The organism is Amycolatopsis sp. La24 (assembly GCF_029087445.1).
In the GTDB taxonomy this organism is placed as follows: Bacteria; Actinomycetota; Actinomycetes; order Mycobacteriales; family Pseudonocardiaceae; genus Amycolatopsis; species Amycolatopsis nivea.
The window spans coordinates 1-56,099 of record NZ_JARACH010000030.1; the positions used below are offsets into that span (position 1 = coordinate 1).

General features: G+C 69.7%; 53 protein-coding genes, 1 tRNA gene and 1 pseudogene (1 of these 55 running past the window's edge). 12 read left to right on the forward strand and 43 right to left on the reverse strand.

Going from position 1 to position 56,099, the window contains the following annotated elements; all coding sequences use genetic code 11:
• Positions 1-137 precede the first annotated feature (137 nt).
• From PUT80_RS25925 to PUT80_RS25950, 6 genes are all read right to left on the reverse strand, one after another.
• Positions 138-851: an ABC transporter ATP-binding protein gene (locus PUT80_RS25925; protein WP_037818087.1), complete on the reverse strand. Its 714-nt coding sequence runs from the start codon at positions 849-851 to the stop codon at positions 138-140.
• Entirely contained in the window at positions 838-1,767 is a 930-nt protein-coding gene (locus PUT80_RS25930; protein WP_037818086.1) for an ABC transporter ATP-binding protein, read from the reverse strand. Before PUT80_RS25930 ends, PUT80_RS25925 begins: the two co-directional genes overlap by 14 nt.
• A complete protein-coding gene (locus tag PUT80_RS25935) occupies positions 1,764-2,909 on the reverse strand; it encodes a branched-chain amino acid ABC transporter permease (RefSeq protein WP_275293778.1) in 1,146 nt (381 codons plus the stop codon). Before PUT80_RS25935 ends, PUT80_RS25930 begins: the two co-directional genes overlap by 4 nt.
• Complete coding sequence (locus tag PUT80_RS25940) at positions 2,906-3,919, reverse strand: branched-chain amino acid ABC transporter permease (RefSeq protein WP_037818218.1); 1,014 nt, start codon at positions 3,917-3,919, stop codon at positions 2,906-2,908. Before PUT80_RS25940 ends, PUT80_RS25935 begins: the two co-directional genes overlap by 4 nt.
• A gap of 94 nt (positions 3,920-4,013) precedes the next feature.
• A complete protein-coding gene (locus tag PUT80_RS25945) occupies positions 4,014-5,189 on the reverse strand; it encodes a branched-chain amino acid ABC transporter substrate-binding protein (protein ID WP_037818084.1) in 1,176 nt (391 codons plus the stop codon).
• A 631-nt stretch (positions 5,190-5,820) separates the two neighbouring features.
• Entirely contained in the window at positions 5,821-6,432 is a 612-nt protein-coding gene (locus tag PUT80_RS25950; RefSeq protein WP_067582000.1) for a response regulator, read from the reverse strand.
• 229 nt (positions 6,433-6,661) lie between these two features.
• On the opposite strand from PUT80_RS25950, the gene PUT80_RS25955 reads away from it, so the two are divergent.
• Positions 6,662-6,735 (forward strand) — tRNA-Leu (locus PUT80_RS25955).
• Positions 6,736-7,070: 335 nt separating this feature from the next.
• On the opposite strand, the gene PUT80_RS25960 is transcribed toward PUT80_RS25955, so the two are convergent.
• The 10 genes from PUT80_RS25960 to PUT80_RS26005 form a co-directional block, all read right to left on the reverse strand.
• Complete coding sequence (locus tag PUT80_RS25960) at positions 7,071-9,338, reverse strand: hypothetical protein (protein WP_275293779.1); 2,268 nt, start codon at positions 9,336-9,338, stop codon at positions 7,071-7,073.
• Positions 9,339-10,488: 1,150 nt separating this feature from the next.
• The gene (locus PUT80_RS25965; RefSeq protein WP_275293780.1) at positions 10,489-10,641 is read right to left on the reverse strand and encodes a hypothetical protein; all 153 of its coding nucleotides are present in this window, start codon (positions 10,639-10,641) and stop codon (positions 10,489-10,491) included.
• A gap of 4 nt (positions 10,642-10,645) precedes the next feature.
• A complete protein-coding gene (locus tag PUT80_RS25970; protein WP_275293781.1) occupies positions 10,646-10,918 on the reverse strand; it encodes a hypothetical protein in 273 nt (90 codons plus the stop codon).
• A gap of 11 nt (positions 10,919-10,929) precedes the next feature.
• Positions 10,930-11,952, reverse strand: a complete 1,023-nt coding sequence (locus PUT80_RS25975; protein WP_275293782.1) for a DMT family transporter — start codon at positions 11,950-11,952, stop codon at positions 10,930-10,932.
• On the reverse strand, positions 11,949-12,260 hold the full coding sequence (locus tag PUT80_RS25980; RefSeq protein ID WP_275293783.1) for a hypothetical protein: 312 nt from the start codon (positions 12,258-12,260) through the stop codon (positions 11,949-11,951). Before PUT80_RS25980 ends, PUT80_RS25975 begins: the two co-directional genes overlap by 4 nt.
• Positions 12,261-12,309: 49 nt before the next feature.
• The gene (gene aldh / locus PUT80_RS25985) at positions 12,310-13,686 is read right to left on the reverse strand and encodes an aldehyde dehydrogenase AldH (RefSeq protein WP_275293784.1); all 1,377 of its coding nucleotides are present in this window, start codon (positions 13,684-13,686) and stop codon (positions 12,310-12,312) included.
• Positions 13,687-13,763: 77 nt separating this feature from the next.
• The gene (locus PUT80_RS25990) at positions 13,764-14,876 is read right to left on the reverse strand and encodes a glycerate kinase (protein WP_275293785.1); all 1,113 of its coding nucleotides are present in this window, start codon (positions 14,874-14,876) and stop codon (positions 13,764-13,766) included.
• Positions 14,873-15,724 carry a sugar phosphate isomerase/epimerase family protein gene (locus PUT80_RS25995; RefSeq protein WP_275293786.1) on the reverse strand — a complete coding sequence of 284 codons (852 nt, stop codon included), beginning with the start codon at positions 15,722-15,724 and terminating at the stop codon, positions 14,873-14,875. Before PUT80_RS25995 ends, PUT80_RS25990 begins: the two co-directional genes overlap by 4 nt.
• Positions 15,721-16,881 (reverse strand): DUF993 family protein, encoded by a 1,161-nt coding sequence (locus PUT80_RS26000; RefSeq protein ID WP_275293787.1) that lies wholly within the window; start codon positions 16,879-16,881, stop codon positions 15,721-15,723. The genes PUT80_RS25995 and PUT80_RS26000 overlap by 4 nt, the downstream gene beginning before the upstream one ends.
• Positions 16,878-18,059 carry a Gfo/Idh/MocA family oxidoreductase gene (locus PUT80_RS26005; protein ID WP_275293788.1) on the reverse strand — a complete coding sequence of 394 codons (1,182 nt, stop codon included), beginning with the start codon at positions 18,057-18,059 and terminating at the stop codon, positions 16,878-16,880. Before PUT80_RS26005 ends, PUT80_RS26000 begins: the two co-directional genes overlap by 4 nt.
• A gap of 185 nt (positions 18,060-18,244) precedes the next feature.
• Here PUT80_RS26005 and PUT80_RS26010 point away from each other — a divergent pair, with 185 nt between their 5' ends.
• The 3 genes from PUT80_RS26010 to PUT80_RS26020 all read left to right on the forward strand — a co-directional run bounded on the left by PUT80_RS26010 (position 18,245) and on the right by PUT80_RS26020 (position 21,481).
• Complete coding sequence (locus PUT80_RS26010; RefSeq protein WP_275293789.1) at positions 18,245-19,309, forward strand: LacI family DNA-binding transcriptional regulator; 1,065 nt, start codon at positions 18,245-18,247, stop codon at positions 19,307-19,309.
• Between the two features lie 132 nt (positions 19,310-19,441).
• The gene (locus PUT80_RS26015) at positions 19,442-21,046 is read left to right on the forward strand and encodes a GMC family oxidoreductase (RefSeq protein WP_275293790.1); all 1,605 of its coding nucleotides are present in this window, start codon (positions 19,442-19,444) and stop codon (positions 21,044-21,046) included.
• A 12-nt stretch (positions 21,047-21,058) separates the two neighbouring features.
• Complete coding sequence (locus tag PUT80_RS26020; RefSeq protein ID WP_275293791.1) at positions 21,059-21,481, forward strand: hypothetical protein; 423 nt, start codon at positions 21,059-21,061, stop codon at positions 21,479-21,481.
• 311 nt (positions 21,482-21,792) lie between these two features.
• On the opposite strand, the gene PUT80_RS26025 is transcribed toward PUT80_RS26020, so the two are convergent.
• From PUT80_RS26025 to PUT80_RS26035, 3 genes are read right to left on the reverse strand one after another with little or no spacing between them, the layout of a single operon-like run.
• Entirely contained in the window at positions 21,793-23,106 is a 1,314-nt protein-coding gene (locus tag PUT80_RS26025; RefSeq protein ID WP_275293792.1) for an MFS transporter, read from the reverse strand.
• Positions 23,107-23,143: 37 nt separating this feature from the next.
• On the reverse strand, positions 23,144-24,019 hold the full coding sequence (locus PUT80_RS26030; protein WP_275293793.1) for an alpha/beta hydrolase: 876 nt from the start codon (positions 24,017-24,019) through the stop codon (positions 23,144-23,146).
• Positions 24,016-26,115, reverse strand: coding sequence for an acetate--CoA ligase family protein (locus PUT80_RS26035; RefSeq protein ID WP_275293794.1), 2,100 nt, complete (start codon positions 26,113-26,115; stop codon positions 24,016-24,018). Before PUT80_RS26035 ends, PUT80_RS26030 begins: the two co-directional genes overlap by 4 nt.
• Positions 26,116-26,253: 138 nt before the next feature.
• Here PUT80_RS26035 and PUT80_RS26040 point away from each other — a divergent pair, with 138 nt between their 5' ends.
• Complete coding sequence (locus tag PUT80_RS26040; protein ID WP_275293795.1) at positions 26,254-27,180, forward strand: acyl-CoA thioesterase domain-containing protein; 927 nt, start codon at positions 26,254-26,256, stop codon at positions 27,178-27,180.
• Between the two features lie 50 nt (positions 27,181-27,230).
• Here the strand turns inward: PUT80_RS26040 and PUT80_RS26045 are convergent, their stop codons facing one another.
• From PUT80_RS26045 to PUT80_RS26055, 3 genes are read right to left on the reverse strand one after another with little or no spacing between them, the layout of a single operon-like run.
• Positions 27,231-29,282, reverse strand: coding sequence for a 3-hydroxyacyl-CoA dehydrogenase NAD-binding domain-containing protein (locus PUT80_RS26045; protein ID WP_275293796.1), 2,052 nt, complete (start codon positions 29,280-29,282; stop codon positions 27,231-27,233).
• A 5-nt stretch (positions 29,283-29,287) separates the two neighbouring features.
• On the reverse strand, positions 29,288-30,463 hold the full coding sequence (locus PUT80_RS26050; protein WP_275293797.1) for an acyl-CoA dehydrogenase: 1,176 nt from the start codon (positions 30,461-30,463) through the stop codon (positions 29,288-29,290).
• A 5-nt stretch (positions 30,464-30,468) separates the two neighbouring features.
• Entirely contained in the window at positions 30,469-31,869 is a 1,401-nt protein-coding gene (locus tag PUT80_RS26055; protein ID WP_275293798.1) for an MmgE/PrpD family protein, read from the reverse strand.
• 173 nt (positions 31,870-32,042) lie between these two features.
• Here PUT80_RS26055 and PUT80_RS26060 point away from each other — a divergent pair, with 173 nt between their 5' ends.
• A complete protein-coding gene (locus PUT80_RS26060; protein ID WP_275293799.1) occupies positions 32,043-32,741 on the forward strand; it encodes a GntR family transcriptional regulator in 699 nt (232 codons plus the stop codon).
• 24 nt (positions 32,742-32,765) lie between these two features.
• Here the strand turns inward: PUT80_RS26060 and PUT80_RS26065 are convergent, their stop codons facing one another.
• Positions 32,766-33,395: a hypothetical protein gene (locus PUT80_RS26065; RefSeq protein ID WP_275293800.1), complete on the reverse strand. Its 630-nt coding sequence runs from the start codon at positions 33,393-33,395 to the stop codon at positions 32,766-32,768.
• Positions 33,396-33,460: 65 nt separating this feature from the next.
• Here PUT80_RS26065 and PUT80_RS26070 point away from each other — a divergent pair, with 65 nt between their 5' ends.
• Entirely contained in the window at positions 33,461-34,231 is a 771-nt protein-coding gene (locus tag PUT80_RS26070) for an IclR family transcriptional regulator C-terminal domain-containing protein (protein ID WP_275293801.1), read from the forward strand.
• Here PUT80_RS26070 and PUT80_RS26075 read toward each other — a convergent pair.
• The 4 genes and pseudogenes from PUT80_RS26075 to dctA form a co-directional block, all read right to left on the reverse strand.
• A pseudogene (locus PUT80_RS26075) lies at positions 34,228-34,971 on the reverse strand (amidohydrolase family protein); the annotation flags it as partial. The gene PUT80_RS26070 and the pseudogene PUT80_RS26075 overlap by 4 nt on opposite strands.
• A 134-nt stretch (positions 34,972-35,105) precedes the next feature.
• The gene (locus PUT80_RS26080) at positions 35,106-35,906 is read right to left on the reverse strand and encodes an SDR family oxidoreductase (protein ID WP_275293802.1); all 801 of its coding nucleotides are present in this window, start codon (positions 35,904-35,906) and stop codon (positions 35,106-35,108) included.
• The gene (locus tag PUT80_RS26085) at positions 35,903-36,406 is read right to left on the reverse strand and encodes a carboxymuconolactone decarboxylase family protein (protein WP_275293803.1); all 504 of its coding nucleotides are present in this window, start codon (positions 36,404-36,406) and stop codon (positions 35,903-35,905) included. The genes PUT80_RS26080 and PUT80_RS26085 overlap by 4 nt, the downstream gene beginning before the upstream one ends.
• Before the next feature lie 16 nt (positions 36,407-36,422).
• Positions 36,423-37,727: a C4-dicarboxylate transporter DctA gene (dctA, locus tag PUT80_RS26090; RefSeq protein WP_275293804.1), complete on the reverse strand. Its 1,305-nt coding sequence runs from the start codon at positions 37,725-37,727 to the stop codon at positions 36,423-36,425.
• Between the two features lie 431 nt (positions 37,728-38,158).
• Between dctA and PUT80_RS26095 the strand changes: the two genes are divergently transcribed.
• Positions 38,159-38,665, forward strand: coding sequence for a hypothetical protein (locus PUT80_RS26095; protein ID WP_275293805.1), 507 nt, complete (start codon positions 38,159-38,161; stop codon positions 38,663-38,665).
• Between the two features lie 293 nt (positions 38,666-38,958).
• Positions 38,959-39,759 carry a tetratricopeptide repeat protein gene (locus PUT80_RS26100; protein WP_275293806.1) on the forward strand — a complete coding sequence of 267 codons (801 nt, stop codon included), beginning with the start codon at positions 38,959-38,961 and terminating at the stop codon, positions 39,757-39,759.
• Positions 39,760-39,834: 75 nt separating this feature from the next.
• Here the strand turns inward: PUT80_RS26100 and PUT80_RS26105 are convergent, their stop codons facing one another.
• The 8 genes from PUT80_RS26105 to PUT80_RS26140 form a co-directional block, all read right to left on the reverse strand.
• Positions 39,835-40,029, reverse strand: coding sequence for a ferredoxin (locus PUT80_RS26105; RefSeq protein WP_134668010.1), 195 nt, complete (start codon positions 40,027-40,029; stop codon positions 39,835-39,837).
• Complete coding sequence (locus PUT80_RS26110; RefSeq protein WP_275293807.1) at positions 40,026-40,706, reverse strand: TetR/AcrR family transcriptional regulator; 681 nt, start codon at positions 40,704-40,706, stop codon at positions 40,026-40,028. The genes PUT80_RS26105 and PUT80_RS26110 overlap by 4 nt, the downstream gene beginning before the upstream one ends.
• Positions 40,707-40,711: 5 nt before the next feature.
• Positions 40,712-41,932: a cytochrome P450 gene (locus tag PUT80_RS26115; RefSeq protein ID WP_275293808.1), complete on the reverse strand. Its 1,221-nt coding sequence runs from the start codon at positions 41,930-41,932 to the stop codon at positions 40,712-40,714.
• Positions 41,933-42,038: 106 nt separating this feature from the next.
• Entirely contained in the window at positions 42,039-42,290 is a 252-nt protein-coding gene (locus tag PUT80_RS26120; protein ID WP_037810803.1) for a hypothetical protein, read from the reverse strand.
• A 117-nt stretch (positions 42,291-42,407) separates the two neighbouring features.
• On the reverse strand, positions 42,408-45,164 hold the full coding sequence (locus PUT80_RS26125; RefSeq protein WP_275293809.1) for a LuxR family transcriptional regulator: 2,757 nt from the start codon (positions 45,162-45,164) through the stop codon (positions 42,408-42,410).
• A gap of 34 nt (positions 45,165-45,198) precedes the next feature.
• Positions 45,199-46,401 (reverse strand): amidohydrolase family protein, encoded by a 1,203-nt coding sequence (locus PUT80_RS26130; protein WP_275293810.1) that lies wholly within the window; start codon positions 46,399-46,401, stop codon positions 45,199-45,201.
• 79 nt (positions 46,402-46,480) lie between these two features.
• Positions 46,481-46,810: an AzlD domain-containing protein gene (locus PUT80_RS26135; protein ID WP_275293811.1), complete on the reverse strand. Its 330-nt coding sequence runs from the start codon at positions 46,808-46,810 to the stop codon at positions 46,481-46,483.
• Positions 46,803-47,519 carry an AzlC family ABC transporter permease gene (locus tag PUT80_RS26140; RefSeq protein WP_275293812.1) on the reverse strand — a complete coding sequence of 239 codons (717 nt, stop codon included), beginning with the start codon at positions 47,517-47,519 and terminating at the stop codon, positions 46,803-46,805. The genes PUT80_RS26135 and PUT80_RS26140 overlap by 8 nt, the downstream gene beginning before the upstream one ends.
• A gap of 63 nt (positions 47,520-47,582) precedes the next feature.
• Between PUT80_RS26140 and PUT80_RS26145 the strand changes: the two genes are divergently transcribed.
• Positions 47,583-48,041, forward strand: coding sequence for an Lrp/AsnC family transcriptional regulator (locus PUT80_RS26145; RefSeq protein WP_037810799.1), 459 nt, complete (start codon positions 47,583-47,585; stop codon positions 48,039-48,041).
• Between the two features lie 167 nt (positions 48,042-48,208).
• Positions 48,209-48,343, forward strand: a complete 135-nt coding sequence (locus PUT80_RS26150; RefSeq protein WP_275293813.1) for a hypothetical protein — start codon at positions 48,209-48,211, stop codon at positions 48,341-48,343.
• A 66-nt stretch (positions 48,344-48,409) separates the two neighbouring features.
• Here PUT80_RS26150 and PUT80_RS26155 read toward each other — a convergent pair whose 3' ends face one another.
• From PUT80_RS26155 to PUT80_RS26185, 7 genes are read right to left on the reverse strand one after another with little or no spacing between them, the layout of a single operon-like run.
• Positions 48,410-49,351 carry a zinc-binding dehydrogenase gene (locus PUT80_RS26155; RefSeq protein ID WP_275293814.1) on the reverse strand — a complete coding sequence of 314 codons (942 nt, stop codon included), beginning with the start codon at positions 49,349-49,351 and terminating at the stop codon, positions 48,410-48,412.
• A 42-nt stretch (positions 49,352-49,393) separates the two neighbouring features.
• Positions 49,394-49,723, reverse strand: a complete 330-nt coding sequence (locus PUT80_RS26160; RefSeq protein WP_275293815.1) for a hypothetical protein — start codon at positions 49,721-49,723, stop codon at positions 49,394-49,396.
• 44 nt (positions 49,724-49,767) lie between these two features.
• Positions 49,768-50,511, reverse strand: a complete 744-nt coding sequence (locus PUT80_RS26165) for an SDR family oxidoreductase (RefSeq protein WP_275293816.1) — start codon at positions 50,509-50,511, stop codon at positions 49,768-49,770.
• A 45-nt stretch (positions 50,512-50,556) separates the two neighbouring features.
• Positions 50,557-51,315: an SDR family oxidoreductase gene (locus PUT80_RS26170; protein WP_275293817.1), complete on the reverse strand. Its 759-nt coding sequence runs from the start codon at positions 51,313-51,315 to the stop codon at positions 50,557-50,559.
• Positions 51,312-52,673: an MFS transporter gene (locus tag PUT80_RS26175; RefSeq protein WP_051728785.1), complete on the reverse strand. Its 1,362-nt coding sequence runs from the start codon at positions 52,671-52,673 to the stop codon at positions 51,312-51,314. Before PUT80_RS26175 ends, PUT80_RS26170 begins: the two co-directional genes overlap by 4 nt.
• A 25-nt stretch (positions 52,674-52,698) precedes the next feature.
• On the reverse strand, positions 52,699-53,580 hold the full coding sequence (locus PUT80_RS26180) for a polysaccharide deacetylase (protein ID WP_043839932.1): 882 nt from the start codon (positions 53,578-53,580) through the stop codon (positions 52,699-52,701).
• A 2-nt stretch (positions 53,581-53,582) separates the two neighbouring features.
• Positions 53,583-54,578, reverse strand: a complete 996-nt coding sequence (locus PUT80_RS26185) for an asparaginase (protein ID WP_275293818.1) — start codon at positions 54,576-54,578, stop codon at positions 53,583-53,585.
• Positions 54,579-54,686: 108 nt separating this feature from the next.
• Here PUT80_RS26185 and PUT80_RS26190 point away from each other — a divergent pair, with 108 nt between their 5' ends.
• Positions 54,687-55,703 (forward strand): substrate-binding domain-containing protein, encoded by a 1,017-nt coding sequence (locus PUT80_RS26190; protein ID WP_275293819.1) that lies wholly within the window; start codon positions 54,687-54,689, stop codon positions 55,701-55,703.
• Positions 55,704-55,790: 87 nt separating this feature from the next.
• Here the strand turns inward: PUT80_RS26190 and PUT80_RS26195 are convergent, their stop codons facing one another.
• Positions 55,791-56,099: the 3' portion of a DUF6098 family protein gene (locus PUT80_RS26195; protein WP_275293820.1), read on the reverse strand. The gene runs 153 nt beyond the window's last position; the window shows 309 of its 462 coding nt (coding positions 154-462); its start codon lies off the right edge, out of view; the stop codon is at positions 55,791-55,793.

Below are 56,099 nucleotides of genomic sequence, written 5' to 3' on the forward strand. Positions count from 1 at the left end.
GCCAAAAACACGGCGCGGGGGTGCTTGTCAAGGCATCTTTCCCGCCTTGACAAGCACCCCCGCGCCGTAGTCACAATGAAAAATCGGGGTGCCCACGCAACAAAGGGCCGCAATGTCGCCGCCAGGCGACGAGCCAATCACCCCACCCCGAGATAAGCCTCCTTGATACTGGTATCAGCCAACAACTCCTGCCCAGTACCAGTCTTCGTAATCTGCCCAGTCTCCAGCACATAAGCCCGATGCGCCCGAGACAACGCCTGCTGCGCATTCTGCTCAACCAGCAGCACCGTAGTCCCCTGCCGATTGATCTCCGTAATAATCCGGAAAATCTGCTGAATGAACTGCGGCGCCAACCCCATGGAAGGCTCGTCCAGCAACAACAACCGAGGCTTAGCCATCAACGCCCGCCCGATAGCGAGCATCTGCTGCTCACCCCCGGACATAGTCCCGCCGACCTGAGTCTTCCGCTCAGCCAACCGCGGAAACAACTCGAACACCCGGTCGAAATCAGGCTGCAGATTCTTCCGGTCCTTGCGCGCATAAGCGCCCATGTCCAGATTCTCCAGCACCGTCATGCCGGGGAAAATCCCCCGCCCCTCCGGCGCCTGCGAAATCCCGCGAACCACACGCAAATCCCCGCGCAGCCGCGAAATGTCCTCGCCGTCGAACCGGATGGCACCGCCGGAAATGGGCCGGATACCGGAAATCGCCCGCATCGTGGTGGACTTGCCGGCGCCGTTCGCCCCGATGAGGGTGACGATCTCGCCCTCGTTGACCGTGATGGACAGCCCGGACACGGCCTGGATCCGTCCGTAGTGGACGGAAACCTCGGTTAGCTCAAGCAACGTCATCGTCGGGAACTCCCAGGTAAGCGGCGATCACGGCGGGGTTCTCCCGGATTTCGGAAGGCAGCCCGTCGGCGATCTTCTTGCCGAACTCCAGCACCACGATCCGGTCGGTGACGCCCATGACGAGCTTCATGTCGTGTTCGATCAGCAGGACGGTGTAGCCGTCGTCTCGGATCGTCCGGATCAGCCCCATGAGCTCTTCCTTCTCCGCCGGGTTGAACCCGGCGGCAGGCTCGTCGAGGCACAGCAGCTTCGGCTCGGTGGCGAGCGCCCGCGCGATCTCCAGCCGGCGCTGATAGCCGTACGGCAGGTTCTTCGCCCGGTCCGCGGCGCGGTCGGCGATGCCGACGAATTCCAGCAGCGCCATGGCCTTCTCGATCGCCTGCTTCTCCTCGCGGTGGTGCCGCGGGACTCGCAGGAGGGCGCCGAGCAGGCTCGTCTTGTGCCGGGCGTCGGTGCCGACGACCACGTTCTCCAGCGCGGTCATCTCGGAAAACAGCCGGATGTTCTGGAACGTCCGCGCGATGCCGAGCTGGGTGATCCCGTGCCGCGACGTCTTGCCGAGCGGCTGGTCCTCGAGCAGCACCTGCCCCGAGGACGGCCGGTAGACGCCGGTCATCGCGTTGAAGCAGGTGGTCTTGCCCGCGCCGTTCGGCCCGATCAGGCCCAGGATCTCGCCGCGCCGGATCTCGAAGGACACCGAGTCCAGCGCCACCAGCCCGCCGAAGCGGACGGTGACGTCGTCGACCTTGAGCAGCGTCTGCCCGTAGCCTGCCTGGATCTCCCGGTCCGGCGCGACGACCTCGGCGACCTCGGCCTCGTGCTCGGCGAGCTCGTCGGCGGTCATGTTCGCGACCTCGGCCACGAGGCCGCCCTCGGCCGGGACCTCGGGCCCGGTTCCGTTGCCAGGGACCGTCATGCCTTCTCCCCCGGGTTGTCGGTGACCAGCGAACCGTCGCTGCTGACCTGTTCGCCCTTGCCGAGCAGCCGCTGGTACGCCTGCCTGCCGTAGGCGAGCAGCCGCTGCCGCGCGCCGAGCAGGCCCTGCGGGCGAAAGATCATCAGGACGATCAGCGCCAGCCCGAAGATCAGGTACTTGTACTCCGCGATCTGCTGGAACCGCAGCGGCACGTACGCCACCACGATCGCGCCCAGCAGCACGCCGACCTTGTTGCCCGCGCCGCCGAGAATGACCGCCGCCAGGAACAGCATCGACGTGACCACGTCGAACTTCTGGTTGTTCACGAAGCCCAATTGCCCCGCGTACAGCGCGCCGGAGAGGCCGCCGACCGCGGCGCCGCCGACGAACGCCCAGATCTTGAACTTGAACGTCGGCACGCCCATGATCTCGGCCGCGTCCTCGTCGTCGCGGATCGCGACCCACGCGCGGCCGACGCGGCTGCGCTCCAGGTTCCCGACCACGAACAGGATCACGATGATGATCGTGACGCAGAGCCAGTACCACGGGATGCCGTCGGTGTTGTTGAAGAGCGGGTTGCCGTCCGCCTTCACACCCGGCGGGTGCCCGACGCCCTGGAAGCCGCGGTTGCCGCGCAGCGGGTCGATGTTGTCGGCCAGCAGCCGCACGATCTCGCCGAAGCCCAGCGTGACGATCGCCAGGTAGTCGCCGCGCAACCGCAGCGTCGGCGTCCCCAGGATCACCCCGAAGATCATCGTGACCACCATCGCGATCGGCAGCACGACGAGGAACGGCAGCTTCGCCAGCGACGAGTCCGGGCTCGTGAAGAGCGCCATCACGTAGGCGCCGATCGCGAAGAACCCGACGTAGCCGAGGTCGAGCAGACCCGCTTGGCCGACCACGATGTTGAGCCCGATGGCGACCAGCGCGTAGCGGGCCACCTCGAACATCGCGATCGGGAAGTCGTACCCGGGCTGGGTGGTGATCAGCGGCGGGTTCAGCACCGGCAGCAGGTAGACCAGCGCCACCAGCGGGATGAGCACCCCCCACTGCTGGACCCGGGACAGCCTGTTCCACCAGTCCGAGAGCGGACGGCGGCGCGCCTTCTCCGGAGCGGCGGGCGGCGTCGTAGTCGTCGTCATACCCGTGCCTTTCCGAGCGATTCGCCGAGAATGCCGGTCGGGCGGAACATGAGGATCAGCACCAGCAGGGCGAACGCGACGACGTCGCGCCACGCGCCGCCGAACAGCGACTGCCCGTAGTTCTCCACGACGCCGAGCAGCAGGCCGCCCAGCAGCGCGCCGCGCAGGTTGCCGATGCCGCCGAGCACCGCGGCGGTGAACGCCTTGATGCCGAGGATGAAGCCTCCCTGGTACGAGGCGCCCTGCGGGATCTTCATCATGTAGAACAGCGCCGCCGCGCCGGCCAGCAGGCCGCCGATGAGGAACGTCAGGGTGATGACGCGTTCCTTGTTGACGCCCATCAGCGTCGCGGTGTCCGGGTCCTGCGCGACCGCGCGGATGCCGCGGCCGAACTTGGTGCGGTTGACGAACATGTCCGTGCCGACCATCAGCAGGATCGACGCCACCACGGTGATGATGGTGACGATCGTGACGCTGCCGCCGAAGATCGTGAACACCTCGTCGTTGCGCAGCAGCCGGATGCTGTTTTCCGGGTTGCCGCCGCGCCAGATGAACAGGATCTGCTGCAGCACGAAGGAAGCGCCGATCGCGGTGATCAGGAAGACCAGCCGGGGGGCCTTGCGTTTGCGCAGCGGCCGGTAGGCCACGCGTTCCAGCACGACCGCGGTGCCGCCGGACACCGCCATCGACGCGATGAGCGCGAGCAGCAGGAAGCCGATCAGCTCGAAGATCGGCAGATCCGGGGTCGCGCCGGGGCGGAAACCCAAGCCGTAGAAGGTGAACCACGTCGCGAAGGCGCCGTAGATGAACACCTCGGAGTGGGCGAAGTTGATGAGTTTGAGCACGCCGTAGACGAGGGTGTAGCCCAGCGCTACGAGCGCGTAGATGCTGCCGTAGGAAAGACCGTCGATCGTGTTGTCCCAGAACTGGTTCAGGAACGAATTCACGTCGAAGGTGATCCAGCTTCCGCCGCCCTGCGCGAGGACGAGCGAACTGAGGTCAGGGGTCATCGACACACTAGTTCTCCATGTGGGTCCGGGGTGCGGGCCCGGCGGGATCTCGCCGCCTGGCCCGCACCCCGGTACTGGAACCGAAAGCGGTGAGCTACTTGATCTCGGTGTTGCGGACGATCTTCCCGTTCTCCACCTTGTAGGTCCACACGGTGGTCGCGGCGAGCTCGCCGTGGTCGTCCCACTTGAAGTGCTTCGTGATGCCCTGGCCGTCGTAGGTCTTCACGAAGTCCAGCAGGCCGGCGCGGTCCTTCTTGCCCGCGTCGATGCCCTTCAGCAGGATCGTCGCGACGTCGTAGGCCTCGGGCGAGTAGGTGCCCGGGTCGACGCCGGTCGCCGCCTTGTAGGCGTCGGTGAACTTGGTGAACTGGTCGGCGGGCACGCAGGGGCAGGTGAAGTACGCGTTGGCCGCGGCGTCGCCGGCGCCCTTCACGAACAGGTCGTCCTTCACGCCGTCCGGGCCGACGAACTTGGCCTTGACGCCCGCGTCGTTCAGCTGCTGCGCGAACGGAGCGGCTTCCTGGTAGTAGCCCGAGTAGAAGATCGCGTCCGGCTTCTCGTTCTTGATCTTGTTGACCACGGCGGAGAAGTCGGTCTGCTTCGTCTTGACCTTGTCCTGGCAGCTCGCCTTGTCGCCGAGCGCCTTGACGGTCGAGGCGGCGAGACCGGTGCCGTACTCGGAGTCGTCCTCGATCACGCAGACCTTGTTGGCCTTGAGCTCGCCGGTGATGAACTTCGCGGCGGCCGGGCCCTGCGCGTTGTCGTTGCCCAGCGCGCGGAAGAAGGTCTTCCAGCCGTTCTGGGCGAGCGACGGGTTGGTCGCGGACGGGGTCACGGCGACGAGGCCCGCGGAGTTGAAGATGTTGCCCGCGGCCTTCGACTCGCCCGAGAACGGGAGGCCGATGACGCCGATGATGCCCGGGGTGTTGACGATCTGGGTCACGATGCCCGGCGCCTTGTCCGGGGTGCCCTCGGTGTCGAACTCCGCGAGCTTGACCTGGCAGCCCGGGTTCGCCTTGTTGTGCTGGTCGACCGCCAGCTTCGCGCCCTTGAGGATGTTCTGGCCCAGGGCCGCGTTCGCGCCGTTGATCGTGCCGGCGTAGGCGATCGAGGTCGGCGCGCACTGCGCCTTGCCGTCTCCCGCCGGGTCCGCCGCGTTCGCCGCCGCCGACGGGGCCGCGGCCTGCGGCGCGCCGCTGTCGCCACCCGAGTCACCGCCGGTCCGCGCCGAGCAGGCGCCAAGGGAGATGACTCCCGCCGCGGCCAGCACGATGACCTTAGTGAGTCGTGCTCTCTGCACTCGTTCCTCCAAATGCCACCCGCCACGCTCCTGCGGAACGGCGGGTCCCTGCGTGGGACTTCGACTGGGCGCTGAACGTAGCCGCCGGGTGAGGTGTTGCACAGAGTCACAGCGAGTCTTGTATCCACATCGTGACGGTCGTCACGAGAATTAACGGACGATTTACACTCGATCGTCTGATTGCAACGACCGAGTGAATGACTCTTCGTGTCCGAGCACCCCTCGAACGGACCTAGACCTGGCGTCCGATCGATGGAGGCAGTGTAGGAACATCCCCTCTGTCACCGTGACCGACACCACGATCCCCCGGCCTCCAAGGTAGCAACCTTGCCCTTTCGCGCAGGGCAGATCAACCCGCACGGGTGGGTCGCGAACCGGTGCCGCAGAAGGGTTTTCGCTGGTCGGCGCCCAGGTTTCGGCGCGACACGGCGGGCCGGGACGGATGCGGCGAACCGGACGGCAGTCCCGCTGGGCGGGAGCGCGCTCCGGGGCCGGGCGGTGACTCTCCGGAACGGTTTCCGGCGTTTCCGGAGTGCCGGGCCACGAAAAAGCGGGCGCGACCCCCTGGTCACGCCCGCTTCCCCGGGTGCTTGCCGGTTGCTCAGCCGATGCTTTCCACGACCGCCTCGGCGACGGCCTTCATCGTGGTGCGCCGGTCCATCGCGGTGCGCTGGATCCAGCGGAACGCGTCGGGTTCGGTGAGCCCCTGGCGGCTCATCAGCAGACCCTTCGCCCGGTCGATGACCTTGCGGGTCTCGAGCCGGTCGGTGAGCCCGGCGACCTCGGCCTCGAGGGCCTGCAGCTCGGAGAACCGGCTGACGGCCAGCTCGATCGCGGGCACGAGGTCGCGTTTGGCGAACGGTTTCACCAGGTACGCCATGGTGCCCGCGTCGCGGGCCCGTTCGACGAGGTCGCGCTGGCTGAACGCGGTGAGAATGACGACCGGCGCGATCCGGTCGCCGGTGATCCGCGCGGCCGCCTCGATGCCGTCGAGCTTCGGCATCTTGACGTCGAGGATCACGAGGTCCGGCTTGAGATCGGTGGCCAGCGCGATGGCCTCCTCGCCGTCGCCGGCCTCGCCGACCACCTCGTAGCCCTCTTCGCGCAGCATCTCCACCAGGTCGAGCCGGATGAGCGCCTCGTCTTCCGCGACGAGCACCCGTCGCTGCGGCACGCCGGCGGCGCCGTTCGACTCGGCAGCCTGTTCGGTCACCGGTGTCCTCCTGAAGGCTCGGCGGGACGTCTTCGACACGCGGTCACCCGCGAGAGCCCAGCGTACCGGGACCGATCCAGATCCCACGATGGCGTTCACCACGAAGTGGCGGGCGACACCCAGCCCCGGCCCCAAGTCGATCACCGCCGATCCCCGTCGATCACCGGACCCGATCATCGGACCCGGTCGCCGGAGGGGAGGACGGGTCCCGTAAGGTTTCCGGCACTGCGCCCCCGTAGCCCAACTGGCAGAGGCAACGGATTCAAAACCCGTCCAGTGTGAGTTCGAATCTCACCGGGGGCACGGACAACCTCTACACAAGCGAGCGCGCTCGACTGAGCAGCTTGCATGTCGGTCATCTGATCCGTGATCCGCTCCGCCGCCTCGGCCAGGGCCACTGCGTCGAGCAAGGCAGCCTCGTCCGGCCCGGGCTGGCTCGCGGTCTCGGCGTCCAAAGCGTCGACCCGTGCGGAGATCGCTATCCGTACGGCTGCTCCGACATCCGCCGCGACGCCTGCGAAGGACGGTTCGGAGATCACTATGCGAGTCAGTCCTGGTCGCTCCGGCCAGGCCGACCCGGCTTCACGGCGAGTTCACTGCCCTTGGCCCCGGCGCGACAGACGCAGATCCTCTGAGCATTAACAATCATCTTGCGAGTCCCGTTTGAAAAACCTTCGGAAACGTCCCGGGACAGTTTTCCCACGAAGCCTGGATATTTCACGCGAATAGCGCTCCAAGTCGTGGCTTCCGCTACTGACTGCCCGGTCCATCAACTTGGCCCATTTCTCGATGGCATCGTCGAACAGACCGCGCAGAGCCGTCAACCGGGCATCGATTTCGCAAAGCTCGCGCTCGTACGGGCCCGCATCCTCCTTGCCGAGCAGCCGACGCGCTTCATCGTGCGCGCAAAGCGCCCCCGTAAATTCCCGCGAAGCGCCGCACACTTTCGCCCGGACCATCTCCGCGCGGCCGTGGTTGACGTCGTCCACGCTGATGCTGACCGACTTGTCGACCCACCGTCGCGCCTCGTCCATCTCCGCAGGCAGGCCCGCTTCCCCCGCCTTCCAGTGGATGTTCGCGCCCATCCGAAGGTGAATACTCAGGTCGCGGATGCTGACCTCGCCCAGTTCCCGGTCGATTTCAATCGCCTGCCGCATGCACTGCAACGCCCCGGAGTAGAGTCGATGATCGCCGTCATCTGCCCGCATCTCCAGCAGTCGCGCCTGCATCTCGAGCACTGAAGACCGGACCCTGCGTCGCAGGGCCTCGTCGCCAAGGCCGCGCTTCTCGACCTCGTCAACCTGCGCCCATGCCAGATCTAATTGAGCCTGCGCTTTCTCGAAGCGGTATTGCAGGAAGTGCATGCGCGCATGCATCGAGTAGGCTCGAATCAGGATGAAGGGGTCGCCGATCCGGCGAGCACTGGTGATCCGGTAGCCGTTGAGCACCTGGAACCACGAGTGCAGGCTCCTTCGATTCGCGAACAGTTCCAAGTTCATGACCAGCAGACAGACTTCGCTGTCTTGTCCAGCCCCGCACGCGTCACGGACGACTTCGGTGACGAGGTCGAGGAGCATGCCAAGCGCGGCCTTGGCCCGCACGGCATCACCTCTCACAGTCGACTGTTCAGGGACCCGCAGCCGACCAGGATCGCTGTCCGCTTCCCGAGCCTTCTCCATCAACCAGCGCAGCAACCTTTGCGACACCGCGGCGGCCGGCGGCTGACAGTCCGCGGGAAGCAGGGCGGGTACGTACCGCCGCGTCACTTCGTCCATCACCGGACGTTCGTCAGGGCCTTTCGCGAGAACGAAGCCCGTCACCAGCTTCGCCAGGTCGCTCCGGGTGACCGGGAATCCTGCCGCTGCCTGCGCGCTGTCGGGCGTGATGCCTGCCGCGGGGTATGCCGCCAGAGCAGCGATCAATGCGTGGTTGTGCGCACCCAAGGAGTCGAACGCCCGCCGCACGGCCTCAGCTATCACATCATCGGCCCCGGCGAGCCCCTCGGCCGGCAGCGTCTCGAGAAAATCTCGCACAACCGTGCCGGGACCGGCCGCCCTCGCGTACTGGAGAGCAACGCCTGCTTGAACGAGGATCCGCGGTCGACCGCCACACAAGCTGAGCAGTTCGTCAGTCGCGTCCGGTTCGGCGTCCAGAACCGAAGGGGCGCACCGCGATTCCAGCACCTTCCTGGCTGGCACATCGTCCAGCATGGGCAGTTCGACGACGCGATCGAGAGTGACCTCGGAACGCAGCCGACAGTCAACCGCGGCACTGGTCACGAGAACGAGATTCACCGGCGAAACCGGTTGCAAAATGCTGACGTCGTCCGAGTGACGCAGATTCTCGAGAACCAGAAGAAAATGATATTCCAGGGACGCGTTTTGATACTGCCGAGGGAGCCGCCGGGGATCGTCGCTGATGTCAGAAGCGGGAATTCCCAGATCCTGCAAAACGGAAACCAGGACGCTGGCCGTGTCCAGCGACCCGTCGACCCGGTGGTTGTCCAGGTTCACTCTCACACAGCCGTCGTGGAACTGGGGCGTCCAATGGTGCGCCCACCACATCGCCAGAGTGTGTTTCCCTCCACCCGGAGGACCGACAAGGAGCCACAGTCCCGGCTTCGGGCGGAGCTCACGCAGAATTTCCTGGTTGAAAAACGGGTCTGGCGCTGTGGGCCTGGCGGCGTCGCGTCGGGGCTCGCGCCGCCTGAGTCCCCGCAGCAACGCGTCCTGAAACGCGGGATCCTTGCAGGCGTCCTTCAGCCGGTCCGCCAGATCCGCGTTGCCTGCCGGCACGTCCCCGAGTTTCCGCTGGAGAGACTTGGCCACCCCGCCGGCGACGCCTTTCGCCACGCCGTCCACTGCGACGCCCCTGAGGACCGCATCCCCTAAGCCGATCCAATCCATACGCGAACCCCTCCTCCAAGCCGATCCGGGACGGACGATAGCAGCGTGCACAGTATGCGTCACCCTAGGTGATGCATTCTGATGCGGTGCGCAGACGGTCGCGAGAGCCTCTCCTGGAAAACACGCTCGGTCATCCGAATGCTGGGTGGACTTCGCCGGATTGGCAGACAGAGAGGGGCCCGCTGCTGACGTTGGTGTCCGGCACGGACCAGCCACACGTGACGCTGAGAGGCGGTCCGTTGCTGCCCTCCGGTCCGGCGAGACCGGAAGGTCGCTACCGATCTCGGGCCAAACGCCGTAGTGAACTGAACGCTGCACTCCCAAGCTCCGGGTCGTCGCCAAGCCGACAGAGGACCTCGACTGCGTCCGCGTTTCCGACGTGGCCGAGCACGCGCACGGCGTAGTCGACCGTCGCTCGGGAAGTGCCTCACGAGGAACCTGACCACCTCCAGTCGGCCGCACAGCCTGCTCGCCGATGGCGGCGTCGAGCCCAGCAACTCGGCCAGCGTCCGCAGGCTTATTCCGTCGAAACGATCCAGCACGACCACCGCATGCACTGCGAGAGCGACAACGGTCTCGGCGACGCGTCACGCGCCCTCGCACAAGATCTTGAGCAGTTCAGCGTGTCCAGCACCGCAGCCGCGGCCTGCTTGGCGACACCTGTCACGCGGTTTCTGTTCGGTGAGCTCACTGTGCCACCTCAGGGTCGAGCCGTCGCCCCGTCGGCTCCTGAAAGGCAGCGAAGACGGCCGGGCTGGCCACGCTGGAACCTTTGGACTGCTGCGCGCGAAAACGGAACGACAGTGTCGAAAGCGAACCCGGGGAAACGTATCTATCGCTCACCGCGATCAAAGAACCAGGCGTCATGCGGAGGCAGGGTCCGCGTCCAAGCCTTCTTGGCGCGCGAAATCGCCGTCCCCGCTGACGCAGTCATGCCTGGTCCTCATCGCCGAAGAAAGGCACCACCGTGACTGATCGAACAGCGGCATTGCGCGAAGTATGGGAAAGAATGGGCCGCGTTGATCCTTTGTGAGCGGTGATGTCCTACCCGGATCAGCGAGGAGGAAAGTGGACGATCGACGAATTCCTCGCCGCGGCCGAGGTGCCTCGGCCCTCGCTGCGGGAGCGGAAGACCAGTTCGCGCTGCCGCTCAGTGCGCGTGCGCGGCGAAGCCGATCAGGAATTGGGAGAAGACAACCGCGAGGACCACTGCGAAGGCAAGGAATCCCAACGCCCACCGGCGTGCGTTGAGCAACGGCAACTCCCGCGCGGCCGGCGCGGGCCCGGTTTCGGATGCGGACATGACTTCAGAGTTCCTTCCGGTAGACGATGTCGATGACGACGGCGGCGATCGCCGCGGCCGCGACGCCGATGCCGACGAACACCCAGCCCGCGCCGCCTGCTCCGGAGCCGGAATACCAGCCTTCGGAGTAGATCAGCACGAGGACGGCCAGCAGGAGAGCGCACAAGACGATCAGTCCGGACAGGCGGCGCAGCTTGGCCCGGGCGCTGCGGCGCAGGTAGGCGTCGGCGAGCGCGTCGTCGTCTGGCCAGTCCGATGTGGACGGTCGGGTGGACATGAGTTCTCCGTTCAGGAACGCAAGCGCGTCAGGTGGGCTTTGGGTTCGGTGACGATGAAAAGGGTGCCGACGATGGTGATCGCCGAACCGACGATCACGTAGGTGCTGAACGGCGCACCGTAGACGGTGAGGGAAAAGAAGGCGATGAAGAAGAACGCCAGGGTGTTGGTCAGCACGCCGCCGCGCACCGCACCGGCGTAGGAGATTCCGATGTAGTAGCCCATGATCATCCAGATCGCCCAGCCCAGCCCGATCACCGCGCCGATCGCCACGAGCCGCGGCTGGGACCAGGCGGCCGCGGCGACGTGCCGGCCCTCCGGGAACAGCACTGCGAGCAGGATGTCGGCGATGAGCAGTTCGAGGAAAGCCCGCCACCACAGGAAACTCTCCGGCGGCATCAGGTCGGTGCCCGCGGTGATGGCGAAGCTCTCGAAGCCCCAGGTGAGCACCGCGGCCACGATGATCAGCAGACCGACCACGAAGTACCAGCCATGCGTCGGGGCGCCGAGTTCCCCGCCGGAGACGGCCAGCCAGATCCCGACTGCCAGGGCCGCGAGACCGACCAGAGTGGACGCGCGAAGGATCCGTTCTCGGTAGAGCACAGCCGCGATGATCGCTCCGACCACCCCGGCGAGCCCGCCGATGGAACCGGCGAGAGCGCCACCGATCAGTCCCGAGGCGGCGGCGAAGCACAAGTCGCCCACGAACCCGCCGACCGCGACGAACAGATTCCACCAGCTGACCCGGTGGCCGAGAATCCGCGCGGCGTCTCGCCAGGTGCCGGTGACGAGCAGGAAGATCGCGATGGCGAGGACGCCGAAGGGCACCTGCAGTGCGGCCACGAGAACGAACGCGCCGGTCGGCTGCTGCCGGTCGAACGGCGGCGCGGAGACGATCGATCCCAGCAGGCCGAAGGCGAGGCCGAGGGCGGGCGCGGCGAGGATCGCGTAGATCATCCCCATCCGGGTTTTCTTCCCGTCGGCCAGGCGCGATCGCTCGGCCAGCGCGGTCGCGGCCGGGTCGGGCGCGCTCATGCGACGTTCCCGGTGCGCGCGGGCAGTTCGACCGGCAGGTACCGGCGAAGATCGAGCTGGTACTCGACAAGCCGCCTCGCCGATGCGGCGAGCCGGTAGCGGCGCAAGAGATGGCCCCGGTGGCTGCGGTGTTCGAGCACCTCCAGCCAGCCGACGGTGGACAGCCCGATGAGGTCCTCGCGCAGGCCGGACAGTTCGGCGTCGCCGTAGCGCCGGCGCAGTGCCCCGAACAAGTGGTGCTCCCACAGGCCGTCTTCGCCCAGGTGGTAGAGCACCATGACCGCCTGCATTTTCGGTGCGGGTTTCATCGTTGAAACTCCTTCGCGGGTGGACAAATGTTTCCGAGATCGGCGCGGGTCAGGCCCGCCAGACGGTCTTGGCGTTGACGAACTCGCGGATGCCGTGCGCCGACAGTTCGCGGCCGTAGCCGGAGTCTTTGACCCCGCCGAAGGGCACGCCGGGGAACGAGGCAGTGAGGCCGTTGACGAACACTCCCCCGGCCTCGATCTCGCGCTCCGCGCGGTCGATTTCCGCCGCGTCGCCGGTCCAGACGCTCGAGCTGAGCCCGAAGTCCGAGTCGTTGGCGAGCCTGATCGCTTCGCCGAGATCCGCGACGCGGTGCACGCAGGCGACCGGGCCGAAACATTCCTCCCGGTACAGCCGCATGTCCGGGGTCAGTCCGGAGAGGACGGTCGCCGGATAGAAAAAGCCCGGCCCGTCCGGCGTCCGGCCGCCGGCCAGCACCGTCGCGCCCTTGGCGACCGCGTCGGCGACGAGGGCTTCGACCTCTCGCCGTCCGCGTTCGGTGGCGAGCGGACCGAAAGTGGTGCCCGGATCGCGGGGATCCCCGGCGATCGTCGCCGCCATCCCTTCGACGAACCGGGCGGTGAACTCGTCGTAGACGTCGGCGTGGACGTAGTAGCGTTTCGCGGCGATGCAGGACTGCCCGGCGTTCTGCACCCTGGCGGTGACCGCCGCTTCGGCCGCCCGCTCCAGGTCCGCGCTGGGAAGGACCAGGAACACGTCCGTGCCGCCCAGTTCCAGGACTGTCTTCTTGATGTGGCGCCCGGCCGCTTCGGCTACGGCGGACCCGGCCGCGACGGAGCCGGTCAGCGTCGCTGCCCGGATCCGCCGGTCGGCGAGCAGCGGGGCGACGTCCTTCGCTTCGATCAGCACCGCGGGAAAAGACCCGGGCGGAAAACCGGCGCGGTCGAACAAATCGCTCAGGTAGAGCGCGCATTGCGGCACGTTGGAAGCGTGCTTGAGCAGTCCGGTGTTGCCTGCCATCAGCGCCGGGGCGGCGAACCGCACCGTCTGCCAGATCGGATAGTTCCACGGCATGACCGCGAGGACGACGCCGATCGGGTCGAACCGCACAACGAGATCCGACGCGCCGGCCGCCGCCGGATCGACCGGCCGTTCCGGTGCCAGGTAACGCTCCGCGTGGTCGGCGAAATGGCGCATTCCGGCGGCGGACTTGAGCGCCTCGTAGCGCGCGGATTCGAGGGTCTTGCCCATCTCCGCGGTGATCAGCCCGGCGACGGCGTCCGCCTCTGCTTCCAGCAGGTCCGCCGCTCGGTGCAGCCATTCGGCGCGCTGGGCGAAGGTGGTGCGGGACAAGATCCGGAACGCGCCGTCCGCGGCGGCGATCCGGGCTTCGACCTCTGCTGGGGTGTGCGCGGCGAATTTCTTGTGGACCTCGCCGGTGGCGGGGTCGACGCTGGCGATCGTCATGAATGTCCTTCCTGCAAAGGGTGGGGTCGCGCGGACCGGGAGCCCGGTCCGGCGGTCGGGTGCGGCGGCCGGAGCCGTCAGGCCGAGGCGAAGCGCCGGGCCAACGCGGTTCCCGCGCGCCGCAGATACCGCGCCGGGTCGGCGATCGCCCGGGCCTGGCTGCCAGCCAGTTCGGAAAGGTCTTCGGCGGCCTGGAACAGGCCGGCGATCGGTGCGGCCACCCGCCCGGCGGCCAAGAAGGCGGGCACCCGCGCCGCGACGGCGAGCGCCGAGACGTGCCCGGCGAGTTTTCCCGACCGCGACTGCGCGTCGAAGCGTCCCTCGCCGGTGAGGACGAGGTCCGCGGCCGCGACCGCGGCGGGGAGCCCGGCCAGCGAACCCAGGAATTCGCTCCCCGGAGCCAGCTGCGCTCCCCAGGAGAGAAGGCCGAACCCGGTCCCGCCCGCCGCGCCGGCTCCGTCCGTCGCCGGGTCAGCGTCCAGCAAGCCCGCGAACTGCCGGAGATTGCGTTCGGCGGCGGGCAGTTCGTCCGGCGAGAACCCTTTCTGCGGGCCGAAAATCGCCGCCGCACCGTCCGGGCCGAACAGCGGGTTCGTCACGTCGCTCAGCACCAGCGCGCCCGCGGGCGGCACGGGACGAAGCCGCGTCCGGTCCACGGTGTGCAGCCGGGCCAGACCGCGATTCCCTGGCGGAACTGGGTTTCCCGCCTCGTCGAGCAACCGCGCGCCGAGCGCGGCGAGAACGCCGGCACCGCCGTCTGTCGACGCCGACCCGCCCAGCGCGAGCAGCAGCCGACGCACGCCGGTGTCCAGGGCGGCAGCGATCGCGCGGCCGAACCCGAGCGTGTGCGCCTCGGCGGGGCGCGGCCGGTCGAGCAAGCCAAGACCGCTGGTGGAGGCGAGTTCGACGACACCGGTGCCGTCCGGCAGCAGGAGCCAGTGCGCACGCACCGGCCGGTCGTCGGGGCCAGGCACGACGACCGGCATCCGGCGTGCTTCGGGCACGGCCGCGGCTACCGTGTCGAGGGTGCCCTCCCCGCCATCGGCGAGGGGCAGTTCGCGCAGCACGTCGTGCTCGCGCTCCGCGGCCCAGCCTTCGGCGAGCCACCGGGCGGCCTCGGCGGCGCGGACTGAGCCTTTGAACGAGTCCGGGGCGACGAGAACGCGAAGTGCCTTCTTCGTGCCTGTCATCCCGTCGCTCCCACCGCGCGGCCGAACGATTCCACCACGCGCCGGGCGACCCGCTCCGGGTCATCCTGCCAGAGATCTTCGTTGAAGATCTCCACCTCGACATCGCCCCGGTAGCCGGCCTCCTCGACGAGCCCGGAGATCGCCGCGAGATCGGCATGTCCGGCACCGGGCAGGCCGCGGGCGAGCAGCGCGCCGGACGGCAGCGGCGTGACCCAGTCCCCGACCTGATACGAGACGATCCGGCCAGTCGTTCCGGCGCGGCGGACCTGCTCGGCGAGGCACGGATCCCACCAGACGTGGAAGGTGTCGACGACCACGCCGACCCGGCCCGAGGGAAACTGCTCGGCGACGTCGAGCGCCTGGGCCAGCGTCGAGATCACTCCCCGGTCCGCCGCGTACATCGGATGCATGGGTTCGATCGCGAGCACCACTCCGGCCGCCGCCGCGTCGTCCGCCAGCACGCCCACCGCGTCCCGCACCCGGTTCCGCGCGCCCGCGAGGTCGCGGTCGCCCTCGGGCAGCCCGCCCGCGACGAGCACCAGTACCGGCGCCGAGCCCGCCGCGCCCGCCTCGGCCAACACCGCGGTTTCTTCGATCGCCCGGCGGTTTTCCTCGAGCGCGGCCGCGCGATCGTGCCCCGTGACGAACCCGCCGCGGCACAAACTGGAAAACCGCAGCCCCGAATCCGCCAGCATCGCGGCCGCCTTCGACAGCCCGACCTCGGCGACCGGTTCCCGCCACAACCCGATCGCCGGAATTCCGGCGTGTTGAGTGACCCGCAGCGCGGCCGCGAGGTCCGCGTGCCGGATCGTCGCCTGGTTCAACGACAGCCACGGATGCGCGGTCATGCCGGGATCCTTTCGCCGAAGCCGTGCACGGCAAGCAAATCGGCCCACCGCCGCGCCGCCAGTTCGGGATCGACCAGCGCCCCCGCCTCGTCAGCCAAGCGCACCAATGCGGACAGGTGCGGCAGGCTGCGGGCCGCGTGCAGGCCGCCCACCATCGCGAAGGCGGGCTGATAGCCGTTGAGCCAGGCCAGGAACGCGACACCGGTTTTGTAGAACTCGGTGGGAGCGACGAAAATATGCCGTGCCAACGCCTCGGTCGGACCGAGCACCCGCCGGTACTCCGCGTGGTCGCCCGCGTCGAGTGCGCGCAGCGCGGTGGCTGCCAACGGGGCGAACGCGGCGAAGGCGCCGAGAAGCGCGTCGGAACAGGCTTGGCCGTCACCGGCGATCAGGCTCACGTAATGGTAATCGTCCCCGGTGAACACCCGGACCCCGCGAGGCAGCCGCGCCCGGAGCGCGATTTCCCGGCCCGGGTCCAGCAGGCTCATCTTGATCCCGCGTACTTTCCCGGCATTCTCTTCGACGATCCGAAGCACCGTCTCGTCCGCTTCGGGCCCGAAATAACCCGCCAGCTGCCGGTCGAACGCCTCCCCGAGCCAGTGCAGAATCACCGGGGCCCCAGCCTGCGCCAGCACCTCGCGGTACACCTTCTCGTAGTCGCCCGCCGACGTCGCCGCGCGGGCGAGATGCCGGCTGGCCATCAGGACGACCCCCGCGCCGTGGTCTTCGGCGTAGTGGAGCTGAGCCGCGTACGCATCGACGATTTCGCTCAGCGACAAGGTTTCCTCGAGCCGGTGATCGGTGCTGGCTCCGACTACCAGCGCTCCCCCTACCGAGGCCGCTTCGGCCGCGCTGCGAGCGATCAGCTCGCGCGTCGCGGCCGCGTCCAGACCCATGTTGCGCTGTGCGGTGTCCATCGCGTCGGCCACTCCGAGGCCCCATGACCACAGGTGGTGGCGAAACGCCAGCGTGGAGTCCCAATCCAGATCCGCGGGCGCGCCCGGCACATTCTGCGCAGTCGCGCGCGGAACGACATGGGCCGCGGCGTATGCGGTTCGCGCGCGGAACGGCCCGTCGGGACGGGCGAGCGCCGGAGCCTCCCGCAAGGTGTGTCCGGTGACGCAGGCGTCCGCGTCGACCAGGGTCACCCTCGTCATTTCGCTGCCCCGCTCGCCATCGCCCGCGGCACCTCGAGCGGCGCGAGCTCGACTCGCGCACCGGTCCGGGAGCTCTGCAATCCCGCTTCGGCGAGCCGAACCCCGCGCGCGCCCGACAGCAGGTCGTAGGGGTGCGGATCCCCGTCGACCACGTGCCGGACGAATTCCTCCCACTGGGCCCGGAAGCCGTTGCCGAACACCTCGTTGTCCGGGATCTCCCGCCAGTCGGCGGCGTAGTCGTGGGACTCGGCCAGGTCGGGGTTCCACACCGGGCGGGGCGTGCCGTCGCGGTGCTGCGCCCGGCAGCCGAACAACCCGGCGACCGCGCTGCCGTGCGTGCCGTCGACCTGGAACTCGACGAGTTCCTTGCGGTCGACGCGTACCGTCCAGCTGGAATTGAGCTGCGCGATCACGCCGCCGTCGAGTTCGAAGATCGCATACGCGGCGTCGTCCGAGGTGGCCGGATACGACGCGCCGGTCTCGTCGTACCGGGTCGGGATATGCGTCACCGCCCGCGCGTAGACCGAGCGGACTTCCCCGAACAGGTTCTCCAGCACGTAATTCCAGTGCGGGAACATGTCCACGACGATGCCGCCGCCGTCCTCGGCCCGGTAATTCCAGCTCGGCCGCTGCGCCGGCTGCCCGTCGCCCTCGAACACCCAGTAGCCGAACTCCCCGCGGACCGACAGGATCCGCCCGAAGAATCCGGACCGCACCAGCCGTGCCAGCTTCCTCATCCCCGGCAGGTAAAGCTTGTCGTGCACGACGCCGTTGGGCACACCCGCGTCCTGGGCCAGCGCCGCGAGTTCAAGAGCTTCGGGCACCGTCTCGGCAGTCGGCTTCTCCGTGTAGACGGCCTTGCCGGCGGCGATCGCCCGCCGCAGCGCGGCCGCGCGTGCCTTCGTGACGAGGAAGTCGGCATAGACGTCCCACTGGCCGTCGCCGAGCGCGGCGTCGAGATCGGTGGTCCAGTCCGCGATGTCGTGCCGGCGGGCCAGTTCGGCGAGCTTCGCCCCGTCCCGGCCGACGAGCAAGGGCCGGACCTGGACGCGCTCGCCGCTGCGCAGCGGCACCCCGCCCTCGTCGCGCAGCGCGAGGATCGACCGGACGAGATGCTGCCGGTAGCCCATCCTCCCGGTCACGCCGTTCATGATGATGCCGATGCTTCGCTGAGCCACGGGGCCTCCTGGGACACCTGGTCGGATCGGTCCGGACCGGTCAGGGCCGGATGCAGAGAACGCGTTCCCGCCACGATCACTCTCGTTCGGAAAGCGCTTTCCAAGCTAGATTCGTCGAGTGCTCCCCGTCAAGCCCCCAGCCAGGCTCGCCGCCGGGAATTCCGGAAAGCGCTAGCATCGCGGCTGTGAGTCCTCGACGTTCTCCCAGCCCGGCCGAGCCGGCCGGCAGCGTGGCCACCCTCGCCGACGTCGCCGAGCGCGCCGAGGTCTCGCTCGCGACCGCGTCCCGGGTGCTCAACGGCAGCACACGCCAGGTGAAGGAAGCGTTGCGGGCCAAGGTGATCGCCGCCGCGGCGGAACTCGACTACTCGCCCAACGCCCAGGCCCAAGCGATGGCGCGCGGCAACACCGCCACCCTCGGGCTGATCGTCCACGACATCGCCGACCCGTACTTCTCCAGCATCGCGGCCGGCGTCATCGCCGCCGCGGGCGAGCGGGGCCTGCTGGTCACCGTGGCCAGCACCCAGCGCGACCCCGAAGCCGAACTCCGCCACGTGGAGCTGCTCCGCCGCCAGCGCGCGCAGACCGTCGTCCTCGCCGGGTCGCGGCTCGACGACGCCGCCCTGCTCGACCCGATGCGCACGCTGCTGCGGAAGTACACCCAGGGCGGCGGCCGTGCCGCGTGCATCGGCCAGGACGGGCTCGGCATCGGCACCGTCGTCGTCGAAAACCGGCTCAGCGCGGCCGCGCTCGCCGACGCCCTCCACCGCGCCGGACACCGGGCGTTCGCGGTGCTGACGGGTCCGCCCTCGCTGCTCACCGCGCGCGACCGCGCCGAGGGCTTCTGCTTCGGATTGTCCGAGCACGGCGCGGAACCCGAGGCAGAGCACCAGATCCCCGGCGACTTCACCCGGACTGGCGGCTACGAAGCGACGCGTGCGCTGCTCCAGCGAACCGGAGGACGCCCGCCGGTCGACTGCCTGTTCGCCGTCAACGACGTGATGGCGCTCGGCGCGCTCGCCGCCGCGCGCGAAGCCGGCCTGCGAGTGCCCGAAGACATCGGCATCGCCGGATTCGACGACATCAGCCCGTTGCGCGACGTCGTGCCCGCCCTCACCACCGTCCGCCTGCCGATGACGAACATGGGCGCGGAGGCGGTGAAACTCGCCCTCGACGACCACGCGGGCGCTCCCCGCCGCCACCGCGTCCGAGGCGAAGTCGTGCTCCGCGACAGCACCCGCTGCCAGTAACCGATCGTTGCGCTGACGACCTCGCGCTCGCTTCCCCGGCAGCCGCATCGAACACCCCTCTTGCGTCCGGGCAGCACAACTCGTACGGTTCCCGGAAAGCGCTTACCAACGGCGGTGTGCGAGAGGAATCCCATGGAAGAAGCTGACGTCCTGGTCATCGGCGCGGGAGCGTCCGGCGGAGTCGCGGCGGGAGCGCTGGCGAAGGCCGGGTTCGACGTGGTCTGCCTGGAACAGGGCGAATGGCCCGACCGGGCCGACTACCCCGCCCAGCGCGACACCTACGAACTCGAAGCGCGCAAACAGTGGTCGGCGAGCCCGAACGTGCGGCAGAACCCCGCCGACTACCCGATCGACGACAGCCGGTCCGCAGTTGCGCCGCTGATGTACGCGGGGGTCGGCGGGAGCATGATTCTTTACGCGGGAGACTGGCCGCGGCTGCTGCCGTCCGATTTCCGCGTGCGCTCCCTCGACGGCGTCGCCGACGACTGGCCGTTGCGCTACGCCGACCTGCGACCGTTTTACGAACGCACGGACGTCGCCTTCGGCGTGTCCGGCGCCGGCGGCGACCCGGCTTACCCGGACGGCGCCGAACCCCCGCTTCCGCCCCTGCCGATCGGCCGGATCGGCGCGAGGATGGCGAAAGCCCATGACAAACTCGGATGGCACTGGTGGCCGGCCGCGCAGGCGGTGCTGTCCGCACCGCACCAGGGCAGGCGTCCGTGCGTCCAATTCGGATCGTGCATGCAAGGCTGCCCGGAAGGAGCCAAGGCGTCGACCGACCTCACCCATTGGCCGGCCGCGGTCGCGGGCGGCGCGCGGCTGCTGACCGGGGCCCGCGTGGCCCGGATCCTGATGTCCGCCAACGGACTCGCCGCCGGCGCCGAGTACGTGCTCCCCGACGGTTCGTGGCACACCGTCCGGGCCGACGTGGTGATCATGGCCGCCAACGCCGTCGGAACCCCGCGGATCCTGCTCAATTCGGCCACCTCCGCACACCCGGACGGCCTCGGCAATTCCAGCGGCCTGCTCGGGCGGCGGCTGATGGTGCACCCGTTCGCCAACGTCACGGGCTACTTCGACGAAGACCTGGAAAGCTGGCGAGGACACGTCGGAGCGAAGATCACCTCGTACCAGTTCTACGAAACAGACACCGACCGAGGTTTCGTGCGCGGCGCGAAATGGAGCCTCGCCCCGACCGGCGGCCCGCTGAACGCCGCCCTGCCGACCCGCGCGGGCGAGCAGACCTGGGGCCCCGCGCACCACGAGCACGTCAAGCGGCACCTCGGCCGGACGATCAGCTGGGGCATTTTCGGCGAAGATCTGCCGGACGAGAACAACCGCGTCACGGTCGACAGCGCGCTCACCGATTCCTCCGGAATTCCCGCCCCCAGGATCGAGTATTCCGTCAGCGACAACTCCCGGCGCCTACTCGACTTCCACATCGCGCGGGCCAGCGAATCCCTCCAAGCGGCCGGAGCCTCCGACGTCGCCGCCGAATCGCTCATGCGCTACTCCGGCTGGCATCTCCTGGGCACCGCGCGGATGGGCCACGACCCGGCGAGGTCGGTGGTCGACGAGCACGGGAAATCCCACGACATCCCCAACCTGTTCATCGTGGACGGCAGCGTGTTCGTCACCTCCGGCGGCGTCAACCCGACCAGCACCATCGCCGCGCTCGCCCTGCGCGCGACGGAACATCTCATCGCGAACCGCCGGAACCAGCCCGTCCCCGCCTGATCGGAGCCACCCATGACCGCGACCACCGGCCGCTTCCTTCCCGCCGAGTGCCGGGACTGGCTGCGAGAACTGGCCGACGACCTGATCCCCGCCGCCGGCCCGATGCCGTCCGCCGCCGCGGCCGGCATCGACAGCGGCCAGCTGGACATCGTCCTGCGAGTCTTGCCGAACCTCGTCGACGACCTCCTGCGCGCCTGGCGGGCCACCGCCGCCCTCCCCTCCGGTGTCGCCCTCAAGCAATTGAGCGAACTCGACGAGGCCGGGCACCAGGCGGTGCTGCTCGCGGTCGCGGGCAGCTACTACACGAACCGAACGGTGCGCGACTTGCTCGGCTACACCGGCCAACAACCCAGGACCGTGCAGATCGCCGAGGACATCGACGAGGACCTCTTGCTCCGGGTCGTGGAACGCGGCCCGATCCACCGGCAGGCGTGACCGCCGGTGCGGGACTCTCCCTCTGCCGAGTCCTTCCCGGGCGAGTCCCCAGAACTGCGATATTGCGTGGAGCTCTTCAAGAAGCGCAATTTTGCAACTCAGCTTTTTATGAATAACAGCTTCATGACCTTCGCTTTTAAGGGAGGCCCAGCAGCGCAGACTTCAAGGGCGTAAAATCTCTCGAGTAAGCATCCTTTCGGGACTCTTAGCGCAGCCACATTCACTGCTCACTGACGGTGTCGTTTCGCCTAGCGGGTCCACGCGGCACCGCCCCGCCGACGGAGGGGGACGGTGCCGCTTATTCGGCTTACTCAGGCGTCATGGAGGTTTCGTCCCGCGGTTTCCGGGCTTCGCCACGCGGCCACAGCGGCCCCGAGGCTCATCAGCAGTGCGTAGACAGTGAAGACCTGCTGCAGGCCGATGCTGTGCAGCCATGTGTCGAGCAGCGGCGCGGTGCCGCCGAAGACCGCGATTCCCAATCCGTACGGGATGGCGACGCCGCGCGACCGCACGCTTGTCGGGAACAACTCCGCATAGAACGCGGTGTTGGCGGCGGTCGCGGCGGACAGCAGCACCAGCGAGACGGACATCGCGATCAGCATCTGCCACCACTCGCTGCCCATGATCCACACTACCGGAAAGGCCAGGACAGCGGTCGTGATGCCATACACCAGGAAGTTCGCGCGCCGGCCGAATCGGTCGGAGAAACGTCCCCAGAACGGCGTGGCGACGATGTAGATCGCTTGCGAGATCAAGGCGACCGTGAATGCCGTCTGCTTGTCGGCTCCATAGGAAACGATCGCGTTGGCCGCGCCGTTGACCACCCAGGAATAGAAGGTGACCGTGATCCCGGCTGTCATCAGGAGAACGCGCAGCATGCCGCCGCGGTGCTCCCAGAGATCCTTGAATTGGGACGGTTTCGGGGCGTGGTCCGCGTTGCGGGCGGACTTCTCCGCGTGGTCGGTGAACGCCTCCGACTCGTGCAGGCTGCGGCGCAGGTACAGACCAAACAACCCGGTGAAGCCACCGAGGATGAAGGGGATGCGCCAGGCCCAGGATTCCATCTGCTCGGCGGTGAACGCGGTCGTGAGCACGGTGCCGATGGCCGTGGCCGCCATGATGCCGAGAATGAGCGCCATTCCGTTGAAGCTCATCCACAGCCCGCGCCGCTTGGACGGGGCGATCTCGGCCGAATACGAGTACGCGGCAGCGTTTTCCCCGCCGTATCCGAAACCCTGCATGATCCGGGCGACGATCAGGATCACCACTGCGGCGACGCCGATGCTGGAACTGGTCGGGCTCACCCCGATCGCGAGACTGCCCGTAGCGGTGACCGTCATGGCGATCACCATGGCGGTCTTGCGGCCGCGTTTGTCGGCCAGCCAGCCGAAAAAGACGGACCCGGCCGGACGGAACAGGAAGCCGACCGCGAAGACCGTCAGCACCGACAGGGTCGCCCCGATCGATCCGGCGCCGCCGAAGAACTGCTTGGAGAAAAACGGGGTGAAAATGCCGAAGACGGCGAAATCGTAGTATTCGAGGACGATGCCGAGCACGGTGCGGACCATCGCCCCGCGGGACTTGCTCTCTGCCCGGGTTTTCTTCTCTGTCGTTTCGCCCAGCACGACTCCTCCTTGAGTCTCGGGGTTGCTGATGAGTCGACTAGCCGCGGTGAACGCCGCCGAGGCCGCGGGCGAATTCCGCGATCGCGGCGCACAGGGCGGCCGGCTGTTCCGGCGCCAGCGCGTGTCCCGCGTCCGGGATGGTGCGCACGGTCACCCGTCCGCCCAGCATCGGCTTGAACACGCCGGGCACGACGACCGCGTCGAATTCCGCTTGCAGGTCCAGCAAAGGAACGGAACCTCCGGCGAAGTACGAATCGATCGGGGTGACGGTCCGCGCGTGCGACTGCGCGTCGTGCGCCTCGCGATACCAGCCGGTGAGCCACGGCCGCGGATCGTTGCCCGGAGCGAAGAACGCTTGCTCGAGGCACTCGATCCGCTTCGCTTCGGGCAATCGGGGGTCGCCCGCCCCGTCGATCGCTTCGCGCATCCTGCGGTACGGCTGCTCGGTCGAACCCGGTGGCATCTTGCCCGCCGAAGCGGCGGCCATGACCAAGCCTCGCACGAGATCGGGACGGTCGACCGCGAGCATGCGGGCGGGCTGGCTGCCCCAGGCGTGGCCTGCGACGACCACGGGTCCCGCTCCTTCGTGGTCGAGGACGGCGGCGACATCCGCGGCGAAGTCGTGCAAGTCCAGCCCCTCCATCGGCCCCGAGCTCCGGCCGATGCCGCGCGGCTGCGGCCGGAGCACCCGGAAGCCTTCTGCTGCCAGCAACCGGGCGACCTCGTCGTAGTCCTCGGCGCCGCGGCCGAGGGACGGGAGGATGACGATCAGCGGTCCGTCGCCCTGCCGGAGCGTCTCGATCCACACCCCGCGACCTGCCGGGACCACGATGCGTTCCGGGGTCGTCAGGGCGCATCCGGCCGTTCCGCACCCGGCGGGCAACCGGCTGTGCACTGCGTCTCCGCGGTTCACCGGGTTCCCTCCGTCCGGATGCGCACGAGCGCGTCGAGCGCGAGAACGCCCTCTCCCGCGGCCCGCACGACAAGCGGGTTGATCTCGGCTTCGACGACGTCCGGTTCGTGCACGGCCAAGGCCGACAGCCCGACGATCGCCCGCGCGAGCGCGTCGACGTCCCCCGGCGTCCCGCCCCGATATCCCCGCAGCGGAGCCAATCCCCGGACTTCCCGGATCATCTCGTGCGCTGTCTCGAGATCTACGGGTGCGAGCCGGGTCGCCGAGTCGGCGTACAGCTCGGCCAGCACTCCGCCGGTGGAGAGAACGACCATCGGGCCGACGTCGCGGCTGACGCGGTAACCGAGGAGGACTTCGACGCCCGCACCGTCGATCATTTCCTGCACCAGGACGCGGTCCAGCGCGATCGCGGGGTCGTAGGCCGCGACCGACGCGACGATCCGCTTCGCCGCGTCGCGGATTCCGTCCGCGTCCTCGACGCCGAGCACCACCCCGCCCGCGTCCGTCTTGTGCGGAAGCCGATCCGACAATGCCTTGACCACGACCGGATATCCGAACGGCAGCCGCGTCGGCCCGTCGAGCTCCGAGACCTCCAGCGCCGCCGACGCCGGTGTCCGCACCGAGTGCTTTTCCAGCAGGCGACCGGATTCGCGCTCGTCGAGCGTCGCGGTCTCCGCGTCCGGACCCCCGGGACGGAACTCCGCGCCCACCGTGCAGCCGCGCCGGCCGAACGCCGCGGCGATGACGTCCGCGCCGGACTCGGGAGTGCGGAACGCCGGCACCCCCGAAGCATTGAGCAGCGCTGCCGCATCGGGTGCTTCCGGGAGCGCGAACGCGACGACCGGCACCGGGTGTCCGCCTCGGGCGGCGATCGCTTGCACGGCGAGTTCCGGATTGAGCCGGGCCGACGAGCCGATGACGAACACGATCAGGTCGAATTCGCCGCTGTCCTGCATGAGCCGCAGCGCCTGGGTCACGATGTCGTGCCGGGCGCCGGCGAGCCCCAAGTCCGCGATCAGGCTGTGCGGAACCTGCGCGCCGGCGGCGTTCATCGCGGCGACGAGGTCCCGGCTGGGCGCGGCGACGTTCAGCCCGCGCACGGCGAGCTGGTCGACCATGACGGCCGCGCCGCCGCCGGTCGTGGTCACCACGCCGATCCGGGGAGAGCGCGGCTCCGCGCCGGCCGGGATCCGTTCCAGCAGCGCCGGGGCCTCGATCAGCCCCTCGAAATGCGACACCCGCGCGAAGCCGCAGGCGCGGAAGAAGGCTTCCGATTCCGCGTCCTCGCCGGCGAGCGCACCGGTGTGCGAAACCGCCAGCGCCGCCGCTTGCTCGCTGCGCCCGAGTTTGTAGACCGCGACCGGCTTCCCCGCTTCGGCAGCTGCCCGCGCGAACGCGGCGAGGTCTTCCGAACGGCGCAGCGACTCGAGGAACAGCACGTAGGAGGTCACGTTCGGGTCGTCGACCGTCTCCAGGCAGATCTCGCCGAGCGACAGGTCCGCTTCGCCACCGGTGGAGACCAAGCCCGCGAAGCCAACGCCCCGGCCGCGGGCGCGGCTGACGAGGGCGCCGATGACGCTGCCCGACTGCGACGCGACGAACACTCCCCCGCACGGCGTGCCCGGTTCCCCGAAGGCGGCGTTCCCGGTGAGCATCACGCCGGCCGCCGGGTGCACCACGCCCAGGCTGCTCGGGCCGACGACCCGGACCGGCCCTTCGGCCGCCGCGGCACGCAACCGGTCCTCGCGGGCGAGTCCCTCCGGACCGTCTTCGGCGAATCCGGAGGACAGAACGGTCGCCACCGGAACGCCGATCCGGGCGCACTGCCCCACGGCCTCGATCGCCGCCTCGGCACCGGTCACGATGTAGACGTGGTCAGGGACTTCGGGCAGGTCTTCGAGACTGGGCCAGGCCTTCTCCCCCTGCACGGTCTCCCGGCGCGGGTTCACGAAGTACGCGGTGCCCCGGTAGCCCGCCTGGGCCAGGAACCGCTGCGGGCGGCCGGTCGTCTTGCCGGGATCGTCGGAAGCCCCGACGATCGCCACCTTCTCCGGATACAACAGCGGGCGGGCGAGGCTCGCGAAAAGGTCGGTCATGCTGCGCTCCTTGCGCGTCTGGAAATCGACGGCGCGGCCTGGCCGCGCGGAGTGAGGTTCTCGACGGGACCGACTGCGCCGATCGGGCTGCGCGGTCCCTGGAACTGAGTGAAGACTCTACTCTATAGAGTATGTTCTATGGAATACCTAGATGAACCGAATGCGGTCCGAGCCGGGTCTGCGACCTGGGGCGACGCGTCGTCGACGGGCGTGCGGAACGACGCGCCGCTCCTCGATCGGCTCGCCGTGACGCCGGTCGGCGACGGCTGTTTCTCCGGCCGGCCGCCTGCCGGGTTCGCGCAGCGAGTGTTCGGCGGGCACCTGCTCGCCCAGTCGGTGCTCAGCGCGACAAGGACGGTGCCAGCGGGCCGAGTGGTGAATTCCCTGCACGCCTATTTCCTGCGAAGCGGTTCCGCCGACGAGGCCCTCGGTTATCCCGTGGCCGAGGTGCGCGACGGCAGGTCGTTCTCGATCCGCTCGGTGTCGGCTGTCCAAAGCGGACAGCAACTGGCGACAGTCCAAATCGGCTTCACCGCGCTCCGCGACCGCCCGGCGCCGGTGTCCGCGGCGATGCCGGCGGTACCCGCGCCCGAAGAGCTGCCGTCCGTCCGCGAACACCAGCCCGGGAAACCCGGTCCCGGCGGGGTGAACCTGCCGCCGCGCGAGAACTGGCGGACTGCCTCTCGCCCGCTCGATCTCCGCTGGGCCGGAGGGGTCGCGGGCGACCGGGCTCGCCGCGCGTTCTGGTTCCGCTGCGCCGAAATCGAGTCCGCCGACCAGAACGCGCACCGGGCGATCCTCGCCTTCGCGTCGGATCGTTCCCTGATCCCCGCGGTGGCGCAGGCTCGCGGGGAACTCGACCATCCCGGACCTCGCCCCTCGGCGACCGTCGACCACGCGATGTGGTTCCACGCCGACGTCCGCTGCGGCGAATGGCTGCTGTACGTGCAGGACAGTCCGGCGAGCACCGAAGTGCTGGGCCTGGCGCGCGGATTGATCTACCACCGCGAAGGCACGGTCGTGGCATCGGTGGCGCAGCAAGGCGTTTTCTTCCCTTCGTCCTGAGGCCGCCGGCTGGGTTCGCTCGGCGTGGCCAGGCGAACCCAGCCGGCGGTTCAGCGCAGCAAGGCCAGATCCCCGGCGCGGAATCCGTGCCCGGTGGCCTCGGCCAGGCGGCGCTGCCCGCGTTGCCGGGCCGCCGGGTCCAGTCCCGCGGTCCAGAACGCGATCCCGCCGACGTGCCCGGGAAATCCGTAGCCGAGGGTGAGCAGGAGGTCGATGTCGGACGGGCTCGCCGCGACGCCTTCCTCGAGCACGAGCGCGCTTTCGTTGGCCATCGCCAGCAAGGCGCGGCCGAGGATCTCCTCGGGCGGGATTTCCCTCGGCGTGATGCCCTTCGCCCGGCGGGATTCCGCGACGAGCCGGTCGACGAACGGGTCCGGCCGCGGCGTCCTCGATCCGGGTGCGTACCGGTACCACCCCGCCGACGTCTTCTGCCCGAGCCGGCCGGCTTCGACGAGACGGTCCGCGACATCCGGGTAGCGGGCGCGCGGATCCCGGCCGTGGTCGTGGCGCCGTCGCGTGCGCCAGGCGATGTCCAGTCCGGCCAGGTCCGCGACCGCGAACGGGCCCATCGCGAACCCGAACCCGGCGAGCGCCGCGTCGACGGCCGACGGGGTCGCGCCGTCCTCCACCAGCAACTCGCACTGGTATCGGTATGCCTGGTAGACGCGGTTGCCCACGAAGCCTTCGCTCGCCCCGGCGAGGATCGGGACCTTGCGCAGCATCGCGGCCAGAGCGAGCGCCGCTTCCGTCGCGGTCTCGCCGGTCTTCGCGCCCCGGACCACTTCGAGCACGCCGCTTCGGTGCGCCGGGCTGAAGAAGTGCGTACCTGCCAGACGGTTCGGATCGGCCAGGCGCGCCGCGAGCACGTCGATGTCCAAATAGGACGTGTTGGTGCCCAAGGGAATTCCGGGGTCGACGACGGCCTCGACCGCCGCGAGCGCATTCGCCTTGGCCTCGTAGTCCTCGAACACCGCTTCGATCACCAACCCGGCCTCCGCCAAGGCGGCGAACTCGCTGCCCGCACTCAGCGATTCCCGGCGTCTCGCGACCTCGGCGGCGGCGAGGCGACCGCTGGCGGCTTGCCGCCGCCAGGCCTCCTCGATCCCGGCGCGAGCGCGCTCGGCGACCTCGGCGTCCCGGTCGAGCAGGATCGCTCGTTCCCCGGATTCGACGACCGCACGAGCGATGCCGGCCCCCATCGTTCCCGCCCCCACCACGCCGACCGGGCCGACGGACCGCCGCCCGCGCGCCGGCGCGGTTTTCCGCGCCTCGGTTCGGGCGAAGAACAGGCGGCGCCGGGCGGCGGCTTCCCGGCTGGACCGGAGACGGTGGAACTCCGCTCGTTCGTGGGCGAGCGCGAGTTCCGCGGGAGCGGCCACCCCAGCTACCACCGCGCTGACGGCAGCCAGGACGGCCGGGCGGAGACCTTCCCGCGCCACTGCCTCGACCGCGGCGGTTTCGAGCGCCCCGGGTGCCTCCTCGCGCACCGGGCTGGTGCGCAAGAGGCGCTTGGCGACGGTCCGGCGCGCCAGCCGGACCGCGTCCTCCCGGAGCGAGCCGGTGGCGATCGCATCGATCAGCCCTTCCTCCGCGGCTTGTTCCACGCCAAGCGCCTTTCCGGAGGTCACGAGCTCCAGAACGCGCGACGGGGGCAGCAGGCGCAGCGTGCGCTGAGTGCCGCCGGCGCCCGGGAGCATCCCGAAGGCCACCTCCGGCAGTCCCACCCGGCCGCCCGGTGCGGCGATCCGCGCGTCGCAGGCGAGCGCCAGCTCCAGGCCGCCGCCCAGAGTGGTGCCCGACAACGCCGCGACCACCGGGTGGCGGCACCGTTCGATCAGCTCGACGACCTCCGGCAGTTCCGGCTTCGCCAGCTCGCCGGCGAATTCGCGCAGGTCCGATCCGGACAGGAAATGGCGGCCCGCGCCGATGAGCACGACGGCCGCCACGGAGTCGTCGGCCGCGACCGAGCGCAGTGCCGCGGCCAGTTCGCCGCGGACGGCCGCGGTGCCGGTGTTGACCGGCGGGTTGTCGATGACGAGCAGGGCGATCTCGCCCTCGCGTTCGAGGCGGACGAGACGGCGGTTCTCGGATGCGTCCGGCACGGCGATCAGCCCCGCTGGCTGAACCGGCGGCCGAAGATCTCCTCGGCGATCCGGTTCTTCAGCATGCCGATGGACCCGCCGGCGATCATCCATCCCCGGGTGCGGCGCAGGCAGTACTCGACGAGCGTGTCGGTGCTGTAGCCGAGCGCGCCCATCGCCTGCATCGCGGTGTCGGCGGCGCGGAAGCCCGCTTCGTTGGCCGCGAGCTTCGCGATGGAGGTGTCGTACGCGGAGGGCAGGCCGTTCTCCGCTCCCCGGACGGCGCGGTCGAGCAGCGCACTCGCCCCCTCCAGCCCGACCGCCGCTTCGGCGAAACTCCATTGCACGCCTTGGAATTCGTTCAAGGTCCGGCCGAACTGGGTGCGCCGGCCGACGTGCTCGCGCGCGAGGTCGAACGCGAGCCTGCCCAGCGCCAGCGACCGCGCGGCGTTGCCGATCCGCTCGACGTTGAACCCGCTCATCTGCTTCTTGAATCCGCCCGGGCCGAGCAGGAGATTCCGGCGGGGAATCCGGCATCCGTCGAAATACAGCGGAGCCCAGGTCTCGCCGCTCATGTAGGCCGAGGGCTCCCCCAGCGCGAACCCGGGCGCGCCGCGCTCGACCAGCACCGAGCCGATGTTCCCGGTGCCCGGGCCGAACCGGGCGTAGACGAGGAACAATGTCGCGTCCACGCTGTGCGTCGACCAGATCTTGCTGCCGTCGAGCACGAGTTCGTCGCCGTCCTCGACGACGCTGGTGGTCAGTTCGGTCGCCGCCGAGCCCGCTTCCGGCTCGCTCATCCCGAGCGCGATCAGCGCGCGCCCGGCGAGCAAGTCCGGCAGGTAACGCCGCTTCTGCTCGGCGGTGCCGAACTCCGCGAAGGTCCGGACGGCTCCGAAATTCCCGGCCTGCACGATGTCCGCGCTCTTGGGGCAGTGCTGGGCGATCTCCTGGATCACCGCCACCGCCGCGGCGAGCCCGGCTCCCTGCCCGCCGTCCTCCTCGGCGACGGTCAGCCCCAACAGTCCTTGCGCACCGAGCATTTCGGCGATTTCCCACGAGTACCCGGGTTCGTGGGCCCTTTTCAGCGCGCCGTCGGCCAAGTGCCGACGCGCGAAACCGCGCACGGATTCGACGAGATCGGCGTGTTCGATCGAGAGGTCTGTCACCGGTTTCGCGCTCGCTTTCGTTGTCGTGCCCATGGTTTTCATTCGCCGCGGGACCGGCCGGAGCCGGAACGCACTGCCGCGTCGGCGCACGCGAGGAAGTCCAAGTTCTCGAACGCCCACACCGCCTGGATCAGGCGCGCGGTTTCCTTCTCGCCGATCACCGGCTCGCACAGAGCGCGCACTTTGTCTTCGAGCGCGGAGTCCGACACCGGATTCGACGGCTCGCCGTAAGGTTGTTCGACCCGGTGCCGCACCGACGCGCCGTCCGCGAGAGTCACGGTGACTTCGGCGGGCCGTCCGCTGCGCGGGTAGGCCGCGTTCGCCGCGTCGTCCACCTCGACGGCGACGGTTTCCATCAGCTTCCGGTTCTCGGCATCGAAACGCTGGTCCTCCGCGAAGTCCGTGAGTGTCACCGCGCCTCGCCGGAGCGCGACGGCCACGGTGAACGGCAGGCTGAGCTGTGCGTCGAGAACGGTGTCGAGGACTGTTCCGTTGTGGTTGGCCGCGATCGCGAAGGTGCCCACTCGCACCGCGGTCACGGCCTCGGGCGCGAACCGGTGTTCCTCGCGGAGCGCGATCGCCGCGTCGATCGCGCCGTGCAGGTGCCGGCAGCACGGATACGGTTTGACGTAAGTGTTTTCCAGCACCCACTCGGCGCCGAGCCCGTCCGTGATCCGCCCGGGGAACCAATCGACGCCTGGTTCTCCTGCGAACGCGGCGAAATAGCCTTCGGGTCCTTCGAGAACGGTGGTCGGTCCGGTGAGCCCGGCGGCGGCGAGGTCCGCGGACACGATCCCGTCCCGCGCCGCCTTGCCCGGATGCAGCCGCTTCACCTCGGCGGAGCCGTTGAGGAAGGCGAACAGGCCTCCGGCGTGCGATCCCGCGATGCCCAGCGCGTTCGCGACCTCGGCCACCGAACCGCCGTTGAGCGCGGCCACCGCTGCGGCGGCGCCGAACACCCCGCCGAGGGGCGTGTTGTGGAAATGCCGGTTGCGGGTCGCCGGATGCCCGGCCGCAGCGATGCGGCACGCCAGTTCCATGCCCGTCACCGCCGCCTTCAGCACCCGCTCCGGACCGGCGCCCGTCTGCTCGGCCACCGCGAACACAGCCGGCAGGACGACCGACGTCGGGTGCATGCTGCCCGGGGTGTAGCCCTCGTCCGCCTCGATGCCGTGCCCGTTGGTCCCGTTCAGCACCGCGGCGCCGAGAATCGACGAGCGGCCGTGGCCCACCGCGGTCGCGGCGTCGCCCGGATAGGTCCGCGCCACGTGCGTCGCCACCGCGTGCGACACCGGCCCGACCGAGCTGGCGACCACGCCGGCCAAGTGGTCCAGCACCATCCGCCGCGCGTGCCGGTGCAGTCCCGGCGGCAGCGGCTCCTCCTGCCGCCGGACCACCCATTCGGCAACGTGCCAGGTCAAACCCTCATGTGCGTTCATGCACTCTCCCGGATCCCGTTTCGTCGTCGACGCAGGGGCGCGCACGCCCAGCGATCGCGGCTGAGACTACATACTCTATAGAGTGTTGTCTATGCGATCTAGGATGACGGACGCCCCGCGCTGACGTTGTCCTATAGAGTGGAGAGCAGCCGAGGGCGAAACAGGGAGGCTTCATGACCGACGGGGCGATCGCGCCGCCGCAAAGCCGGACGGCCTACGTTGCCGACCGCATCCGCCGGGACGTCGCCTCGGGCGAACTGCGCCCCGGCGAACTGATCAAGCAGACCGTGCTCGCCAAACGCTACGGCGTCAGCCCTACCCCGGTCCGGGAGGCGCTGCGACTGCTGGAGGCGGACGGCGTCGTCACATACTCGCCGCATCGAGGAGCCTCGGTCCTCGAGATGACCCCGGACACCGCACAGGATCTCTACCGGCTCCGCGCCGCGTCCGAAGCCGTCGCCGCGGGAATGGCGGCCGAGCGGATGACCCCGTCCGGCCTCGCGCTGGTCCGCGACAAGCACGCGCTGCTCGACGAAGCTGTCCGTGCCGGGGCCGACCCCGCCGAACTGTCGGTGCTGAACAAGGACTTCCACTTCGCGGTGTACCAGCAGTCCTCGCCGATCGTCCTGCAGTACGTCGAAGCGCTCTGGGTCCGGTTCATTCCCTCGTCGACCATCTGGACGCCCGCGCACGCCCGCGAACTCCAAGACGACCACGACGGCATCCTCGATGCCCTCGTCCGCGGCGACGCCGAGGAAGCCGCCCGGCTCACCAGCGCGCACATCCTCCACGCGGCCGAGATCCGCGACCGCGAACCCGGGCTCCGCCCGGCCGGCGACGTCGAGCGGGAGCAGTTCCCCGCCGGCCGGTGAGCACCGCGCGAGGGGCGGCCGAGGTCACGCGGATCCGGCCGCCACTGTGTTGTGGTAGCGGAATACCCGGCGCTCGCGCGCGGTCGCGAGCGCCATCGCCCGCGTCCGCCAGGGCGTGCTGACCGCGCGCTGGTAAGCGGGCGAGCGGAAGAGGTCCGTGCTGTCGATCTCGTGGAATGCCAGCAGGTCCGGACCGCTGCCCTCGAGCTTCCGGTACCGGCGGATCCGTCGCCAGCCGGACACCTCGAGCAGCATCGGCACATGTTCCTCGCGGTACCACCGCTCCAGTTCGGCGGCGTCTCCGGACAGCCCGACCGCCACGACGACTGGCGCGGGCGACGCGCAGTGCCCCCACGTCCCGACGAGCTCGTACACCCGCCGGTCCAGAACCGCGAGCCGGTCGACGACCGACTGCTCGCGCGGGCCGCGCCGCCGGATCCGCTCGTACTCCGGCGTTTTCAGCGCGGAGAGCTCCAGCTCGTACCAGGCCAGCCACGAGGGGCGCGCGCCGTCGCCCTCGCGGTAGCGGTATCCGGCGCGGATGCCGGGCACGCTCAGCCGCGCCGGTCCGTGTTCGGTGTCGTACCAGTCGTGGAACTCCTCGTCCCCGACCGCGCCCGGTTCGGACAGCACGTACAGCAGTCCCTCGGTCATCCCGCGTCCCTTCCTTGTCGTCCAGTAGGCTTCCGGCCAAGCGGCGAGCACGGCGAGGAGCGGCAGTGTCGAGAGAGGACCCCGACGTCATCGATTCGGTGGCGAAGGCATTCCAGCTGCTGCAGGCGTTTTCCGCGGACCGGCCGGCGATGACGGTGAGCGAGGCTTCCGCGGCCACGGGCTTCAGCCGGGCCACGGCGCGGCGGATCCTGCTCACGCTCGAACGCCTCGGATTCGCCGAGACGGACGACCGGCGGTTCCGCCTCACCGCCGGCGTGCTGCGCCTCGGCTACGGCTACCTCGCCGCCCTGCCGTTCTGGGAGCACGCACAGCCCCGCATGCGCGCGCTCGCCGACGAACTCCGGGAGTCGTGCTCGATGGCCACATTGGACGGTCCGGAGATCGTCTACGTGGTGCGGGTTCCCGCGTCCCGTTCGATGACGATCACGCTGAACGTCGGGTCGCGGCTGCCCGCCTACCCGACCTCGATGGGACGGGTGCTGCTCGCCGCGCTGCCCGAACCCGAGCTGAAGTCCTATCTGGACACGACCGAGCTGAAAAGGCTGACCTCCGCCACGATCACCGACCCGGCGCGGCTGCGGGCCGAACTGCGCCGGGTCGCCGACCGGGGTTTCGCCGTAGTGGACGGCGAACGCGAGGAAGGCATCCGCTCGGCGGCCGCCCCGGTGCGGGGCGCCGGCGGGCGCACGCTGGCCGCGCTGAACGTGTCGGTCAACGCGGCCCGCGTCTCGCTGGAGGAACTGCACGAGCGGTTCGTGCCCCGGCTGCTCGAGACCGCCCGCGGCATCAGCAGCGACATCGAACGGCTGCATTAGCCCGCCGGGAAATCGAAGCACCGCGCGGGGTTCGCGACGAGAAGGCGTTCCCTGGCCTCCGGGTCCGGTGCGATCTGCTCGATCAGGTCGACGAGATCGCCGTCGTTGGGCACGAAACCGTGCGTGTTCGGGTGCGGGAAGTCGGTGCCCCACACCACCCGCTCCGGCGCCTCGGCGGCGAGCAGCCGGGCGAGCGCGGCGGAGTCGGCCAGGTCCGGCGGCGCGGTGGCGATCCGGTCGGCTCCGCTGAGCTTGACCCACACCGGCCCGCTCTCCAGCAACCGCAGCAGCGACCGCACCGGTTCGCTGTCCAGCCCGTCGCGGAGATCGATCCGTCCCATGTGGTCGATCACGACCTGAACGCCCAGCGAGCGCACCAGTTCCGCGTGATCGGCGACTCCGGTTCCCGCGACGTGCAGGGCGATGTGCCAGCCGAAGGGCCGGATCAACGCGACGACGGCGTCGATCTCCGCGCGCGACGGCGCGGGGCCGAGATGCGGGGTGAAGTGCAGGCGGGCCCCGCGAACCCCGGCCTCGTGCAGGCGCTTCACCTCGCTTGCCGGCGTCGTCGGCCGGATCAGGCCGACTCCCCGGTACCGGCCCGCCCCGGCTTCCAGCGCGTCGAGCAGAACCGCGTGATCGTCGCCGTGGCAGGCGGACTGGACGAGCACGGCGCGTTCGAAGCCGAGCAGCCGGTGCAGCGCTCGCAGATCCTCCTTGGGCGCTTCCGGCGGGGTGAAGGTCCGGTCCTCGGCGTACGGGAACTTGGCGACCGGGCCGAAGACGTGGCAATGCGCGTCTCACGCGTTGGCGGGCAACGGGGTCGCCGGCGCGTGCGGATTCGGATCCGGGCCGGGGTTGCGCGGGTCGCTCATCAGTCGCACCTCGCGGACATCCCGCCGTCGACGACGATCTCGGTCCCGGTCACGAACCGGGCCTCGTCGGATGCCAGGTACAGCGCGGCGTAGGCGGTGTCCCGGCCGTCGCCCGCGAACGCGAGCGGGATGCGCGCCTGCCGCTGTGCCAGCAAGGACTCCACGTTTCCGCCGGCCCGCTGGCCGGCGAGGCGTTCCTCGACCATCGGAGTGTGCAACTGGCCGGGCACCACGGTGTTGACGCGGATGCCGTCCGGCGCGTGCTGGACGGCAGTCACCTTGGAGAACTGGATGACTCCCGCCTTCGCCGCCGCGTAGCCGACTTGCGCCGAACCGGTCCAGCGCGTGCCCGAGGTGGACGCGGTGTTGACGATCGCGCCGCCTCCCTGGGCTTTCATCACCGGGATCGTGTGCTTGCAGGTGAGGAACACGCTGGTGAGGTTGTAGTCGAGCTGGCGCGCCCAGTCCTCTTCGGACAGTTCGACCGGACCGCCCTTGAACGAACCCCCGACATTGTTGACGAGAATGTCGATCCGGCCGAATTCCTCCTGGCACGACCGGACCATCGCGGCGACCGCCGAGCTGCTGGTCACGTCGCACAGGTGCGTGCGGATGACTCCGCCCTCCGCTTCGACTGTCCGGACGGTTTCGGCCAGCGCTTCGGCCTTGAGGTCCACAGCGAAGACCCGAGCGCCTTCCCGCGCGAACAAGACGGCGGCGGCCCTGCCGTTGCCCCAGCCGGGTCCGACGCTGCCCGCGCCCGTGACGATCGCGGTCTTGCCTTCCAGCCGGCCGGTCATGCGCCCACCTCCAACGCGACGAGGAACCGGGAAACCAGGTTGTACGCTCCCACGGTCACCGTCAGTTCGACAATTTCGCGCGAGTCGAAATGCTTGTGCAGAGCGGAGAAAACTTCCTCCGGAACGCTGACGTTCTCGGTCATCGCGTCCGTGTAGGCGACTGCGGCCCGCTGCCGCTCGTCCAGCAACGCGGTGTCCCCGTCGACGCGCAAGGCTCCGACCTGTTCGGCGGTCATTCCTTCTTTCCTCGCGACCGGTTCGTGTGCTGCCCATTCGTAGTCCGCGCCGTTGAGCGCTGCCACGCGCAGCACCGCGAGCTCCCGCAGATCGCCCGGGAGCGTTCCCTGGCCTCGGATCGCGCCCAGCAAGCTGTTCCAGCCGTCGGCGAACGGCGGGCTGTGCAGCAGCATCCGGTCCAGCGGGGTCAGGCGCCCCCCTCGGCGCGCGCGGATCCGGTCGGCGACCTCGCCCGCCGTCTCCACGTAGTCCAGCCTGGCCATGTATTTCCTTTCTTTTCTATTCCGTTGCGACGGTCTCGCGGACTGTCTCGCGACCGGAGAGGACCCGGCGAGCCCGCTCGCGGTCGAAAACGCCTTCCCACCGGCTCACCACGACGCTGCCGAGCATCTGGCCGCAGAGGCTGACGAGGCCGCGCATCGTCGAGAGGAACCGGTCGACGCCGAGCACCAGCATGATCCCGGCGATCGGAACGGTCCCGGTGGTGGACAGCGTCGCCGCGAGAATGACGAACCCCGCGCCGGCGACGCCCGCACTGCCTTTCGAGGTGATCATGAAGACGGCGAGCAGCCCGATTTGCTGCCAGATCGACAGATTCACGTCGAAGGCCTGCGCGATGTACAGCGAGGCGAACCCGAGGTACAGGCACACCCCGTCCCCGTTGAACGCGTATCCGGACGGCACGACCAAGCCGACGATCCGCTTCGGACAGCCCAGATGCTCGAGTTTGCGCATCAGCTGCGGCATCACGACCTCGTAGTTCGAAGTGCCGAGCGTGATCAGGAGTTCGTCTTTGAAGTAGCGGTACAGCTTGAGGATCCGGATTCCGCACAGCCGGGCGACCGCTCCGAACACGACGAGGCAGAAGGCGATTCCGGTCGCCCAGAACAACAGGACGACTCCGCCCAGACTGGCCAAAGTGGACGCGCCGAATTTCCCGGTCGTGTAGGCCATCGCGGCGAAAGCCCCGAGCGGGGCCAGGTACATGACCAGCTTGACGATGCCGAACATGACCTCGCCGATGCGCTCGACCGCCTCGACCACCCGCGCGCCGCGCTCCCCCAGCGCTTTGACCGCGACCGCGAACAGGATCGACACCAGGAGCACCTGGAGCACGTTCCCGCCGGTGAAGGCGCCGACGAGGGTGTTCGGGATGATGTTGACCAGGAAGTCGTACCAGTGCTGCGACGCGCCTGCCCGCGCGTACTGCTGCGCGGTACCGGACAGGTGCAGAGCGCCCGGATCGGCGTGGATGCCGCTGCCCGGCTTGAACGCGTTCATCACGAGGAGACCCACGACCAGCGCGACCGTGGTCAGCACCTCGAAGTAGACCAGCGCCTTCATGCCGATGCGGCCGACGCTCGCGAGTTCGCCCGCCGACGCGATGCCGGTGACGATCGTGCAGAACACGATCGGGGCGATGAGCATCTGGATCAGCTCGATGAACCCGGAACCGACGGGCTGGAGCGCGGCGCCGACGCCCGGGGCGGCGAGCCCCAGGATCGCCCCGAGAACGATCGACACCAGAACTGTCAGATAGAGCTTTCTGGTGAAGGCGGTGCGTAGCAACGATCCGGTTGACATCTTCGTCCCTCGTGTTCGCCTGTCGCACATTTGCGCGTCTGACGAACACAGTATGAGTACCGCCCTCGAACAGGTCAACCTCGAAGCCGAGAGTTACCGATGTGCCACAGCGCGCAGCAGGGTCATCGGCCTTGCGCGAGCTTCGGAGTGTTCCTGTTTTCGGCCGCTTTCCTCTCTGGCTGCCGACGACGGTTGCGCAACCAAGCGCCGCCGATGGCGTCGCAACACCGCTCCCGACCGGCCCCGCGCTGATGCAACGCACACGCAGCACCCAACGCCACCAAACGCGCAGCGCCGCACTGCACCCAACAACGACTACGGCCGAACCGCTGGTTTCCAGAGGACGACCGAACCGCCGCCGGATCTCCTCGGTAACACGCACCCCGTCCTGTGCGACTGCTCCAGAACAGTCCGAACGACTGGAGCACGACATGACCACTACCCGCCTCGTCGCCGGTTCCGTCGCGTTGGTGTTCGCCCTCGCGGCCACCGCGACGATCACGTACTTCGCCACGCGACCCTCGGGCATGTCGCTCGGGATCCCGTCGTCGTTGACCGCACCGCCCGCGAAGACGTTCGTGCTGACCGGCGTCCTCACCATCGAAAGCGACCTGTCCGGCGTGCAGACGGACGGCACCGGAACGACGGACAGCGCCTGCCAAGGAACCGGCGGATACTCCGACCTCACACCAGGCACAGCCGTCAAAGTGTCCGACGGCGCCGGCCACGTCATCGCAACCGGCTCGATCACCAGCGGCACCGCGCAAACCAGCTACCTCTACGACCACAACGTCGTCACCGGATGCCAACTCGGATTCACCGTCAACGACGTCCCCGACGGACTCCCCTCCTACGTACTCACCATCTCCCACCGCGGAGACCAATTCTTGCCAGCCGACCGGGCACACGCACCGATCACGCTCACCATCGGCGGCTGAACAGGCACCTCGACCAGATGGGTGACCTGTGACTGCAGCAGCCTGGATAACAACGGCTCCGCCCGCTCAGAGTCGCTCGGCGGCACGACTCCCGCGGCGGCGCAAGCGGTTGCCGTCCAGGGCGACTCGGCGGCCCAGCTGACGGGGAGTCAGGGTTCGTGGTCGGTTCCGCACTGTCCATTGTGGCCGTTGACGGGTCGAGACGAGTTTGAGGCTTCCGGTAGCGGCATGTCGGAGGTGCCTGGCGTTCGATCAGCCTTGTATGTCCGGAAAGCCGGGAATAACCTTCCAAGATGAAACGCTGGGGGACGAAACGTAAGCGCGGACCGCGGCCCTGGGCCGACCTGGACGAGGGGGAGTTGCGGGAAGCCGTCGATGGCCCTGATCCGCAGGACGCGGCCCATGCCATGACCGTCCTCGGTTACCGTTGTGAGGGCAGGGGCGAGTTGGCCGATGCCGAACAGTGGTACCGGCGGGCGCTGGCCACCGAGGATCCGGTCCATGCCCCGATGGCGATGCTGCGGCTCGGCGGGATCCGTGAGCGGCAAGGTCGCCAGGACGAGGCTGCGCACTGGTTCCGGTTAGCTGCCGAGAGCGGAGAACCCGAGGTGGGGCCCGGTGCCGCGCTGCGGCTCGGTCTTGTTCTGGAGAGTCGCGGCGAAGACGAGGAAGCTGCGGAGTGGCTTCGCCGGGCCGTCGAGTCCGGCCAGCCGGGGACGGTCCCCGAGGCGTTGTTCTGGCTGGGATCGCTGGCCCACAAGAACCACGACCTTGACACCGCCGAGCACTGGTTGCGGCAGGCCGCGGACTCCGACGCCCCGTCCGCAGTGAGCCGAGCGATGCACGAACTCGGCCTCATCGCCGACGAACGCGGCGATCAGAGGGAAGCCACGCGCTGGCATCTCCAGGTGGTCGAGCACGGCGAGTTCGCGGCGCCGGACAGCATGCTCTGGCTGGCCGCCGACCAACTGAAGCGAGGCGAACGCACCGAGGCGGTCGTATGGCTCCGCCGGGCCGCTGCAACCGACAATCCCCGAGTCGCCAAGGCTGCGCGGGCACTTCTGGAGAAGTTCTCAGACCTCCTCGGCGAATGAGACACGTCCGTCTCGATCAGGCGGCGCGGCAGAGATCTCGCGCAGCGCGAACTTAGTGTCCACTATGGACAGTGGTTACGCGTCCACGGAGATTGCGGCTCCGGGGCAGACGGTGGCGGCTTCGCGGACGGTCGCGTGCAGTTCTTCGCCGGGGTGTTCGTCGAGCAGGAGCACGATGCCGTCGTCCTCGCGCTGGTCGAACACTTCCGGCGCGAGCAGCACGCAGGTGCCCGCGCCGCAGCACTTCGCTTCGTCCACGGTGACCTTCATCGGCGTTTCTTCCTTTCGTTCGGCGACGCGGTGACCGGTGCCTGCCACAGGCCGATCAGCGCGTCGATCAGGCCGGTGGCGGCGTCGTTCCAGTCGGATCGCGGGGTGGCGCTCTTCTCGGCGAGGGCGCGTTCGCGTTCGGCGGTCAGGTGGACCAAGAGAGTCCGGGTCATGTCGCTGCGTTCGGCGGCCGCTTCGGGCGGGAGGTCGGGCAGTCGTTGCTGCAGGCCTTCGACGATGCGCGCCAGCGACGGGGAGGACAGGGATTCCTCCACGACGATCGGGCGCAGCGTCGGGTCTGCCATGGCCTGTTCGGCGAACCGGGCGTACCAGGTCGGGCTGCCCAGCGCGGCCAGATGCTCGGCCAGTGGACGCACCAGGCAGTCCAGCCAATCCCGCAGGTCGGCGCTGTCGCCGATCTCGGCCAGCCGACGCTGCCGACGTTCCTCGATCGCGGCGGAGTGTTTGCGCGCGATCGCCCGGACCAGATCGGTCTTGGTGCCGAAGTGGTAGCCGACTGCGGTGTTGTTGCCCTGCCCGGCAGCTTCGCTGACCTGGCGGTTGGACACAGCGAGAATCCCGTGCTCGGCGAACAGTCGCTCGGCAGCGGTCAGGATCAGTTCCCGGGTCGCGTGCGCCCGCGCCGGCGCGTCCCGGTCGGCGGCGTTGTTCCTCATGACTGTCACCATCGCACGGGCAGTTCCCGCAACCCGCCCACGGCCAGGCCCTCGATCCGGCGGAGTTCGGCCGCGGGGACGTCGAGTTCGAGCGACGGCAGCATTCGCAGCAGTACTTCGAGGGCTACCTGGAGTTCGGTGCGCGCCAGTGGCTGTCCCAGACACGCGTGTGCGCCGGCGCCGAATGCCAGGTGCGGGTTCGGGCTGCGGTGCAGGTCCATGACGGCGGCATCGGCGAAGGCGGTCTCGTCGCGGTTGGCCGCGGCCATGCTGCACATCGCGGTGGTACCGCTGGGAAGCACGGTTCCGGCGACCTCGAAATCCTCTGTGAGATACCGCGACATGCCCACGCCCGCGTTCGCGTCCAGCCGCAGCGTTTCCTCGACCGCGGTGCGCACCAGCGACGGGTCGGCGAGCAGTTCCTCCCACCGCGTGCGGTCGGACAGCAGCATCGCGACCATCTTCGCGATCATGTTCGCCGTCGTCTCGTGTCCCGCGATCAACAACCCGATGCCGGTCGCGGTGAGCAGCGCGTCCGACCAATGCTGCCCGTCCGCGTCGGTGTCGGTGATCAGCGCGCTGAGCAGATCCTCCCCCGGCTCTGCGCGTTTCGCCGCGATGTGCGCGCCCATGTACCGGCCGAAGTCCGCTTGCGCGGCGTCGAATTCTTCCTGGGTGTAGCGGGTCATGCTGAGCATGACGTCCGACCAGTGCGCGAACCGGTCGCGGTCGGCGTCCGGGACGCCGAGCATGTCGCAGATGACCCACACCGGCAGCGGAAACGCCAGCCCCGCCTTCAGATCCGCCGGACCGCCCTTCGCGACCATCTCGCCGACTAGCTGCTCCGCCATCGCCGCGATCCCCGGCCGCAACGCGTTCATCCGCTTAGCCGTGAACCACTTCCCGATCATCCGTCGCCAATTCAGATGCGCCGGACCGTGCTGCGGGATCACTGTCGCCATCTCGCTGTTGAACACCCCGCCGCTTTCGGTGTCCGCGACCCGCGCCGCGTCGTCGGCCGGGGTCGGACGGGTGAACCGCCGGTCCGAGAGCACGGTTTTCACATCGGCGTACCGGGTGATCAGCGCCGCCTCGTCCCCGCTCGCCAACGCGACCCGCGCGACCGGGCATCCCGCGCGCAGCTCCGCCCATTCAGCCGGAGGCTCCAACGCCCCCGGCTGCTCGAAGGGAAACCGCGGCAACTGCTCCACGTCGCTTTCGGGCATCGCAACCTCCTGCTCGCAACCGGCAACCGGCACGATCATGGCGAACCCGAGTCGTTAAGTCAATCAGCTGACTTAACGGAGGCCGCGGCAGGTCGCGACCGACTCCTCAGAACCAGTTCTTGACGTGCTCGAACCACTCGGGCTGCGCGGTGGCCAGGACCACCAGCAACACCCCGACGGCGATCGCAATGAACACCAGCGAGAAGAGGAATCCGAGCAGCCCGCGGGCCAGTCCTCCCGAACCGCGCCGCCGGTTGAGCTGGGCGTGGTAGGCGGCGTTGCGGGCGAAGGTGCTGCTGTTCTGCTGCACCTGCCGCTGGTAGTTCTGCTGGGCGTTCCGTCCGGCGGGCGTGGTCATGGTGGCTCCCCTTCGTCGATGCCGGCGTCGCGGTCCGCGGCGGCCTGCGACCAAGGTGTCAGCGGCGCGCGCCGTGCGAATCCGTGCTGATACGGAAAGCCGGTACGGAAAACCGGGTCAGGAGCGCTGGGCGGACCAGGCGGCGATCTGGGTGCGGTTGGCCAGGCCCAGTTTGCCCAGGATGTGCTGGACGTGGCTTTCCGCCGTGCGCTCGGAAATGTGCATCAGCGCGGCGATCTGCTTGTTCGTCAGCCCTTGCGCGACCTGCGCCGCGACCTCGGCTTCGCGCGGCGTCAGCCCGGCGGGTGCGTCGCCGCGGAGGGTCGCCGCCAGTTCGTCGGCGCGCCGTCGCAGCGGTGCCATCCCGAGCCGTGCGGCCGACGACGTCGCGGTCGCGCACAGCGCGGCGGCTTCCTCGACGTCGCCCGGACGACGGCGGCGCGCCAGCACCTGGGCCAGCTCGAACCGGGCGTGGGCGGCGTGCGGCGCTATGCCGGCCGTGTCGTTGGCGGTGATCCCGAGCCGGATCTCGCGGACGGCCTCGTCCAGTCGCCCGCAGGTCGCCTCCGCGATCCCCAAGTAAGTCCGTACGGAGCCGACGTTCGTCACGGTCCCGGCGCCTCCGGTGACGAACAGGTCGGCGGCGGGTCGCAGGCGCGCGGCCAGGTCCGCCGCGACCTCCGGCTCGCCGAACATCGCCGCCAGTTCGGCCCTCGTCGCGAGGGACGGGAGCAATGCGGGCTGCGGAAAAGCGTCCGGGCCGGCGGAGCGGCGCACGATCCGCCGGGCACGTTCGAAATCGCCCCGCTGCGCCAGATAAAGCGCGTAGACGGGCGAGGCGAACGCGGGCGTGTAGCGGTCGAACAGCTCGAACTCCTCGGCGGTGAGCAGGTCGCCGCGGCCGACGAGACCGTCGATCATGAGCAGCACGAACAACGAAACGCCGCGCACCGAGTCGTGCGTGCGGCCTTCGATCAGCCGCACGCACTTCCGGACGGTCGCGACGGCGTCGTCGAACCGGCCCCGGGCGACCTCGACAGCGGCCACCGCGCGCAGGTACTGCCATTGGGCAAGCGGCCTCCGCAACCGGTCGGTCAGCAGCCGCATCGGCCCCAGCGCCGCCTCCGCGTCGTCGACCCGGCCGAGCATCATGTACCCGTCGAAACGCCAGAGCCAGCCCCACAGCGTGGTCTCGTCGTCCTGTTCGGACTGGCCGAGCGCGTGCATCCGCTCGGCCAGCTCGAGCCGTTCGTGCACGCCGTCCGGGCCCGAGCGCGCCATCTGCCGGGACCGCAGCGCCGAGCGGAGCACCTGGGTGTCGCCGAGCCGTTCCGCCATCGCGAGCGCCTCGCCGGACACGCGCTCCGGGTCGACGCCGCCGACGAATCCGGCCTCGCCCGCCAGCAACGCGAGAAGCCGGGCGCGCATCGGGCTGTCCTCGTCGGGCAGCTGGGCCAGTGCCTCGGCGGCCAGCCGGTCGCCGCGGAAGCCGCCCCACGGATCGGAAAGTCCTTCCATGGCAAGGGAAACCGACCCGAGCGCGTACGGGTCGCTCGCTTCGCGCGCGGCGTCGGCTGCCCGCGCGAGGATCGCTCCGGCGGGCTGGATGTCGCCGTTGCGGGTCAACGCGGTGGCCTGCCGCAGCAACAACCGTCCCCGGTCGCCGGGCGACAGCGGCGCGCCGGCGTCCAGCGCCTGCTGGTAAAGATCGGCGGCCTGCTCCCAGGCGAGGCGGTCCAGCGCCAGGTCGCCCGCGCGCTCCGCCCACGCGACGGCCTCGCCCGGCTCCCCCACCGGCAGCGACGCCAGCCAGTGGTGCGCGATTTCCGCGGCCCGCTCGGCGGCGTCGGAACGAGCGGCCAGCCAGGCCGCCATCCGGGCGTGCGCTCCGGCGCTGGTCGCCGTCGGCAGGTCGGCTCGCGCGGCTTCCCGGATCAGATCGTGGCGAAAACGCCAGCCATCGCCGCGGACGAGCAGACCCGCCGCGCCTGCCTCGTCGAGCGCGCCGAGCACGGCCTCGACCGGATGGTCGGTCACCGCGGCCAGTTCCGGTGCCGCCGGCTCGCTGCCCAGCGCGGCGGCGATGGCGATCAGCTCTCGGCAGCAGCCGGTGAGCCGGGCCAGCCGCGCGCGGACGGTGTCGAGCACGCCGTCGGGCAGCGTGTCGCTTTCGAGCAGCGGGGCCAGTTCATTGACGAAGAACGGATTGCCTCCGGTGCGGCGGCTGACGACGGCGGCCACGTCCGGAGACACTTCCTCGCCGGTCGCGAGTTCGAGCTGGCGCTGGACATCCGAAGGCGGCAGGCCGACCAGGCGGACGCGGGACTGTCCGGCTTCGTGGGCCAGCGCCGCCAGCGCCGAGACCAACGCCTCGCGGCCACCGGTCTCGGTGTCGCGGTAGGTGGCCACGAGCAGCAGCCTCGACCGCGACATCCCGCGCGCGGCGTGCACCAGCAACGCCAGCGACGCCGCGTCGGCCCACTGCAGGTCGTCGAGCACCAGCAGCAGCCCGTCCGGCTCGGCGGCGTCGCGCAGCTGGCAGGCGACGGCTTCGAACGCCTCGAAGCGAGCAGTCGCCGAGTCGGCCGACGGGTCGCCTTCGGCGAGCGCGGCGGGCAGCGTGCCACCCAGCTCGCGAACTAGCTGTCGGAAGATCCAGTACGGCGGGCTGCCCTCGTCGTCGCTGGCCCGGCCCCAGCCGACCGGGACGCCCAGCGCCGCGGCCCGCGCGGCGGTCTCCTGGGCCAGGCGGGTCTTACCGATCCCGGGCTCGCCGGTGATCAGGACGAGCTGGCCGCGCCCGGACCGCGCCTCGTCGAACCGGGCGGCGAGCAGTTCGGCCTCGCGGGCCCTCCCGACGAACTCGCCTGTCATGCCCAGAACCATAAGGTTCGCCCTGCTGGTCCGCCTAGGCGTGGGAAAGCACTTTCCCGCCCCGCGCGTACACGGCGACGACCCGCCGCAGCGCCGCCGGATCGGCCAGCGGGTCGCCGTCGACGGCAAGGAGGTCCGCGTCGAATCCCGGCGCGACGCGGCCCTTGCGATGCCCGAGCCCGCACACCCCGGCCGCCACGGACGTCATCACGCGCAGCGTTTCGGCCGGGCTGAGGCCGATGCCGCGCAGCATCACCGGCGCGGTCGCGAGAACACCGTGCGGCTTGACCGGCGCGATGCCCGCGTCGGTGCCGGCGACGAACGGCGCGCCCAGCTCGTGCAGCCGCCGCAGGTTGCGCGTCAGGGCGGGCAGCCGGCTCGCGATCTCCGGCGGCGGTGCGATGCCGGGTACCGGCTCCATGCCGACCGTCGCCCCGACGACGACGCGCCGCGCGGCGATGCCGGCCATCAGGTCCTCGCGCACGTCGACGCCGGCCGCGGACCAGAACGTCACGTGCTCCATGCCGTCGACCCCGGCGGCCAGCGCGTCGGCGATCGCCGGGGTTCCGTGCGCGTGCGCGGTGACCGGCAGGCCGTGGCGGTGCGCCTCGTCGACCGCCGCGCGCAGCACCTCAACGTCGAACTGGGCGCACTCCTGGCGGGTGCCGGGGGTCATCGTGCCGCCGCTGGCCATGATCTTGATGACGTCCACCCCGTTCTCGACGTGCTCGCGCACGGCCTTGCGGACGCCGAACTCGGTCGGCTCGGCGACCCCGCCGAGGAAGTGGCAGTGCCCGGACGGCGTGGTGATCGGCGGTCCGGCCGCGACAATCGTCGGCAGATCCGGCCGGCCGCGCAGCCGCAGGGACAGGTAGTTGCGGTCGCCCAGGTCGCGAACGGTCGTCACACCCGCCCGCAGCGAGGCCCGGCCCGCCTCCGCCATCGCGGCCAGCGCCTCGTCGTCGGAGCGGGCGGCGAGCGCGCCCACGGCGTCGGCGCTGGCATCGAACGCCAAGTGGACATGGGTGTCGATCAGCCCGGGCAGCAACGTCGCCCCGCCGAGATCGACGACGGGCACGCCCGCGGGCGGCGCCGCACCGGCCTCGACCGAGCGGATCACCGGCCCGTCCAGCACCACGAGCGGGTCGGCGAGCAACCGGGATCCGGTGCCGTCGAAAAGCCACGCGGCGCGTATCGCGGTGAGCTCGCGCCGCTCGGTGACAATCAATCGGGTCATGCGGACGACAGTCGCGGGTCGGCCGCGCGGGCGCGTCCGCAGTAGTACGGAAATCCGCTACGCAATTGAACGCCGTGACTCACGCCGGGAAAAGCAGGCTAGCCAGCAAAACATGCACCGCAGTACCGCCGACGATGCTCAGTACCGCGTTGCGCCGCCAGAGATGCAGCCCGATCGTCACCGCCAGCGCGATGGTCGGGGCGAGGGCGCTCGGGGACGTCCATGACACGTCGCGCAGGCAGTAGATCAGCAGGATCACCATGACTCCCGCTGGCATGCGGGTGCTCAGGTACTGCACGGTGCGGCTTGCGCGCAGCGAGGCCAGGACGGCGAACGGGAGCGCGCGCAGGCCCCACGTGACCGCGGCGGATACCGCGACCGCGGCGAGGAGGTAGGCGGGGTCAGGCATTGCTCACGCTCCGTTCGGCGACGAGGCCGCGGACGATCAGGCCTCCGACGAACAGCACGAACGCCGCCAGCAGCATCTGTCCGGGGAAGACCACGCGCGCGACGACCGCGCTCAGTGCGGCGAGGACGGGGGTCGGGAGGTCGCCCTTGCGGTCGCGGACGGCGTCCAGCGCGAGGACGACGAACAAGGCCGTCATGGCGAAGTCCAGGCCGACGACACCGTTCGGGATCAGCGCGCCGAGCAAGCCGCCTGCGGTGGCTCCGCCGACCCAGAACAGGTGCAGGAACAGTTGCAGCCACAGGATTCGCGCGCCGTTCCATTCGCGGGCGGCGTCCGTTGTGGACAGTGCGTAGGCCTCGTCGGTGAGGGCGAACGTGCTGTACGCGCGTGCTCCGCGGCCGCGTACCCGGTGCAGCGGGAAGGACAGCGCGTAGAAGACGTGCCGGACGTTGACCAGGAACGCCGAGAGCCCGATCGACGCCAGCGGAGCCGCCGTCGCGGCCAGGCCGATGAGGAGGAACTCGAACGAGCCCGCGTAGATGAACGTGGTGAAGACGGTCGCCCACCACCAGGCGAGGCCCGAATGGGTGAGGAACGCGCCGAACGCGAGTCCGAGCGGGACCAGGCCGATCCCGACGGACCCGCAGTCCTTCAGCGCGGCCAGCGCGGGCGAGCGATCACGAACAGCCAGGTCCGAGACGGTTTCCACGCTTGGAACACTACGTCAGCCGGCGGCTAATTTGGTGTCCGATTATGGCGCTAGAATGAGTCGGTGAGCAATGTAGTTAGGCTGGATGCGCTGGATCGGGATATTTTGTTTCACCTGCGTCAGGACGGCAGGCTGACCAACGTCGAACTCGCCAAACGCGTCGGGCTCACCCCTCCCCCGTGCCTGCGCCGGGTCAAGCGCCTCGAGGACGCCGGCGTGATCGCCGGCTACCGCGCGGTGATCGACCCGGCCACCGTCGGCCGCGGGCTGGAAACGCTCATCGACCTCGAGGTCTACGCGACGGACCGGGCGACGATCGAGGCGCTCGAGGACACCATCGCCTCCTACGAGGAGGTCATCGAGTTCCGCCGCCTCTTCGGCCGCCCCGACTACTTCATCCGCGTCGCGGTCGCCGACCACGCCGCGTACGAGGAGTTCCAGACCCGGAAGCTTTCCGGCCTGCCGGGCGTCCTGCGGGTCACGTCGCACCTGACGATGAAGAAGATCAAGGGCGACGCCTGAGCCCGGTGGCACGATCCCCGCGGCGCCGTCCGGCGTTGAACCGGTGAGGCGCGACGGCACGAACCGGATGCCCACTCGGAGCGGGGCCCGCGGCAGGGCCCCGTTTGCCGTGTCAGGCGCCGGAAATCCCTCCCTCTGAGACAGGTGAGTGATTCGAGGTGGGCACCATGGACGAAAACCTGGCCTGGCAGATCGCGCTGGCACTGCTCCGGGTCGCGATCTCGTGGGTGGCGCAGCAGACAAGGCCGATGCCAGCGATTCCCCGGCTCGGGCGTCCCACTGCGCCGAGAAAGACCCGCTGAACACCCCGGCGCCGGGTCGGGCGTCGATGCCCGACCCGGTGCTCGGTTCTTCCGGGAGTTCCGCGATCAGTCCGTCCGCAAAACAACTTTGCCCAGCTTGCCCGGCGAACCCAGCCGGGCATAAGCGTCACGCGCCTGCTCCAGGGGATAAACGCTGTCCACCGGCACCGTAAGCCGCCCCGCCGCGAGTGCGCCCAGGAGTCCTTCCCGCACCCGGCTCGCGAGGACCGCCTTCTCGACCGTGCTGCGGGCGCGGATCGTCGACCCGAGCACCCGGCCGCGAGCGCGCATCAGGTCGAACAGGCGCAGGGACGCCTCCTCGCCCGCGCCGACTCCGATGACCAGGATCCGGCCGTACGGCTTGAGCCACCGCACGCGGCGCAGGCAATCCTTGCCACCGACCAGTTCCACGACGATGTCGTACGGGCCGTGTTCCTCTTCTTGCTCCGGCGTCACGACCGTCGCGTCGGGAACCAAAGCCTGGACGGCGGCGTGCGTCTCCGGGCGGCGCACGCTCGCGACGACATCAGCCCCGGCGAGTGCGGCGACCTGGAGCATCGCGGTGCCGACGCCGCCGGCCGCGCCGGTGATCAGGACTCGGTCGCCGGGGCGGACGTCGGCCTGGTCGACCAGGCCGTCCCAGGCGGTGCTGAACGCTTCGGGGAAACCGGCCGCGTGGACGTCGTCGACCGAGTCCGGGATCGGCAGCAGCAGGCTCGTCGGGACCGCGATGCGTTCGGCGTGGGCACCGCCGCCCACTACGGCCATGACGCGGTCTCCGGCGGACCAGACGGCCGTGGCTGATTTTTCGACCACCCCGGCGATTTCGAGTCCGGGGATGTCCTCCGGCCAGCCCGGCGGGGCGGGGTAGGTGCCTCGGGCCTGCTGCAGGTCCGCCGCGTTCAACCCGGCCGCGCGGATCCGGACCACGACCTGGTCTCCGTCCGCGGCCGGATCGGGCGCCTCGCCGAGTTCGAATTCGCCGTTCCTGATTTTCACCGCGCGCATGCGTGTTCCCCTCACCCGAATAGCTCCCGCCGCTGCGGGAAATCACGCCCTGACGTTAGCGCTCCGGTTTCCCGGCACGGCCGAGCGAGCCAGCGCCTGTCCCAGCCACTCGTTGATCACCCGCGTCGACTCCTGCCCCGGCTGGTCGGTCAGCGGGACCGGCCGGTGTTCGGGCCAGCTCGCGGCCAGCGTCGCCGGATCGGGTATCGGGCCCAGTGCGGTCAGCAGGGCCGGCAGGGTCGGGTGGAAGCGGGCCGGGCGGCCGGCTGATCGGAGGGACCAGCCGGCCGGTCCGGCGGTGACGCGGACGCCGGGGCGCAGTGTCGACAGCCGAGCCGCGACGACGGTGCGGGCGTAGCTTCCCGACAGCACGCCGGTGAGCCAGTCCGTTCTGACAGTCCCGCAACTGCCGCACATCAGGGCATCACGTCGCCGCTGTTCGGGCCGAGCACCTGGCCGACATACAGGTTGCCGCCGGGGTTGGAGGCGAGCAGGACGGCGGTCGGCGCGATTTCCTCGACCCTGCCGAAGCGGCCGAGGGGCAGTTCCGCGGCTTTCGCCGAGCGCCAGTTGTCGCTGATTCCGGCCAGCAGCGGCGTTTCTACCGGGCCGGGAGCGATGGCGTTGACCAGCACGCCTCGGCTCGCCGCTTCCAGGGCGATCGACTTGGTCATCGCGATCACCCCGGCCTTCGCGGCGGCGTAGTGCGCGAGACCGACGCCGCCCTTGATGCCCAGCTGCGACGCGACGTTGATGATCCGTCCGTCGCCGCGTTCGAGCATCGGGCCCAGCACTGCGCGGTTGAGCAGGAAGACACTGGTCAGGTCGATGTCGATGGTCTGCTGCCAGGTCTCGAGCGGCATCGTGTCGGCGGGAGCCTCGGTCAGCAACCCGTGCGAGGTCACCAGGACGTCGATCCGGCCGAGCAGACGGGTCGCCTCGGCGACGCCGTCCGCGACCGCTTGTTCGTCGGACGCGTCCATCACCACGGCACCGGTCGCGCCGAGTTCGGCCGCGCGTTCGGTGACCTGCGGCTGAACGTCGGCCAGCACGACGGTCGCTCCGGCTCCGACGAAGTGCTCGGCGATCGCGCGGCCGATGCCGCTCGCCGCGCCGGTGACCAGCGCGGTCCGGCCGGCGAGCGGACTGGGGTCGATCATGGGCGGATTCCTTCCGGTTTCGGTGGTGCGCAAGCGATCACGGGCTCAATCCCGCATCGCGACGGTGAGCGCGCCGTCGACCGTGATCGCCTGGCCGCTGACATACGAAGCCGCCTCCGAGCTGAGGAACTCGATGACGCTGGCGATCTCCTCCGGCCTCCCGACCCGGCCCCACGGGATCGTGGCACCGGCCCGGCGAAGTCCTTCGGGGCCAAGGGAATTGGCCGCGTCCAGCGACTGCGGCGTCTCGATCAGGCCCGGGACGATCGCGTTCGCCCGGATCCCGCGCGGGCCGAACTCGACCGCGAGACTGCGGATCAACCCGAGCACGCCTGCCTTCGCGGTGGCGTAGTGCGCGTGCTCCGCCCAGCCGTACACCCCGCCGGCGATCGACGAAATGGCCACGATCGAACCGCCCTCGCGCAGGTGCGGTGCCGCCGCCCGGGCCAGCCGCATCACGCCGTGCAGGTCGACTTGCAGGACTTCGTCCCACTGGTCGTCCGTCATCGTGTCGAAGGCGGCGCGGCGCAGGATTCCCGCGTTGGCGATCACGTGGTCGACCCGGCCGAAGGCGTCCAGGGCCGCGGTCACGAAGGCTCGCGCGGACTCGGTCTGGCTGACGTCGAGTTCGACGATCAGCCCGGTGCCGCCCGCCTGCTCGACCCCGGCCAGCGTTTCCTCCGGATCGTGCGGGTCACCGGGGAAACTTCCGATCACGACCCGGTCGCCGCGCGCTGCCAGCCGGATCGCGGCGGCCCGGCCGATGCCGGACGCCGCGCCGCTGATGACCGAAACCGCCGTCATGCCGCTTCCGCTTTCGTTCCGGCCGGGCGCACCGCGGCCCCGGCGTCGGGGGTCACTGTCTTGGTGCCCAGCATGATCAGGCCGGACGCGAACGTCCCGAGCGCGCCGACCAGCAGCGCGGCCGTGGAGAACGACATCGCGTCCGCGACCAGTCCGGTCAGGATCAGGCCGCCGACGATCGCGCCGGGCTGGCTCATCGCGCCGATGAACGTGCTTCCGGTCGCGCGGCAGTCGGTGTCGTAGCACTCGGCCTGGAAGAACATGATCGCGGCGTACGGGCCGAGCAGGAAGAACAGCCCCAGCATGTACGTGACCAGCACGTAGGCCGGGTTCTCCGGGCCGACCAGCATCGCGGCGAAGAAGACGCCCGCCAGCAGCCAGCCGGTCACGATCACCTTCTTGCGGCCGAACCGGTCGCCCAGCCAGCCGTGCGTGAGGTAGCCGAGCGCGCCGACCAGGTTCGACACCACGACCAGCACCAGCGCGTTGCCCGCCGAGATGTGCTTGCCGGATTCCAGCACCGTCGTGCCGAGCACCGAGAAGGTCTGGATGCCGAACCAGTTCACCAGCCAGGCCAGCGACAGCATGATCGTGTTCCGCAGGTGCTTGCCGGAGAAGATCCGCTTGAACGGCGCCGCGTGCTGCTCCTCGAGCCCGACCCGCGCGGCGAAGGCCGACGCCTCGTCGCCGCGGCCCTCCTTGCGCAGCCGCCGCAGCGTCTGCTGGGCGACGAACTGCGGGCTTTCCTTCAGCCGCAGGCACAACAGTGCCACGACGAACGCCGGGATCGTCGCCAGCAGGAACGCGATCCGCCAGCTGCCGGGGCCGAAGACCGCGGTGATCAGGCCGACGAACGCGGCCGCCAGCAGCGCGCCGAGCGGCCATCCGGTCTGCACGATCGAATAGACGAAACCCTGGTGGCGCTTGATCTTCCGATCCTCGGTCAGCGCGTAGAGCTCGTTGAGGTAGGTCGCGTTCACCGACTGCTCGGCGAGCCCGAGGCCGCTGATCCCGCGGACGCCGACCAGGCTCGCGGCGCCCGCGGTCGCGGCCGTCGCGGCCGAGGACAACGCGGTGCCGCCGACCGAGATGATCATGCCCTTGCGCCTGCCGAGCCGGTCGACCAGCGGGCCGACCGCCAGCACCACGACGAAGGTGCCGACACTGACCAAAGTGGACACCAGCAGCGCGAAACTCGCGTCCCAGTGGAAACTGTCGGAGATCCGGGGCAGCAGCGTGCCGAACATGATGAAGTCGTAGACCGCGACGGCCCAGGCGAAAAAGGCGATCTTGGTCGCCCGTCTGGTCTCCTTGACCGAGACGGCGGGCAGCCCGCTCCCGGGTGCTGGGGTGGTCATCTGGACGCTCCTGTCGTGAGCCGGGTCAGGCGGTGCGCGGGAAACGCGCCTGGAAGTCCTGCGCGATCTGGTCGAAGGTCGCCCAGCGGACGCCCTCGTGCCCGTTGATGTGCTCGATCAGCCGCTCCAGCATCAGCAGCACCTGCGGGCGGCCGGACACGTCCGGGTGCACGGTGAAGGTGAAGACCGCGTAGTCGAGTTCGCGGTAGACCCAGTCGAACTGGTCGCGCCAGATCTCTTCGAGGTGGCGCGGGTTGACAAAGCCGTGGCTGTTCGGGCTGGACTTGACGAACATCATCGGCGGCAGGTCGTCGAGGTACCAGCTGGCCGGGATCTCGACCAGGTCGGTCTCGGCGCCGCGGACCAGCGGCTTCATCCAGGTCGAGGCCGGCTTGTCGTAGTCGATCTTGCTCCAGGAGTCGCCGACCCGGACGTAGTACGGCGTGAAGTCGCGGTGCATCAGCGAGTGGTCGTAGCGGATCTTGCGCTCCACCAGCAGTTCGTTGGTGACCGGCGAGAATTCCCACCACGGCGCGACGTAGCCGGTCGGCCGCGTGCCGGTGCGCGCCTGGATCAGCTCCAGGCAGTAGTCGAGGATCTCCGATTCCTGCGCGCGGGTCATCGCGATCGGGTTCTCGTGGCTGTAGCCGTGCAGGCCGATCTCGTGGCCCGCGGCGACCACCTGCTCGAACTGCTCGGGGAAGGTTTCGATCGAGTGGCCGGGCCAGAACCAGGTCGCCGGGAGGCCGTAGCGAGCGAGCAGCTGGTTCAGCCGCGGCACGCCGACCTCGCCGGCGAAGATGCCGCGCGAGATGTCGCCCGGCGAGTCCTCGCCGCCGTACGACCCGAGCCAGCCGCCGACGGCGTCCACGTCGATGCCGAAGGCGACGAAAATTTCCTTGGCCATGCTCAGATTCCTTTCTCACGGTTCGCGCGGCGCCGCAGCCGGTCGGCGGCGGCGTCGGCGGGAAAACGGGACAGCAGCAGCGCGAGCAGGATCCGCGTCTGCGTGAACGGGAGGGCGGTCGCCGGGACCGCGCCGGCGGCGATCGCGTCGACCGCGCCGCCGCTGCCGTAGATGGCGGCGCCCGGTCCGAACGGGACCCGGCTCGACAGCGCCACGACGGTCCCGGCGTCGACGGCCGCGCGCAGCGAGCGCAGGTAGCCGCGGTTGAGGTTCCCGGAACCGGTCCCGGCCAGCACGATCCCGGGCGTCCGCTGCTCGACGAGGTGGTCGAGCAGTTCCGGGGTCGCGCCGGGCGAGAGGGTCAGCGTTTCGACGCGGAGCGAGCCGAATCCGGGACCGGGCAACGGAAGCGGCGCGGACCGGACCGGCCGGGCGGTGATCAGCGGGCCGTCGTCGAGCACCTGCCCGATCGGTCCGCCGGACTGCGCGGCGAACGGCTGCGGCAGCAGGGTGTGCGCCTTTCGCAGGCCCCGCGCGGCGAAAAGCTCGCCGGCGAACGAGACCAGCACGCCGAGCCCGCGGGCCTCGGGCGCGGCCGCGACGGCGATCGCCTGCCGCAGGTTGCGGGGCCCGTCGGAGCCGTCTCGGTCGGGCGCGATCTGCGCGCCGGTGAGCACCACCGGCCGGTCGTCGTCGTGGACCAGGTCCAGCAGGAACGCCGTCTCCTCGATCGTGTCGGTGCCGTGGGTGAGGACGATGCCGTCCACCTCGGGGCGGGCCAGCTGGGCGCGCACCGCTTCGGCGATCGAGGCCAGGTCTTCCAGGGTCAGGTTGAACGAGTTCTCCCGCAGCACGTCGACCGGTTCGACCTTGACCGAGGGGTCTTGCCCGGCCGCCGCGAGCAGCGCGCCGGCTCCGTCGGCGGCGACCGAGGCCCCGCCGGGACCCGTGCGGGAGGCGATGGTGCCCCCGGTGGCCAGGACCACGATGTGCGTCATGAGCGTTGAGTGTGAGCTACACAAACGTTTGAGTCAATCGTTTGTGTCAATCGTTTGTGGCGAGGTGCGCGCGGGCCGGGCATACTGAAGCCCGACGACAGGAGGCAGATGCCCGCGACCGTGCGGCCCTTCACCCAGCGGATGATCGCCGAGGACGTGGGCGTCAGCGTGACGACGGTGTCCCGGGTGCTCAATCCGGCTGAAGAGCATCCGGAGCGCTGGGCGTCGCCGGAGAAGGTCGCGGCGATCCTCGACTCGGCCGAGCGCAACGGCTACCGCCGCAATCCGCACGCCGCGAGCCTGCGCACCGCCCGGTCGAACGTGATCGGCGTGCTGGTCCCCCGGCTGCAGGACTTCGTGCTGGCGACGATCTACGAGGGCATCGACGAGGCCGCGACCGAGGCCGGGATCTCGACCTACGTCACGAACTCGCTCGACAACCCGGAACTGCAGCGCCAGCGCACCCAGCAGATGCTGGACCGCCGGGTGGACGGGCTGATCTTCGGCGACGCGCACTCCGACGACACGTTCCTCGACGGCCTCGCCGAAACCGGCGTCCCGTTCGTGCTGACCTCGCGCAGGCTCGGCAGGCACGTCTCGATCACCTGCGACGACCCGGCGGGCGGGCGGCTGATCGCCGACCATCTGCTGGAGACCGGCCGCCGGGACGTCGCGATCGTCGCCGGGCTCCCGTTCGCGTCGACCGCGCAGGAACGGACCCAGGGGCTGGTCGACCGCTTCGCCGAGGCCGGCATCGAAATCCCCGCGCACCGCATCGTCTACAACGGATTCGACGCGGCGGCCGGACGCGAGGCAGCCGATCAGCTGCTGGCGCGCAAGCCCTATCCGGACGCGATCTTCGCGACCAACGACTTCGCCGCGATCGGCGCGATGGGTTCCTTGCGGGACAAGGGACTCCAGATCCCCGAGGACGTCGCGCTGGTCGGCTACAACGACACTCCCCTCGCCGCGTCGATCTCCATTCCGCTGACGACGATCCGGTCGCCGATGCACGAGATGGGACGCCGGGCGCTGGCGACGCTGCTGCGCAAGCTGGCCGGGCAAGAGGTGGAATCGGAGCGGCTGCAGCCGGAGCTGATCGTGCGGACGTCGACGGTCGGCTGAGTTCCGCAGAAGTCCGTGAGGGGAACCCTGACGGAATCTGATTCCCGCAGGGTTCCCCTCACGACCGGTCCGCGACGCGGTGGCAGGTCACGATTGCCGGTCCATCGAGCCCCAGTCCGCAGGAGCTTCCCGTTCGACCAGCCGCAGCGCTTCGTGCATGACGGCGTCCTCGATCCAGGCCAGCGGCTCCGCGTCCACGACCAGCGGCTCGTTGTCCGGGCCCCGCGCGATCTCCCTGCCCCGCAACAGCCACGGACGCACGCCGGGGCCGCCGCGTTCGCGCAGGTGCTGGTAGTCGTGCAGGCGGCGGGCCAGCCACAGCCGGAGCGAGCGGCCGCGCCACCACGGCTGCCGGGCCAGCGAGTTCGCCGACAGTCCCGGCAGCAGCATCCCGGT

Bases quoted from the DNA above. Each gene is read 5' to 3' on its own strand.
- PUT80_RS25925 (WP_037818087.1), bottom strand. From the start codon at position 851: ATGACGTTGCTTGAGCTAACCGAGGTTTCCGTCCACTACGGACGGATC.
- PUT80_RS25930 (WP_037818086.1), bottom strand. From the start codon at position 1,767: ATGACGGTCCCTGGCAACGGAACCGGGCCCGAGGTCCCGGCCGAGGGC.
- PUT80_RS25935 (WP_275293778.1), bottom strand. From the start codon at position 2,909: ATGACGACGACTACGACGCCGCCCGCCGCTCCGGAGAAGGCGCGCCGC.
- PUT80_RS25940 (WP_037818218.1), bottom strand. From the start codon at position 3,919: ATGACCCCTGACCTCAGTTCGCTCGTCCTCGCGCAGGGCGGCGGAAGC.
- PUT80_RS25960 (WP_275293779.1), bottom strand. From the start codon at position 9,338: ATGGATTGGATCGGCTTAGGGGATGCGGTCCTCAGGGGCGTCGCAGTG.
- PUT80_RS25965 (WP_275293780.1), bottom strand. From the start codon at position 10,641: ATGTCCGCATCCGAAACCGGGCCCGCGCCGGCCGCGCGGGAGTTGCCG.
- PUT80_RS25970 (WP_275293781.1), bottom strand. From the start codon at position 10,918: ATGTCCACCCGACCGTCCACATCGGACTGGCCAGACGACGACGCGCTC.
- PUT80_RS25975 (WP_275293782.1), bottom strand. From the start codon at position 11,952: ATGAGCGCGCCCGACCCGGCCGCGACCGCGCTGGCCGAGCGATCGCGC.
- PUT80_RS25980 (WP_275293783.1), bottom strand. From the start codon at position 12,260: ATGAAACCCGCACCGAAAATGCAGGCGGTCATGGTGCTCTACCACCTG.
- aldh (WP_275293784.1), bottom strand. From the start codon at position 13,686: ATGACGATCGCCAGCGTCGACCCCGCCACCGGCGAGGTCCACAAGAAA.
- PUT80_RS25990 (WP_275293785.1), bottom strand. From the start codon at position 14,876: ATGACAGGCACGAAGAAGGCACTTCGCGTTCTCGTCGCCCCGGACTCG.
- PUT80_RS25995 (WP_275293786.1), bottom strand. From the start codon at position 15,724: ATGACCGCGCATCCGTGGCTGTCGTTGAACCAGGCGACGATCCGGCAC.
- PUT80_RS26000 (WP_275293787.1), bottom strand. From the start codon at position 16,881: ATGACGAGGGTGACCCTGGTCGACGCGGACGCCTGCGTCACCGGACAC.
- PUT80_RS26015 (WP_275293790.1), top strand. From the start codon at position 19,442: ATGGAAGAAGCTGACGTCCTGGTCATCGGCGCGGGAGCGTCCGGCGGA.
- PUT80_RS26020 (WP_275293791.1), top strand. From the start codon at position 21,059: ATGACCGCGACCACCGGCCGCTTCCTTCCCGCCGAGTGCCGGGACTGG.
- PUT80_RS26035 (WP_275293794.1), bottom strand. From the start codon at position 26,115: ATGACCGACCTTTTCGCGAGCCTCGCCCGCCCGCTGTTGTATCCGGAG.
- PUT80_RS26040 (WP_275293795.1), top strand. From the start codon at position 26,254: ATGGAATACCTAGATGAACCGAATGCGGTCCGAGCCGGGTCTGCGACC.
- PUT80_RS26050 (WP_275293797.1), bottom strand. From the start codon at position 30,463: ATGGGCACGACAACGAAAGCGAGCGCGAAACCGGTGACAGACCTCTCG.
- PUT80_RS26055 (WP_275293798.1), bottom strand. From the start codon at position 31,869: ATGAACGCACATGAGGGTTTGACCTGGCACGTTGCCGAATGGGTGGTC.
- PUT80_RS26060 (WP_275293799.1), top strand. From the start codon at position 32,043: ATGACCGACGGGGCGATCGCGCCGCCGCAAAGCCGGACGGCCTACGTT.
- PUT80_RS26065 (WP_275293800.1), bottom strand. From the start codon at position 33,395: ATGACCGAGGGACTGCTGTACGTGCTGTCCGAACCGGGCGCGGTCGGG.
- PUT80_RS26080 (WP_275293802.1), bottom strand. From the start codon at position 35,906: ATGACCGGCCGGCTGGAAGGCAAGACCGCGATCGTCACGGGCGCGGGC.
- PUT80_RS26085 (WP_275293803.1), bottom strand. From the start codon at position 36,406: ATGGCCAGGCTGGACTACGTGGAGACGGCGGGCGAGGTCGCCGACCGG.
- dctA (WP_275293804.1), bottom strand. From the start codon at position 37,727: ATGTCAACCGGATCGTTGCTACGCACCGCCTTCACCAGAAAGCTCTAT.
- PUT80_RS26095 (WP_275293805.1), top strand. From the start codon at position 38,159: ATGACCACTACCCGCCTCGTCGCCGGTTCCGTCGCGTTGGTGTTCGCC.
- PUT80_RS26100 (WP_275293806.1), top strand. From the start codon at position 38,959: ATGAAACGCTGGGGGACGAAACGTAAGCGCGGACCGCGGCCCTGGGCC.
- PUT80_RS26105 (WP_134668010.1), bottom strand. From the start codon at position 40,029: ATGAAGGTCACCGTGGACGAAGCGAAGTGCTGCGGCGCGGGCACCTGC.
- PUT80_RS26110 (WP_275293807.1), bottom strand. From the start codon at position 40,706: ATGAGGAACAACGCCGCCGACCGGGACGCGCCGGCGCGGGCGCACGCG.
- PUT80_RS26115 (WP_275293808.1), bottom strand. From the start codon at position 41,932: ATGCCCGAAAGCGACGTGGAGCAGTTGCCGCGGTTTCCCTTCGAGCAG.
- PUT80_RS26120 (WP_037810803.1), bottom strand. From the start codon at position 42,290: ATGACCACGCCCGCCGGACGGAACGCCCAGCAGAACTACCAGCGGCAG.
- PUT80_RS26125 (WP_275293809.1), bottom strand. From the start codon at position 45,164: ATGACAGGCGAGTTCGTCGGGAGGGCCCGCGAGGCCGAACTGCTCGCC.
- PUT80_RS26130 (WP_275293810.1), bottom strand. From the start codon at position 46,401: ATGACCCGATTGATTGTCACCGAGCGGCGCGAGCTCACCGCGATACGC.
- PUT80_RS26135 (WP_275293811.1), bottom strand. From the start codon at position 46,810: ATGCCTGACCCCGCCTACCTCCTCGCCGCGGTCGCGGTATCCGCCGCG.
- PUT80_RS26150 (WP_275293813.1), top strand. From the start codon at position 48,209: ATGGACGAAAACCTGGCCTGGCAGATCGCGCTGGCACTGCTCCGGGTC.
- PUT80_RS26155 (WP_275293814.1), bottom strand. From the start codon at position 49,351: ATGCGCGCGGTGAAAATCAGGAACGGCGAATTCGAACTCGGCGAGGCG.
- PUT80_RS26165 (WP_275293816.1), bottom strand. From the start codon at position 50,511: ATGATCGACCCCAGTCCGCTCGCCGGCCGGACCGCGCTGGTCACCGGC.
- PUT80_RS26170 (WP_275293817.1), bottom strand. From the start codon at position 51,315: ATGACGGCGGTTTCGGTCATCAGCGGCGCGGCGTCCGGCATCGGCCGG.
- PUT80_RS26175 (WP_051728785.1), bottom strand. From the start codon at position 52,673: ATGACCACCCCAGCACCCGGGAGCGGGCTGCCCGCCGTCTCGGTCAAG.
- PUT80_RS26180 (WP_043839932.1), bottom strand. From the start codon at position 53,580: ATGGCCAAGGAAATTTTCGTCGCCTTCGGCATCGACGTGGACGCCGTC.
- PUT80_RS26185 (WP_275293818.1), bottom strand. From the start codon at position 54,578: ATGACGCACATCGTGGTCCTGGCCACCGGGGGCACCATCGCCTCCCGC.
- PUT80_RS26190 (WP_275293819.1), top strand. From the start codon at position 54,687: ATGCCCGCGACCGTGCGGCCCTTCACCCAGCGGATGATCGCCGAGGAC.